Source organism: Rhodococcus sp. MALMAid1271 (genome assembly GCF_049195265.1).
Taxonomy (GTDB): domain Bacteria; phylum Actinomycetota; class Actinomycetes; order Mycobacteriales; family Mycobacteriaceae; genus Rhodococcoides.
The window spans coordinates 56,381-112,613 of the sequence record NZ_JBMIRQ010000078.1; the positions used below are offsets into that span (position 1 = coordinate 56,381).

General features: G+C 64.5%; 57 protein-coding genes and 1 tRNA gene (1 of these 58 only partly in view). 31 read left to right on the plus strand and 27 right to left on the minus strand.

Annotated features, from left to right (window positions below; translation table 11 throughout):
• Positions 1–76 precede the first annotated feature (76 nt).
• The 7 genes from ssd (at position 77) to ACOQFP_RS10675 (ending at position 4,670) form a co-directional block, all read left to right on the plus strand.
• Positions 77–1,192 carry a septum site-determining protein Ssd gene (ssd, locus tag ACOQFP_RS10645; protein WP_421584293.1) on the plus strand — a complete coding sequence of 372 codons (1,116 nt, stop codon included), beginning with the start codon at positions 77–79 and terminating at the stop codon, positions 1,190–1,192.
• A complete protein-coding gene (locus ACOQFP_RS10650) occupies positions 1,189–2,373 on the plus strand; it encodes a TadA family conjugal transfer-associated ATPase (protein WP_421584294.1) in 1,185 nt (394 codons plus the stop codon). The genes ssd and ACOQFP_RS10650 overlap by 4 nt, the downstream gene beginning before the upstream one ends.
• The gene (locus ACOQFP_RS10655) at positions 2,370–3,149 is read left to right on the plus strand and encodes a type II secretion system F family protein (RefSeq protein ID WP_421584295.1); all 780 of its coding nucleotides are present in this window, start codon (positions 2,370–2,372) and stop codon (positions 3,147–3,149) included. The genes ACOQFP_RS10650 and ACOQFP_RS10655 overlap by 4 nt, the downstream gene beginning before the upstream one ends.
• Positions 3,146–3,718 (plus strand): type II secretion system F family protein, encoded by a 573-nt coding sequence (locus ACOQFP_RS10660; protein ID WP_341245525.1) that lies wholly within the window; start codon positions 3,146–3,148, stop codon positions 3,716–3,718. Before ACOQFP_RS10655 ends, ACOQFP_RS10660 begins: the two co-directional genes overlap by 4 nt.
• 63 nt (positions 3,719–3,781) lie before the next feature.
• Positions 3,782–3,985, plus strand: a complete 204-nt coding sequence (locus ACOQFP_RS10665) for a DUF4244 domain-containing protein (RefSeq protein ID WP_421584296.1) — start codon at positions 3,782–3,784, stop codon at positions 3,983–3,985.
• A 2-nt stretch (positions 3,986–3,987) separates the two neighbouring features.
• Complete coding sequence (locus ACOQFP_RS10670; protein ID WP_421584297.1) at positions 3,988–4,320, plus strand: TadE family type IV pilus minor pilin; 333 nt, start codon at positions 3,988–3,990, stop codon at positions 4,318–4,320.
• A gap of 8 nt (positions 4,321–4,328) precedes the next feature.
• Entirely contained in the window at positions 4,329–4,670 is a 342-nt protein-coding gene (locus ACOQFP_RS10675) for an Rv3654c family TadE-like protein (protein ID WP_421584298.1), read from the plus strand.
• Positions 4,671–4,815: 145 nt separating this feature from the next.
• On the opposite strand, the gene ACOQFP_RS10680 is transcribed toward ACOQFP_RS10675, so the two are convergent.
• The 6 genes from ACOQFP_RS10680 to ACOQFP_RS10705 all read right to left on the minus strand — a co-directional run bounded on the left by ACOQFP_RS10680 (position 4,816) and on the right by ACOQFP_RS10705 (position 10,290).
• Positions 4,816–5,415 (minus strand): trypsin-like serine peptidase, encoded by a 600-nt coding sequence (locus ACOQFP_RS10680; protein WP_421584299.1) that lies wholly within the window; start codon positions 5,413–5,415, stop codon positions 4,816–4,818.
• A 429-nt stretch (positions 5,416–5,844) separates the two neighbouring features.
• Positions 5,845–6,048, minus strand: coding sequence for a hypothetical protein (locus ACOQFP_RS10685; protein ID WP_421584300.1), 204 nt, complete (start codon positions 6,046–6,048; stop codon positions 5,845–5,847).
• A 4-nt stretch (positions 6,049–6,052) separates the two neighbouring features.
• On the minus strand, positions 6,053–6,580 hold the full coding sequence (locus ACOQFP_RS10690) for a hypothetical protein (protein WP_421584301.1): 528 nt from the start codon (positions 6,578–6,580) through the stop codon (positions 6,053–6,055).
• A 268-nt stretch (positions 6,581–6,848) separates the two neighbouring features.
• Complete coding sequence (locus tag ACOQFP_RS10695) at positions 6,849–6,992, minus strand: hypothetical protein (RefSeq protein WP_421584302.1); 144 nt, start codon at positions 6,990–6,992, stop codon at positions 6,849–6,851.
• Between the two features lie 301 nt (positions 6,993–7,293).
• Positions 7,294–8,556: an alpha-hydroxy acid oxidase gene (locus ACOQFP_RS10700; protein WP_421584303.1), complete on the minus strand. Its 1,263-nt coding sequence runs from the start codon at positions 8,554–8,556 to the stop codon at positions 7,294–7,296.
• A gap of 48 nt (positions 8,557–8,604) precedes the next feature.
• Positions 8,605–10,290, minus strand: a complete 1,686-nt coding sequence (locus ACOQFP_RS10705; protein ID WP_341244965.1) for an L-lactate permease — start codon at positions 10,288–10,290, stop codon at positions 8,605–8,607.
• Between the two features lie 122 nt (positions 10,291–10,412).
• Here ACOQFP_RS10705 and ACOQFP_RS10710 point away from each other — a divergent pair, with 122 nt between their 5' ends.
• On the plus strand, positions 10,413–11,180 hold the full coding sequence (locus ACOQFP_RS10710) for a FadR/GntR family transcriptional regulator (RefSeq protein WP_206490852.1): 768 nt from the start codon (positions 10,413–10,415) through the stop codon (positions 11,178–11,180).
• A gap of 24 nt (positions 11,181–11,204) precedes the next feature.
• Here the strand turns inward: ACOQFP_RS10710 and ACOQFP_RS10715 are convergent, their stop codons facing one another.
• Positions 11,205–11,729: an FAS1-like dehydratase domain-containing protein gene (locus ACOQFP_RS10715; protein ID WP_421584304.1), complete on the minus strand. Its 525-nt coding sequence runs from the start codon at positions 11,727–11,729 to the stop codon at positions 11,205–11,207.
• A gap of 292 nt (positions 11,730–12,021) precedes the next feature.
• Positions 12,022–14,391, minus strand: a complete 2,370-nt coding sequence (locus ACOQFP_RS10720; RefSeq protein WP_421584305.1) for a DEAD/DEAH box helicase — start codon at positions 14,389–14,391, stop codon at positions 12,022–12,024.
• Between the two features lie 401 nt (positions 14,392–14,792).
• Between ACOQFP_RS10720 and ACOQFP_RS10725 the strand changes: the two genes are divergently transcribed.
• The 6 genes from ACOQFP_RS10725 to ACOQFP_RS10750 all read left to right on the plus strand — a co-directional run bounded on the left by ACOQFP_RS10725 (position 14,793) and on the right by ACOQFP_RS10750 (position 20,908).
• Positions 14,793–14,996 (plus strand): cold-shock protein, encoded by a 204-nt coding sequence (locus ACOQFP_RS10725; RefSeq protein ID WP_005248460.1) that lies wholly within the window; start codon positions 14,793–14,795, stop codon positions 14,994–14,996.
• 150 nt (positions 14,997–15,146) lie between these two features.
• Complete coding sequence (locus tag ACOQFP_RS10730; protein WP_421584306.1) at positions 15,147–15,734, plus strand: hypothetical protein; 588 nt, start codon at positions 15,147–15,149, stop codon at positions 15,732–15,734.
• A gap of 109 nt (positions 15,735–15,843) precedes the next feature.
• Positions 15,844–18,846 carry a type I DNA topoisomerase gene (gene topA, locus ACOQFP_RS10735; protein ID WP_421584307.1) on the plus strand — a complete coding sequence of 1,001 codons (3,003 nt, stop codon included), beginning with the start codon at positions 15,844–15,846 and terminating at the stop codon, positions 18,844–18,846.
• A 103-nt stretch (positions 18,847–18,949) separates the two neighbouring features.
• Positions 18,950–19,534, plus strand: a complete 585-nt coding sequence (locus tag ACOQFP_RS10740) for a DUF3558 family protein (protein WP_421584308.1) — start codon at positions 18,950–18,952, stop codon at positions 19,532–19,534.
• A 27-nt stretch (positions 19,535–19,561) separates the two neighbouring features.
• Positions 19,562–20,749 (plus strand): DNA polymerase III subunit delta', encoded by a 1,188-nt coding sequence (locus ACOQFP_RS10745; RefSeq protein WP_206490843.1) that lies wholly within the window; start codon positions 19,562–19,564, stop codon positions 20,747–20,749.
• Between the two features lie 86 nt (positions 20,750–20,835).
• Positions 20,836–20,908 (plus strand) — tRNA-Thr (locus tag ACOQFP_RS10750).
• Positions 20,909–20,977: 69 nt separating this feature from the next.
• Here ACOQFP_RS10750 and ACOQFP_RS10755 read toward each other — a convergent pair.
• Positions 20,978–21,769 (minus strand): maleylpyruvate isomerase N-terminal domain-containing protein, encoded by a 792-nt coding sequence (locus ACOQFP_RS10755; protein ID WP_421584309.1) that lies wholly within the window; start codon positions 21,767–21,769, stop codon positions 20,978–20,980.
• Positions 21,770–21,824: 55 nt separating this feature from the next.
• Positions 21,825–22,583 carry an enoyl-CoA hydratase/isomerase family protein gene (locus ACOQFP_RS10760; RefSeq protein ID WP_206490835.1) on the minus strand — a complete coding sequence of 253 codons (759 nt, stop codon included), beginning with the start codon at positions 22,581–22,583 and terminating at the stop codon, positions 21,825–21,827.
• A 117-nt stretch (positions 22,584–22,700) separates the two neighbouring features.
• Here ACOQFP_RS10760 and ACOQFP_RS10765 point away from each other — a divergent pair, with 117 nt between their 5' ends.
• Both ACOQFP_RS10765 and ACOQFP_RS10770 read left to right on the plus strand, forming a co-directional pair.
• Positions 22,701–23,300, plus strand: coding sequence for a TetR/AcrR family transcriptional regulator (locus ACOQFP_RS10765; RefSeq protein ID WP_421584310.1), 600 nt, complete (start codon positions 22,701–22,703; stop codon positions 23,298–23,300).
• A gap of 56 nt (positions 23,301–23,356) precedes the next feature.
• Positions 23,357–24,400, plus strand: coding sequence for a zinc-binding dehydrogenase (locus tag ACOQFP_RS10770; protein WP_421584311.1), 1,044 nt, complete (start codon positions 23,357–23,359; stop codon positions 24,398–24,400).
• On the opposite strand, the gene ACOQFP_RS10775 is transcribed toward ACOQFP_RS10770, so the two are convergent.
• Both ACOQFP_RS10775 and ACOQFP_RS10780 read right to left on the minus strand, forming a co-directional pair.
• Complete coding sequence (locus tag ACOQFP_RS10775; RefSeq protein ID WP_421584312.1) at positions 24,391–25,506, minus strand: DNA alkylation repair protein; 1,116 nt, start codon at positions 25,504–25,506, stop codon at positions 24,391–24,393. The genes ACOQFP_RS10770 and ACOQFP_RS10775 overlap by 10 nt on opposite strands.
• Before the next feature lie 9 nt (positions 25,507–25,515).
• A complete protein-coding gene (locus ACOQFP_RS10780; RefSeq protein WP_206490831.1) occupies positions 25,516–26,622 on the minus strand; it encodes a DUF2087 domain-containing protein in 1,107 nt (368 codons plus the stop codon).
• A gap of 165 nt (positions 26,623–26,787) precedes the next feature.
• Here ACOQFP_RS10780 and ACOQFP_RS10785 point away from each other — a divergent pair, with 165 nt between their 5' ends.
• The 5 genes from ACOQFP_RS10785 to ACOQFP_RS10805 all read left to right on the plus strand — a co-directional run bounded on the left by ACOQFP_RS10785 (position 26,788) and on the right by ACOQFP_RS10805 (position 31,258).
• Entirely contained in the window at positions 26,788–27,450 is a 663-nt protein-coding gene (locus ACOQFP_RS10785) for a TetR/AcrR family transcriptional regulator (protein WP_421584313.1), read from the plus strand.
• Positions 27,447–28,337 (plus strand): alpha/beta hydrolase, encoded by an 891-nt coding sequence (locus ACOQFP_RS10790; RefSeq protein ID WP_421584314.1) that lies wholly within the window; start codon positions 27,447–27,449, stop codon positions 28,335–28,337. The genes ACOQFP_RS10785 and ACOQFP_RS10790 overlap by 4 nt, the downstream gene beginning before the upstream one ends.
• Before the next feature lie 76 nt (positions 28,338–28,413).
• Complete coding sequence (locus ACOQFP_RS10795) at positions 28,414–28,983, plus strand: dihydrofolate reductase family protein (protein ID WP_421584315.1); 570 nt, start codon at positions 28,414–28,416, stop codon at positions 28,981–28,983.
• A gap of 27 nt (positions 28,984–29,010) precedes the next feature.
• A complete protein-coding gene (locus ACOQFP_RS10800; protein WP_421584316.1) occupies positions 29,011–30,249 on the plus strand; it encodes an AGE family epimerase/isomerase in 1,239 nt (412 codons plus the stop codon).
• A gap of 115 nt (positions 30,250–30,364) precedes the next feature.
• Positions 30,365–31,258 (plus strand): LysR family transcriptional regulator, encoded by an 894-nt coding sequence (locus ACOQFP_RS10805; protein WP_421584317.1) that lies wholly within the window; start codon positions 30,365–30,367, stop codon positions 31,256–31,258.
• Here ACOQFP_RS10805 and ACOQFP_RS10810 read toward each other — a convergent pair whose 3' ends face one another.
• The 6 genes from ACOQFP_RS10810 to ACOQFP_RS10835 form a co-directional block, all read right to left on the minus strand.
• Entirely contained in the window at positions 31,259–32,068 is an 810-nt protein-coding gene (locus ACOQFP_RS10810) for a carbohydrate ABC transporter permease (RefSeq protein ID WP_241257118.1), read from the minus strand.
• The gene (locus ACOQFP_RS10815) at positions 32,058–33,029 is read right to left on the minus strand and encodes a carbohydrate ABC transporter permease (RefSeq protein WP_374222408.1); all 972 of its coding nucleotides are present in this window, start codon (positions 33,027–33,029) and stop codon (positions 32,058–32,060) included. The genes ACOQFP_RS10810 and ACOQFP_RS10815 overlap by 11 nt, the downstream gene beginning before the upstream one ends.
• 5 nt (positions 33,030–33,034) lie before the next feature.
• Positions 33,035–33,907, minus strand: a complete 873-nt coding sequence (locus tag ACOQFP_RS10820) for a metallophosphoesterase (protein ID WP_341244317.1) — start codon at positions 33,905–33,907, stop codon at positions 33,035–33,037.
• Positions 33,904–35,280, minus strand: coding sequence for an ABC transporter substrate-binding protein (locus ACOQFP_RS10825; RefSeq protein ID WP_421584318.1), 1,377 nt, complete (start codon positions 35,278–35,280; stop codon positions 33,904–33,906). Before ACOQFP_RS10825 ends, ACOQFP_RS10820 begins: the two co-directional genes overlap by 4 nt.
• A gap of 35 nt (positions 35,281–35,315) precedes the next feature.
• Positions 35,316–36,437 (minus strand): ABC transporter ATP-binding protein, encoded by a 1,122-nt coding sequence (locus ACOQFP_RS10830; RefSeq protein WP_421584319.1) that lies wholly within the window; start codon positions 36,435–36,437, stop codon positions 35,316–35,318.
• A gap of 199 nt (positions 36,438–36,636) precedes the next feature.
• A complete protein-coding gene (locus ACOQFP_RS10835) occupies positions 36,637–37,173 on the minus strand; it encodes a CGNR zinc finger domain-containing protein (protein ID WP_206490819.1) in 537 nt (178 codons plus the stop codon).
• A gap of 39 nt (positions 37,174–37,212) precedes the next feature.
• Between ACOQFP_RS10835 and ACOQFP_RS10840 the strand changes: the two genes are divergently transcribed.
• The gene (locus tag ACOQFP_RS10840) at positions 37,213–38,214 is read left to right on the plus strand and encodes an EamA family transporter (protein WP_421584320.1); all 1,002 of its coding nucleotides are present in this window, start codon (positions 37,213–37,215) and stop codon (positions 38,212–38,214) included.
• 18 nt (positions 38,215–38,232) lie between these two features.
• On the opposite strand, the gene ACOQFP_RS10845 is transcribed toward ACOQFP_RS10840, so the two are convergent.
• On the minus strand, positions 38,233–38,877 hold the full coding sequence (locus ACOQFP_RS10845; protein WP_341244320.1) for a TetR/AcrR family transcriptional regulator: 645 nt from the start codon (positions 38,875–38,877) through the stop codon (positions 38,233–38,235).
• A gap of 73 nt (positions 38,878–38,950) precedes the next feature.
• Here ACOQFP_RS10845 and ACOQFP_RS10850 point away from each other — a divergent pair, with 73 nt between their 5' ends.
• A complete protein-coding gene (locus ACOQFP_RS10850; RefSeq protein ID WP_206490816.1) occupies positions 38,951–39,817 on the plus strand; it encodes an SDR family oxidoreductase in 867 nt (288 codons plus the stop codon).
• Positions 39,818–39,846: 29 nt separating this feature from the next.
• Positions 39,847–41,337 carry a flavin-containing monooxygenase gene (locus ACOQFP_RS10855; protein WP_421584321.1) on the plus strand — a complete coding sequence of 497 codons (1,491 nt, stop codon included), beginning with the start codon at positions 39,847–39,849 and terminating at the stop codon, positions 41,335–41,337.
• An 86-nt stretch (positions 41,338–41,423) separates the two neighbouring features.
• Here the strand turns inward: ACOQFP_RS10855 and ACOQFP_RS10860 are convergent, their stop codons facing one another.
• The 3 genes from ACOQFP_RS10860 to ACOQFP_RS10870 form a co-directional block, all read right to left on the minus strand.
• Entirely contained in the window at positions 41,424–41,705 is a 282-nt protein-coding gene (locus ACOQFP_RS10860) for a protealysin inhibitor emfourin (RefSeq protein WP_206490814.1), read from the minus strand.
• Between the two features lie 10 nt (positions 41,706–41,715).
• Positions 41,716–42,735, minus strand: a complete 1,020-nt coding sequence (locus ACOQFP_RS10865; protein WP_421584322.1) for a M4 family metallopeptidase — start codon at positions 42,733–42,735, stop codon at positions 41,716–41,718.
• Between the two features lie 174 nt (positions 42,736–42,909).
• Positions 42,910–44,583, minus strand: a complete 1,674-nt coding sequence (locus ACOQFP_RS10870) for a phospholipase D family protein (protein ID WP_421584323.1) — start codon at positions 44,581–44,583, stop codon at positions 42,910–42,912.
• Positions 44,584–44,637: 54 nt separating this feature from the next.
• Here ACOQFP_RS10870 and ACOQFP_RS10875 point away from each other — a divergent pair, with 54 nt between their 5' ends.
• Positions 44,638–45,486, plus strand: a complete 849-nt coding sequence (locus tag ACOQFP_RS10875) for an aldo/keto reductase (protein WP_421584324.1) — start codon at positions 44,638–44,640, stop codon at positions 45,484–45,486.
• A 52-nt stretch (positions 45,487–45,538) separates the two neighbouring features.
• Here the strand turns inward: ACOQFP_RS10875 and ACOQFP_RS10880 are convergent, their stop codons facing one another.
• Together ACOQFP_RS10880 and ACOQFP_RS10885 are read right to left on the minus strand one after the other, a co-directional pair.
• Positions 45,539–46,180, minus strand: coding sequence for a 3-oxoacid CoA-transferase subunit B (locus ACOQFP_RS10880; RefSeq protein ID WP_421584325.1), 642 nt, complete (start codon positions 46,178–46,180; stop codon positions 45,539–45,541).
• A complete protein-coding gene (locus ACOQFP_RS10885) occupies positions 46,177–46,938 on the minus strand; it encodes a CoA transferase subunit A (protein ID WP_421584326.1) in 762 nt (253 codons plus the stop codon). Before ACOQFP_RS10885 ends, ACOQFP_RS10880 begins: the two co-directional genes overlap by 4 nt.
• A gap of 141 nt (positions 46,939–47,079) precedes the next feature.
• Between ACOQFP_RS10885 and ACOQFP_RS10890 the strand changes: the two genes are divergently transcribed.
• Positions 47,080–47,856, plus strand: a complete 777-nt coding sequence (locus ACOQFP_RS10890; RefSeq protein ID WP_421584327.1) for an IclR family transcriptional regulator — start codon at positions 47,080–47,082, stop codon at positions 47,854–47,856.
• 35 nt (positions 47,857–47,891) lie between these two features.
• On the opposite strand, the gene ACOQFP_RS10895 is transcribed toward ACOQFP_RS10890, so the two are convergent.
• A complete protein-coding gene (locus ACOQFP_RS10895; protein WP_421584328.1) occupies positions 47,892–48,164 on the minus strand; it encodes a hypothetical protein in 273 nt (90 codons plus the stop codon).
• 162 nt (positions 48,165–48,326) lie between these two features.
• Between ACOQFP_RS10895 and ACOQFP_RS10900 the strand changes: the two genes are divergently transcribed.
• Positions 48,327–50,588 carry a DUF222 domain-containing protein gene (locus ACOQFP_RS10900; protein WP_421584329.1) on the plus strand — a complete coding sequence of 754 codons (2,262 nt, stop codon included), beginning with the start codon at positions 48,327–48,329 and terminating at the stop codon, positions 50,586–50,588.
• A 41-nt stretch (positions 50,589–50,629) separates the two neighbouring features.
• On the opposite strand, the gene ACOQFP_RS10905 is transcribed toward ACOQFP_RS10900, so the two are convergent.
• On the minus strand, positions 50,630–51,775 hold the full coding sequence (locus ACOQFP_RS10905) for an NADH:flavin oxidoreductase (protein WP_421584330.1): 1,146 nt from the start codon (positions 51,773–51,775) through the stop codon (positions 50,630–50,632).
• Between the two features lie 64 nt (positions 51,776–51,839).
• Between ACOQFP_RS10905 and ACOQFP_RS10910 the strand changes: the two genes are divergently transcribed.
• The 4 genes from ACOQFP_RS10910 to ACOQFP_RS10925 all read left to right on the plus strand — a co-directional run bounded on the left by ACOQFP_RS10910 (position 51,840) and on the right by ACOQFP_RS10925 (position 55,800).
• Positions 51,840–52,661, plus strand: a complete 822-nt coding sequence (locus ACOQFP_RS10910; protein WP_421584331.1) for a sulfurtransferase — start codon at positions 51,840–51,842, stop codon at positions 52,659–52,661.
• A 72-nt stretch (positions 52,662–52,733) separates the two neighbouring features.
• The gene (locus ACOQFP_RS10915; protein ID WP_421584332.1) at positions 52,734–53,561 is read left to right on the plus strand and encodes an SDR family oxidoreductase; all 828 of its coding nucleotides are present in this window, start codon (positions 52,734–52,736) and stop codon (positions 53,559–53,561) included.
• Positions 53,562–53,625: 64 nt separating this feature from the next.
• On the plus strand, positions 53,626–54,771 hold the full coding sequence (locus tag ACOQFP_RS10920; RefSeq protein WP_241257171.1) for an acyl-CoA dehydrogenase family protein: 1,146 nt from the start codon (positions 53,626–53,628) through the stop codon (positions 54,769–54,771).
• Between the two features lie 45 nt (positions 54,772–54,816).
• A complete protein-coding gene (locus ACOQFP_RS10925) occupies positions 54,817–55,800 on the plus strand; it encodes an ABC transporter substrate-binding protein (RefSeq protein ID WP_421584333.1) in 984 nt (327 codons plus the stop codon).
• 21 nt (positions 55,801–55,821) lie between these two features.
• On the opposite strand, the gene ACOQFP_RS10930 is transcribed toward ACOQFP_RS10925, so the two are convergent.
• Positions 55,822–56,233: the 3' portion of a TIGR03086 family metal-binding protein gene (locus ACOQFP_RS10930; protein ID WP_421584334.1), read on the minus strand. The gene runs 617 nt beyond the window's last position; only the last 412 of its 1,029 coding nucleotides appear in the window; its start codon lies off the right edge, out of view — the gene reads right to left on this strand; it ends in the stop codon at positions 55,822–55,824.

Sequence of the window (56,233 nt, forward strand, 5' to 3'; positions counted from 1 at the left end):
CATCCACAGGCCCGAATCTATCCACATTTCCCCAAGTCGCGCGTTTCTCGAGCAGATTCTCACGCAGGCTTGGCGCATGGAAACGGACTCGCGAGAGCGAAGCGCTCGGCCCGCGGTGACGATCTCGATCGACCTTCGCGGCCTCCGCGACGAGGTCTACCGAATCGCTGCGGCCGCGGATTGTGTTGTGGAAGAGCAGAACTTACTGGTCGGTATCGGCTCGAAGCGTTCGATCTGGGACCGAAACGGAAATATTCTCCTCGATTTCGATGCCGCCGAGACGGCTCTTTCCGCCGGATTTCCGCGACGCGAAGGTGTCGTTCTGGTCACGGCCGAGCCGCCGACGCTCGAGGATTGGCGAACCGCAACGGCCCTCGGGGCCGAGCACGTGATCTCCCTGCCCGCGGACGAGGACACACTCGTGCGGATACTCGGCGCGCCTGCCGCGTCTGTCACCGGCGACGGCGGCATCGTGGCCGTCGTGGGTGCCCGCGGTGGTGCGGGAGCGTCCACGCTCGCCGCCGCACTCGGACTGTGTGCCAGTGGCACGGGCGGGCGCGTCATCCTCGTGGAGGGCGACCGGTACGGTAGCGGGCTCGATCTGTTGCTCGGCTGGGAGAACGTTCCCGGTCTGCGGTGGTCCGGATTGGTCGTCGAAGGTGGCCGAGTGTCCGGCGACGCTCTGCACGGTGCGCTGCCCTCCCGGGGCGGTCTGTCGGTGTTGGCGCTGGGCAGATCTGCTGACCGGGGTGCCGGGCTCACTGCCCCCGCAGTGGCGGCTGTGCTCGACGCAGGGCGTGCGGCAGGAGATCTGGTGGTATGCGACGCACCGCGTCACCCCGACGAGATCTCCGATGCCCTGTACGCCGCAGCCGATCTCGTCGTGCTGATGCTGCCGGCAGAGTTACGCTCGGTCACCTCCGCGGAGGCGGTGGCGGCGCACGTGGCTGACCGAAACGCCAATCTAGGACTGGTGGTTCGCGGGCCCGCACCGGGTGGTCTCCGAGCGGAGGACATCGCTGTTGCGCTCGAACTGCCCCTGCTGGCGTCGATGCGTGCCGAACCAGGATTGGCCGAACGTCTCGAACGCGGTGGACTCGTTCTCGGCCGTCGTTCACCGTTGCGCGCCGCGGCGAACGACGTGCTCGAGACGTTCTCGCAGAAGCCGCGGCACGGAGGGTTGGCAGCATGAGCGCAGTCGTCACTGCAGAATTACTCGACCGCGTCCGCGATCGCCTGGCGTCGGCTGCCGACACTCCGGTTCCTGCGACCGTGGCTGCCGCCATCCGGGCCGAGGCGGGAGGGGTGATCGGCGACACCGATATGCTTGCGGCACTGCGTGTTCTGCAGACCGAACTCACCGGAGCCGGACCGCTCGAGTCGCTGCTGTCCGAGCCCGGAGTGACCGATGTTCTGGTCACCGCGCCGGACCAGGTGTGGATCGACCGCGGCCGCGGGCTCGAACGCACCGGAATTCGGTTCGAGGACGAGGCCGCCGTGCGGAGGCTGGCGCAACGGCTCGCGTTGTCGGCCGGTCGCCGACTGGACGATGCGCAACCCTGGGTCGACGGTCGACTACCCGGCGTCGGACAGGGCGCATTCGGAGTCCGCCTGCATGCGGTGCTGGCACCGGTGGCGAGCGGCGGAACGTGCGTGTCTCTTCGCGTGCTGCGACCGGCAACTCAAGGACTTTCGGCCCTGCGTGCATCAGGAGCGGTCACTGATGGCGGTTACGAACTGTTGCGCCGAATCATGCTCGGGCGCTTGGCTTTCCTGGTGGTCGGCGGTACCGGTGCCGGTAAGACCACACTCCTTGCCGCGCTCTTGGGCGAGGTGGATCCGACCGAGCGGATCGTGTGCGTCGAGGATGCTGCCGAGTTGGCACCGGCTCATCCGCATGTGGTGCGGTTGGTGGCCCGGGCGCCGAATGTCGAAGGGGTCGGCGAGGTATCGGTACGCCAACTGGTGCGTCAGGCACTGCGGATGCGACCCGACCGTCTCGTGGTCGGCGAGGTACGAGGGGCCGAGGTGATCGACCTGATGACGGCACTCAACACCGGTCACGACGGGGGAGCAGGCACGGTCCACGCGAACTCGCCGGCCGAGGTGCCTGCTCGGCTGGAGGCTCTGGCAGCGCTGGGCGGGATGGGCCGAGACGCCCTGCACAGTCAGCTCGCGGCGGCGGTGCAGGTGGTGCTGCACGTTCACCGCCGCTCCGACGGTACGCGTCGGCTGCGCGAGATCGGAGTGGTCGACGTCGATCCGGGCGGGCGAGTGCATATCGCGGCGGCCTGGTCCGTCGATGCCCAGGCCACGCCGGGTGCTCATCGGTTGCGCGAGCTGTTGAACCGCCGCTGCGGTGACAACCGATGACCGCAGCGCTGGTCGTTCTGGCTGCAGCAACAGTGTTGTGGCCCAGTGTTTCACGTGTCTTTCCCGCCCCTGTACGCAGAGTCCGGACCTGGCCGGCATGGCTGATCCCAGCCGGTGCGGCGTCGGTTGCCGCAGTGACGGTCTTGTGGTTCGGCGGCGTGTGGGCCGTCGGGGCCGCAGCGGTGGCGGGCGGCACCGGATGGCACCGGTACAAGCGGCGACTCGAACGCGACCGGCATGTCGCCGAATCGAACTGGCTGGCAACCGGAGTCGAGGTGGTCATCGGTGAGCTGCGTGTCGGAGCGCATCCCGCGACGGCCAGTGCGGTGGCGGCGGACGAGTGCGGCGGAATCGCGTCGGCGGCATTGCGCGGCGCAGCCTCGCGCTCGCGGCTCGGCGGTAGCCCCGCCGACGGGATCGTCGCAGCCGATCCGCTACTGAACGCAGAGCTGCACCGGCTGGCCGCCGCATGGCGGGTTGCCGACGAACACGGCCTGGCGCTTGCCGAGCTGCTCGATGCCGTACGTGCGGACATTCTGGGACGCAGACGGTTTCGCGAACGAACGGAGGCATCGCTGGCGGGGGCCCGCGCGACCGCCCTGGTGCTGGCGGGTTTGCCGATCCTGGGAGTTGCGCTCGGACAATTGATGGGAGCCGAACCGCTCGGCATTCTGCTCGGCGGCGGAATGGGCGGAATTCTGCTGTGTATCGGAACCACACTCGGCTGCGCCGGATTGCTGTGGACCGATGCCATCACCGGCAAGGTGACGACGTGACGTGGGTGACCGTGCTGTGTCTGGCCACGGCCCTGATCGCTGCGCCGACGGTCGGTAACGGGCTGCGTCGGCCCGCGAACGCCGGCGGCGCCGAGACCGACGCCGTCGAGGACGCCCCTCCGGATCCACTGGCGGTGGCCACGACCTTCGATCTACTCGCAGCATGCCTACGATCAGGGCTGCCGATCGCGACCGCCGCCGCAGCAGCAGCTCGATCCGCTCCTGCTTCCTTCGGCATCGCGCTGCGCAAGGCAGCCGATCTGCTCGAACTCGGGGCCGATGCCGAGACCGCATGGGAGTCCGTGGCGCACGATCCGGAAACCGAAGCCCTGGCGCGAATGGCACGCCGATCTGCACGGGCCGGCTCGTCGATGGCGTCGGCGATGACGGAACTCGCTGCGACACAACGAACCCGCGCCGAGGACGCGTCGGCTGCTGCGGCCGAACGTGCCGGTGTGCTGATCAGTGGTCCGTTGGGACTGTGCTTTCTGCCTGCCTTCATCTGTCTCGGCATCATCCCCGTGGTGATCGGACTGGCGGGCAACGTACTGGGCGGCGGTCTGCTGTGACCGACGCGCACTCGAGTGTCCGGTGCGGAGATGCCGCGCCGGAGAACAAGGAGGGGAATCGAGATGATCGAGAACGCACTGCAGGAGTTGAAGACTCGAATCGTGCTACTGGCTGTCGAGGACGATGGCATGTCCACCGCGGAGTATGCGATCGGCACCATCGCGGCTGCCGCGTTCGGGGCCGTGCTGTACACGGTGGTGACCGGCGACAGCATCGTGTCGGCGTTGACGGGAATCATCGATCGAGCGCTGAACACTGCCGTCTGAGTTTGGGTGATGAGGACGGTGCCGTGACGGTGGAGGCGGCGTTCGCGATCGCGTCCATCGTCGCGGTGATCGTGGTGTGTATCGGGGCCATCGTGTCGGTGACGATGCACATCGGGTGTGTCGATGCGGCCAGGGAGGCTGCTCGGTTGGCGGCGAGAGGGGATGTGGCCCGGGCTGTGTCGGTGGGGGAGAGGGTTGCGCCGGACGGTGCGCGGGTCACTCTCACCGAGGATGGAGAGTTCTTTGTCGCGCGGGTGGAGGTGGACAGTCCGCTGCCGGGGTTGACCTTGTCGGCGGAGGCGGTTGCTGCTGCGGAACCGGTTGCAGTGGAATGAAATCAGGCATGGGTGATGACGAGGGCGGGGCGACGGTGTTGGCGGCGCTTGCGATGTCGGCGTTGATTGCGGTCGTCGTGATGGTGATGCACTTCGGGTCGGGGGTGGGTGCTCGTCATCAGGCGCAGTCGGCGGCGGATCTGGCTGCATTGGCGGGTGCGGGGGCGCTCGATCGTGGGGTTGCGGATGCGTGCGAGACGGCGCTGTCAGTAGCGAGCAGGATGTCGACTGAGTTGCGGGAGTGCACGATCGACGAGTGGGACGTGGTCGTGACGGTGGGGCAGTCAGTGTTCCTGGGGCGCTTCGGAATGTCCGACGCCATCGCCTCGGCGCGAGCGGGTCCTGGGTGAGGGTCCGCCCGCCGGCCCGCCCGAATCCGCGCACATGCACGCGCGTTCGCGTCGAACCCCGGCGTCGAAGATATGAGCTGGCGGTGAGACGCACTCCCATTGCGTCTGTTCACCCGGCGGGTGACGGCGCTATCGACGATGCGCCTCAACGCTCTGTCAGATTGACGATCGTGTCGAAGAGCTCATCGGTGATGCGGGTCCCGGTGTTGGTCTGCGAACCACCCGTTACGTGTATGCCGATCGCGTAGTTCTCTCGGTATATTGCTGAGCCGCTTTGGCCACCAAGCGTGTCTATGGTGTGGGTGAACGTGTTGCCGGTTTCTGCTGTGATGTCACCGTTCGCGGACCACATTGTCCCTGCCGGCTTGTCTGCTGGGTATCCGGTGATGGTCTGAGTCGATCCGACCCAGGTCGCATCCTGGGTGTTCTTCAATCCGATCCCGCCGACGGTATTGCCCACGGGCTCGGCGAGTTTGACGACTCCCCGGTCATGTCCGGATCGCTCCGGGAAGAACCGGTCGACCCAAATCTCTCTGGCGGCGGCAGTGCCAAACGGCTCACTGGTTCCATTGCGCGCGGGACTGAAAGTCAGGTTGGAGGCGACTTGTCCGTTTCTCGCAAGGCAGTGTCCGGCTGTGACCACGGTGTCTGGCGAGACGAGCCATCCGGTGCAGTTGTTGGACAGACCGTTGTAGTCAACCGCGCCGAAGCTGCGGTAAGGGAAAGCGTTGGTGTTGTTGATCATTCCGCGTTCGTCGGGTCCGATGACCGATCGTGCGTCCGGTACCTGTCCGAGTGATGGGGAGATCGTTGTCAAGCCGGTATCGCGTGTTATGCCCGCGACGTCGACGGGATTCACGGTATCGGCGATTCCGTTGACGACGCGGTACCCCACCGGTGTGGTCGGATCGATTTCGGGAGCGCCCTGGGCCTGGAGGGGCGACGCGACGTGCCCGCAGATGGAAGTGGCTAGCAGGGATACGGCCAGAACTGCTCGGCGCATTGTCATAGTTCCTATTCGTCGGCACCGTGCTCCCGCCGGTTCACCGGTGGGGAGACATAGTTCATGCGGCGCGGACATATCAGCAGGGCTGGTCCTAGTGGAGGCTTGTCTGTCAAGCTCCTTCGGTGTCCCCGACGATGTTGCGGGCCGGGGACACCGATGAAGTAGCGGTCAGTTCGTGGGTGAGGTATAGCTACCGTCGATGCGACCCTTGATGCGTCGCAACGCTTTCCACCCCCCTGGCGTCACCGCTGTAGAGACTATTGCGCCGATCGCAATGCCCTGCGAAACAGCCGACCAGCTACCCGGATCGTCGCCGAAGACCGGCCATTTGTAGATCAGGCCGAGGACGAGGAGAAAGACTATTGCCCGCATGGAATCACCATCCCATCGCACTCGACACTGCGCCACTTGCGCAGGTCACCGCCAGACCCCAACCCACTCGCCCGGCGAGGAACTTCACGAATGCCAGGTAGCCAACGCGCCTTTCGAGGATCTCGAGGATGGCGTCGTAACCGATCACGCCGCCGACGCACCCGACGACGGCCTGCGTGGCGTTCTGCAGGAAACTGTCCTCGTAGAGCTGGATGTCACCGCGGTACTGGGGTGTCGAGTCGACGAACGCCAACTCTTGGCCTGCGCGGTCGAAGGCGAGAAGCTTGTTGTCTGCACTCAAACCCAGCTTGTCGGTTTCGGCAGGCAATGTCTGTGATCCTTCGCGGGCAAGAATGGAGTTGACCTGCGAAATCGTCGCCGCATCCACGGTTTCTACGGTCGATGCGCCGGTCTGAGATGCTACGTCGCCGTCGGTGGTGGCCGGTTGAGCGACGGCTACGCCACCCCCGATGACGGCGGTGGACATCGTTACAGCGGTGATGATTCCTGCGACGGCTTTGATGCTGCGCATTACTCTCCTCCAGGATGGTCGAGTCTCTGAATCCGATAGTCAGTCGATTTCGCGCGTCATGGCCGTAACGTTGTACGCCGATGACGTGGACGTGCGCCGCGTTCGTCTCAGCATGGTGAGACACGGCCTTCAACCTCGCGGTTGGCGGAGGAGGCTCCCGACGTGTACAGGGATGAATCCTCAAACACACCGTGGTGTGCTGGGTGGAAAGTTACCAGAGTCAACGATCGCGCGCAGAGTGAAGCGTGAACTGCTCTTTGCCAGAGCTTTACGGCACCGTCGGTACGACCAGTAGAGCTGCCCGTGCCGTCTCGAGTTCTACGAGTGAGATCGTCAACCCGATGGGTTCGTAGTCGCCGTCGATCGTCAGGAACCGAACCGTGAGGTCGATCGCTTGTTTCGCTGCCGGCATGTCGTCGGGTGCTGGAGCGGCGCATCGGCTGTGTTGTCTGCCATCCACGCTGTGCGCCGCGCGGGCGTCAGCCGGCCAGCCCGCCCACTCCACCCGCCCACTGACCCGCCCGCCCACCCACCCACTCACCCGAATCTGCAAACGCGCGCGCATCCGTCAGGTGCGCGTGGAATTGCTCCGCTCTGCTGGCGAATCCGCGCGCGTTCAGCGAACGCGCGCGCGTTTGCGCCGAAACCGGCCCCGAAACCGGTGCCGAAACCGGTGCCGAAACCGGCCCCGAACCCCGGTCCGTCGGGAACGGTCAGCGTGGCGTGAACGTGCGGGCCCCGGACTGCAGAGGGGCGAATCGAGTGAGCTGGGTGACGTGTTCCGGGGTGAGCTCCGCGAGTGAATTGACCTGCAGCAGTTGCATGGTGCGGACAATTTCCTCACGCAGGATGTCGATCATGCGGTCGACGCCGGCGCGGCCTCCGGCCATCAGGCCGTACAGGTACGCCCGGCCGACGAGCGTGAACGATGCACCCATTGCGATGGAGGCGACGATATCGGCACCGTGCATGATGCCGGTGTCGACGGCTACCTCGAACTCGGAGCCGACTTCGCGGACGACCTGAGGAAGCAGATGGAATGGAATGGGTGCCCGATCCAGTTGTCGGCCTCCATGATTGGACAGGATGATCCCGTCGACTCCCAGTTCGGCGAGACGGGCCGAATCGGCCACCGACTGAACACCTTTGACGACCAGCTTGCCGGGCCAGATCTCGCGGATGACGTCGAGATCCTCGAACGAGATGGACGGATCCATCGCTGAATTGAGTAGCTCTCCGACCGTGCCGCCGGTGGAGGAGAGCGATGCGAACTCGAGCTTCGCGGTGGTGAGGAAGTCCCACCACCACCACGGACGCGGAATGGCGTTGGCGATCGTCGACGCGGTCAACTGCGGCGGGATGGAGAATCCGTTGCGCTTGTCGCGCAGGCGTGCCCCGGCTACCGGCGTGTCGACGGTGAACAGGAGGGTGTCGAAGCCTGCCTTGGCAGCGCGTTCGACCAGCCCGAACGAGATGTCGCGGTCTCGCATGACGTAGAGCTGGAACCAGTTTCGTCCGGTCGGATTGGTGGCCTTGACGTCCTCGATCGACGTGGTGCCCAGAGTCGAGAGGCAGAACGGGATACCGGCAGCTCCGGCCGCGGCGGAACCGGCGTACTCACCTTCGGTCTGCATCAGACGAGTGAAGCCCGTCGGTGCGATGCCGAACGGGAGCGCCGACGGCCCGCCGAACACCGTCGTCGACGTGTCGACGTGGGAGACGTCCCGCAGGATCGAGGGGTGGAACTCGACGTCACGGAAGGCCTGGCGAGCTCTCGACAGTGAGATCTCGGCGTCGGCGGCACCGTCGGTGTAGTCGAATGCCGCGCGCGGGGTACGACGACGGGCGATGGTGCGGAGATCGTCGATGGTGAGTGCGGCGTCGAGGCGTCGGCGACGCAGGTTCAGATCTGGTTTCTTGAACGAGAGGACCTCGCGCAGGTCGGTAGCTTTGGGTATCTGCCGGGTGATGGGCATGTGATGTTCTCGATTCTGTGCAGTGTTGCGGTCGGTGGCGACGACGGGTCAGGGGAGCATCCAGGCCAGTACCGAACTCTGGAGCCCGACCAGGAGGCAGATGGCAAGCAGTAGGCCGAGGCTCCACCAGATGACTTTTCGGAATATCTCGGACTCCCGCCCGACCAACCCCACCGCGGTCGCGGCAATGGCGAGATTCTGTGGGCTGATCATCTTTCCCACCACACCACCCGAGGTGTTTGCGGCGACCAGCAGGGTGGGGTCGATACCGGCGTTGATCGCCGCTGTTTGCTGCAGCGTTGCGAACAGGGCGTTCGCGCTGGTGTCCGAACCGGTGACCGCGGTTCCCAGCCACCCGAGAATCGGGGAGAGGTAGGCGAAGAATGCGCCTGTGCCGGCAATCCAGGTCCCGATGGTGATGGTCTGCCCCGACTGGTTCATCACGTAGGCGAGCGCCAGCACCGCGCCGACTGTGAGTGCCGAGAATCGGAGTTTGATCAGGGTGCTTGCGAACAGCCGGGCGGCGTCGGGAGCGCTGACGCGGTAGACGGCGGCCACGATGACACCGCAGATCAGAAGCAGTGTTCCCGGCGTCGACAGCCAGGTGAACTTGTAGATGGTGGTGGTGGCGGGGGAGCCGGCGGCGGTGAGGATGTTGCCGTCGAGACCGGGCCACGGCACGGCGATGTCGGTCGAGGCGAGGAATCCGGTGACCGGTGCCCACAGCTTGGCCACGGAGAACACCGCGATGACGAGCAGGTAGGGGAACAGTGCAAGCAGTACCCGTTGCGTCGTCAGGGGCGCGGCCTCGGCGGTGCGGGTGGAGACCGGTGCCGGGGTGATGGGGGCAGTGCCGGAACTCCCCGAATCGAGGTCTGCGTCTCGGGCGAGGAGGATGCGTTCGCGGGCCGCATCGGATCCGGTCGGCTTCCAGAACCGCAGAACGACGACGGCTGCGGCGATGCCCGCCAGCGAGGCGATGATGTCGGTCAGCTCGACCGAGATCCAGGTTGCGCTGACCCATTGCGCGACGGCGAAGACGACGCCGACGGCCAGGGCAACCGGCCACGTCTGGGCGACGCCGCGTCGACCGTCGGTCAAGAACACGATGAACAGTGGAACGAACAGCGCGATGAACGGGGTCTGGTGGCCCACGTACGCGCCGATCTCGTGGTAGTCGATGCCCGTCAGGTTCCCGGCGGTGAGGATCGGAATTCCGATGGCACCGAACGCAACCGGCGCGGTGTTGGCGAGCAGGACGACGACGGCTGCGCGCATCGGAGCGAAACCGATGGCCAGGAGCATGACACCGGTGATGGCGACGGGAGCCCCGAATCCGGCGAGCGCTTCGAGTAGCCCGCCGAAGCCGAACGCGATGATGACGGCCTGGATGCGCGGATCGTCGGAGATGGAATCGATGATGCGGCGAAGGTCGTCGAATCGTCCGCTCGTCACCGTCAACTCGTACAACCAGATGGCACAGATCACGATCCACACGATCGGGAACAACCCGAAGGCGAAGCCTTGGGTGGCCGAGAGCCCGGCCAGGGTCATCGGCATGTCGTACGCCAGAACTGCCACCGCCAGCGCGACGACGAGCCCGGCCAGACCGGCGAAGTGCGCTTTCCATCTGAGCAGGCCCAGCGTGACGAAGACCGTCAACAGTGGCAGGCACGCCACCGCCGCGGACAATCCGATGCTGCCCGCGAGCGGTTCGAGATCGGGTGTGAACACAGCTACTCCATTCCAAGACCTTTAGGGTTTGTGAGGTCTGACCACAGAGAGGATGTTATGGATCACACTCAATGGGGTCAAGAGGCTGAAGTCGCAGATCGACGTCTGGTTGGATGATCGATATGGCTGACGACGCTGGACGGGTGCAGAACGAACCGCTTTCGTGGAAGCCGGTCCGACGCGCTCGCGCGCACGAGCTGGTCATCGACGCCATCGAGGAGCGCATCATGGCCGGTGATCTCCGCGTCGGGGATCCGCTGCCGCCCGAGCGGGAGTTCGCAGCTCAGCTCGATGTCAGCCGGGCAGGCGTCCGGGAAGCGGTACGCGTGCTCGAGAGCAGCGGAATCCTCAGGTCGTCACCGGGTTCGGGTCCGGGAGCAGGCACCTTCGTTGCGGCTCTGCCGCGCCCCGCGCTCACCCGTCTGCTTCGACTGCACGTGGCGCTGGCCAACTTTCGGATCGACGACTTGGTCAGCACGCGAGTGGCGCTCGAGCGGGCCAGCGTTCACCTCGCCGCGATTGCCCCCGATCAGGACAAGCTTGCCCAGGCCAGAGATGCCGTCGAGATCATGGAAGCGCAGGGTGTCACCCGCGAGGTCTTCAACGACGCCGACACGAACTTTCACATCGCCCTGGCCGAGGCCTCGGGCAACGACTTCGTTGCCTCGCTCACCGCCGCGATCCGCGAATCGATGCGTGCGCCCATCCTCGCCGCGCTGTTGGAGATCGAGGATTGGGAATCGTTGGCCGAGACCTTGAAAGCCGAACATCGGCAGATTCTGGCCGCCGTCGAAGCAGGCGATGCCGATCTCGCAATGACGTCGGCCGAAGAACACATCCGGTCGTCCGCTGCGGCCCTGTCCATTCAGGACCGGACGGAACCGTCCTGACGCACCGGGTGTGAAAAATCGGCCCTAGCTGCGCATCAGATTGTGCAGCGCGGCTGCTATCGCGGGTTCGGTGTGTCCACCCGTCCGGGCAACGAAGGTCGTTCTGGTGATGATGACGTCGATGCCCGCTGGGTCGGTGACGGTATTGCTGGTGACCATCACATCGGTCCCCGACGATCGGCGAAACGATTCGAGACACAGGTCGGAGCTGAGTCGGTCGCCGACCTGCAACGGTCGTCTGAGCAGGATCTGTTGGTCGGTGTGCAGCACGTCGCTCACGGCGTACCCGATCAGAAGATGCTCGAACAATTCCGGCAACAGACGAGTGCCGATGACGCTGACGAACGTCACCGGAGCGATCAACGTGTCGTAGCCGAGCTCGGCCGCCGCGGCCTCGAAGCGATGAGCGGGGTGCTCGTCGTGAACCGATCGAGCGAACTCGCGAATCTGTTCGCGACCGATCTCGTATTCCTGCGGCGGGAAATAGTGGCATCCCACCTTTTCCGCGATCGCCGGAGTCAGCTCCGCTGCGTGATCGATCACGGTCATGGTGGACCTCCGCCTGTTCCGAGGTGTTGTCGAGTCCTCACGATTGGACCAGCGTCAGAACTGATGAGCCGTCAGAACAGCACCCGTTTTGGAGGAGTCATAGCCGAGTGGGCCCGTGGCTGGAGATTGGCCAGGACCCTCGTATTCACCGGCGGGTTCACCGATGGCAGATGCGCGCGCGTTTGTCAGGTGCGCGCGGATTCTTTCCGAAACCGGAGCGAGTTCGCGCGCGTTCGGCGAATGCGCGCGCGTTTGCGGCGACGGACCGAAACCGCAATACCCGAACCTCGGCTCAGTGCTCGCGGGTAATGGCCCCCAATACCGCGGTCAACACTCGAACGGCACCGTCTTTGTCCAGTGGATCGTTACCGTTGCCGCATTTCGGCGATTGCACGCAGGACGGGCATCCGGTCTGGCATTCGCAGGAAACGATGGCGTCTTTGGTGGCCGCGAGCCAGTCGGCGATGGCCACGTGACCGCGGTCGGCGAATCCTGCTCCGCCGTCGTAGCCGTCGTAGACGAAGACCGTCGGAAGCCCGGTATCGGGATGCAGAGCTGTGGACACTCCGCCGATGTCCCAGCGGTCGCATGTCGCCACCAGTGGCAGCAATCCGATCGCAGCGTGCTCGGCGGCGTGCAGCGATCCGGGGAACTGTTCGTACGGAACACCGCTGTGCTCCAACAACTCCGGGGTGATGGTGTACATGACGGCCCGGGTGTCGAGGGTCTGTGCGGGCATGTCCAGTTCGATGGAATCGAGGACCTCGCCGGAGAGGAGGCGTCGCAGATATCCCACTACCTGATGGGTGACGTCGACCTGCACCAGTGCGACGCGTACCTCGCCGTAGTCGATGGATTCGTGCACTGCGGTGATCGAGATGTCGGTGATCTCGCGTGCCGAGGTGTTCCACTCGGGCTGCTCGGCGTGCACCAGTGCGAGCCCGGATTCGAGATCGAGCTCGTCGACGACGAACGACTCGCCTTGGTGAATGTGGACGGCACCGGGGTGGGCGGTGGCGGGAGCTCGGCCGCCGTCGACGGTGCCGAGCATCCGGCCGGATTCGCCGTCGACGATGGCCACCTGCTCCCCGGTGCCGCCGCGAATGTTCACCGCACCGTGCGGCGAGAGCTGCTGGCCCTCGGGGGTGATGAACCATCCGTGCGGACGCTTGCGCACGTAGCCCTTCAGTTCGAGCTCTTCGAGTACCGATTCTGCGTTCAGTTCCTCGGCCTCGGTGAGGGTGATCGGCAGTTCGAGTGCGGCGCAGAGCAACTGCGGAGCGAGGATGTAGGGGTTGGTGGGATCGGTGACGGTCGCCTCGACGGGTTTGTCCAACAGCGCCGCCGGGTGGTGCACCAGATACGTGTCGAGTGGATCGTCGCGCGCCACCAGTACCAACAGTGAGCCCTCCCCGCGACGCCCGGCCCGGCCGCCCTGCTGCCAGAACGAGGCGACGGTGCCGGGAAAGCCGGCGACGATCACCGCGTCCAAACCGGCGATATCCACACCCAACTCGAGTGCGTTGGTGGTGGCGACGCCGAGCAGGGTGCCGTCGGACAGATCGGATTCGAGCTTGCGCCGATCCTCGGCCAAATATCCTGCGCGATAGGCGGCGACGCGTCGCACCAACTGCGGATCGACGTCGGCGAGAATTCGCTGAGCTCCGAGCGCAGTGACCTCGGCTCCGCGTCTGGATCGTACGAACGCCAGGGTTCGGGCTCCTTCGATCAACAGGTCTGCCATGATGCGCGAGGCCTCGGCACCGGCGGACTTGCGCACCGGGGCACCGTTTTCGCCGGTGATCTCCTTCAGCAACGGAGGTTCCCACAGGGCGACGGTGCGGGCTCCGTGGGGAGAGCCGTCCTCGGTGACCTCCTCGCACGGTGCGCCGATGAGCCGACTTGCGGCCCGGCCCGGCTCCGAGGTGGTGGCACTGGCGAGAACGAAGATCGGAGACGCGCCGTAGCGGGCGCAGAGGCGTCGCAGCCTGCGCAGTACCAGGGCGACGTTGGAGCCGAAAACGCCCCGATAGTAATGACATTCGTCGACCACGACGTAGCGAAGGTTGCGAAGGAACCGGGACCATCGCTCGTGCGAGCCGAGGATGCCGAGATGCAGCATGTCGGGGTTGGTGAAGATCCATCGCGCGTTGGCGCGGGCCCACTGGCGAGTCTCGATGGGCGTGTCACCGTCGTATGCGCTGGGGAACACGTCGGCCAGTTCGTCGGACAGCTCGCGTAACTCGTCGGTGATCGAGATGGTCGTGCGCAGTTGATCGGCACCGAGAGCCTTGGTGGGAGCCAGATACAGTGCTGTGGCACGGGCATCGGCAGACAACCTCGTCAGGATGGGAAGTTGGTAGGCCAGCGATTTTCCCGACGCGGTGCTCGTCGAGAGCACCACGTGAGCGCCTTCGGCGGCGAGTGTCGCAGCCCGCGCCTGATGCGTCCAGGGCCGAGGGATTCCGCGAGAGCTGATCACCTGCACCACTTCCGGGCCGACCCACGACGGCCAGGATGTGAGCTGTGCGGCGCGCGCGGGCAACTCGGCGACGTGGGTCAGAGGGCTCTCGTCCGCGGTTGAGCCCGCCAACACTCGATTCAGCAAGTGCTGCCCGTAGCTCGCGAGGTCCGCACGGTCGTTCGGATGCGTCTCGCTCACTGCAGGTCTCCATACATTCGTTCGATCTACAATCCTCCGACGGAATGATCGCGACCTGGGATCCTCATGTTATCGCGAGCGCTTCCAGGCTCCTTCGCGCCCTGGTGAGGGCGGTAATTCGCGTGTTCGGGCTTGTGCGTTCCCACAAGGTGGACGATTTGTTCGAAAAGGGTCGACTTTCGACTGTTGCGAACGCGGAGATCATGGTTCACTTGACGCGGTCGCAGCTTCTGTGTTCGTTCTACGCTTCGCAGGATCTTATGTTGCGGGCGCGGTACTGGAAGAGCTCGTCCATCAGGGGGAATCCTGAGGGGGATTCGTACAAGTGCAGCGGTCGGAACCGGCCCGATGGATCGAAAGTGCGCTCCATCGAATCCGGTGTTAGAAAGAGAAGGAAAAGCATGGCACAGGGAACTGTGAAGTGGTTCAACGCCGAAAAGGGCTTTGGATTCATCGCACCAGAAGACGGCTCCGCTGACGTTTTCGTTCACTACTCCGAGATCCAGGGCAGCGGATTCCGCACCCTCGAGGAGAATCAGCGCGTGGAGTTCGAGGTCGGCCAGGGCACCAAGGGCCCCCAGGCAACGGGCGTTCGCGCAGTCTGATCCTCGTCTCATTCGAGTCGAGAAACGTCATCCCCCTTCACCGATCGTCCCGATGCCGAGGCGATCACAGAAGGGGGATGACGCATTTGCGAACCACCCAGGTGGGCGGAAAGCCGTGAGCGTGGGCGTCGATGTCCTAATGTCCTTGCTGTGAACCAGCTGTCCTTCTTCTCCGCCGAATCGTTGCCGCCCGCGGTAACCGATCTCAGCGGGCTGCTGGCTGCCACCGGCCATGTCGTCACCTCCTCGGGTTCGGCTCGTATTTCTGTCGTCGTCGACGCGCAATGGCGCGCGGATGCCATCGCCGAGCTCATCGAGCAATGCGGTCTGAGGGCAGAGCTGGGTCGATCGGAGGAAGATCGTCCGCTGGTGCGTACCGCGTCGGTACCCGAACTGTCGGCCTTGGCGTCGCTGTGGACCAAGGGTGCTGTCAAAGCAGTGCCGCAAGGTTGGGTGCCGGGTTCGCGGGAACTGCGCGCCTGGGTGCTCGCGTCGGGGCGGCCCGAGGCAGAGGGCGAGCGGTACGTTCTCGGACTCGACCCGCACGCACCGGACACGCATTCCGTCCTCGCCCAGTCGTTGATGCGGGCGGGCATCGCGCCGACCTTGATCGGCACTCGCGGCTCCGCTCCCGGGCTGAGAATCACCGGTCGACGTCGGCTTCTGCGTCTGACCGAGAATGTCGGCGAGCCTCCGCTCAACGTGGACGCGCGTACCATTTGGCCGCACGCCGAGTAGGAAGATCTACGACTGATCTGCGAGTATTTGGTCGGGGTATGTCAGTCTGTTAGTAGTGGGACAGGCAAATCTGCCTGTGAAAACGCACTAGGGAAGGTTCGGCAGCAAGGTGGCAGCACGTAAGAACGGCACGGGGGACAGCTCCGCCGAGCCGCGTCGTCTGGTCATCGTCGAGTCTCCGACCAAGGCAAAGAAGATTGCTCCGTACCTCGGGAGCAACTACGTCGTCGAGGCCTCCGTCGGCCACATTCGTGACCTGCCCCGCGGTGCCGCCGACGTTCCCGCCAAATACAAGGGCGAGCCGTGGGCGCGTCTCGGAGTGGACGTCGATCACGATTTCGAGGCCCTGTACGTCGTCTCGCCCGAGAAGAAAGGCAAGGTGGCAGAGCTCAAGGGCCTGCTCAAAGACGCCGACGAGCTCTACCTCGCCACTGACCCCGACCGCGAGGGTGAGGCCATCGCCTGGCATCTCCTCGAGACCCTGAACCCCAAGATCCCGGTTCGACGCATGGTGTTCCACGAGATCACCAAGCCGGCCATCCTCGCTGCCGCTGCCGACACCCGCGACCTCGACCAAGACCTCGTCGATGCCCAGGAGACCCGTCGTATTCTCGACCGTCTCTACGGCTACGAGGTCAGTCCGGTGCTGTGGAAGAAGGTCATGCCGAAGTTGTCGGCCGGCCGAGTGCAGTCCGTGGCCACCCGCATCATCGTCCAGCGTGAGCGCGAGCGGATGGCATTCCGCAGCGCCGAGTACTGGGACATCTCCGCCACGCTCGACGCCGGTGCCGAGGCATCGCCGCGTAGTTTCGGTGCTCGTCTGGTCAATGTCGACGGCAGTCGCGTCGCCGCCGGTCGCGACTTCGGGCCCGACGGCAAGCTCAAGACCGAGTCGGTGACCGTGCTCGACGAATCGCGTGCTCGACGCCTCGCCGAGGCTCTCGAGGGCGTCGATCTGACGGTCGCGTCGGCCGAGGACAAGCCGTACACCCGTAAGCCGTACCCGCCGTTCATGACCTCGACGCTGCAGCAGGAGGCGGGTCGCAAGCTGCGGTTCAGCTCCGAGCGGACCATGCGTGTCGCGCAGCGGTTGTACGAGAACGGCTACATCACCTACATGCGTACCGACTCGACGTCGCTGTCGGAGTCGGCGGTGTCCGCGGCCCGCGCGCAGGCAACCGAGCTCTACGGCCCCGAGTACGTGCATTCGACTCCGCGGCAGTACACCCGCAAGGTCAAGAACGCGCAGGAGGCGCACGAGGCCATCCGCCCCGCGGGTGATGTGTTCCAGACGCCGGGGCAGTTGCATTCGGCGTTGCAGACCGACGAGTTCCGCCTCTACGAGTTGATCTGGCAGCGGACGGTGGCCTCGCAGATGGCCGATCTGCGCGGCACCACGTTGACCCTGCGCATCACCGGAACTGCAGGCACCGGCGAGGAGTGCACGTTCTCGGCTTCGGGTCGCACCATCACGTTCGCCGGCTTCCTCAAGGCGTACGTCGAGAGTGTCGATGACGAGGCGGGCGGCCAGACCGACGACGCCGAGTCGCGTCTGCCTGCGCTCGTGGCGGGTCAAGCGGTGACGGCAACCCAGCTCGATCCCGACGGGCACACCACCAATCCGCCCGCGCGATTCACCGAGGCGTCGCTGATCAAGACGCTCGAGGAACTGGGCATCGGTCGGCCGTCGACGTACTCGTCGATCATCAAGACCATCCTCGACCGCGGATACGTCTACAAGCGCGGTAGTGCCTTGGTGCCGTCGTGGGTGGCATTTTCGGTGATTGCGTTGTTGGAGGGGCACTTCGGGCGGCTCATCGACTTCGATTTCACGGCGGGCATGGAAGACGATCTCGACGCGATCGCGGGAGGCCGTGAGCGACGCGGAGATTGGCTGCAGAGCTTCTACTTCGGCGGCGACACCGGTGCCGAGGGCTCGGTGGCGCGTTCGGGTGGCCTGAAGAAGATGGTGGGCCAGAACCTCGAAGACATCGATGCGCGCACCATCAACTCGATCCGCCTGTTCGACGACTCCGAGGGTCGCGAAATTCATGTGCGCGTCGGCCGTTACGGCCCGTACCTCGAGCGCATGGTGCGCAACGACGAGGATCCGGACGGCGATCCGATCAGCCAGCGAGCCAACCTTCCCGACGATCTGCCGCCGGACGAGTTGACGATCGAGTTCGCCGAAAAGCTCTTCGCCACGCCGCAAGAGGGTCGCAAGCTCGGTGTGGATCCATTGACCGGCCACGACATCGTCGCCAAGGAAGGCCGATTCGGTCCGTACGTCACCGAGATCCTGCCCGAGCCCGAACCCGAGCCGACGCCCCCGCAGCCCGACATCGTGCCCGTACCGCAGGACAACGATTCCGGCGGCGGTACCAAGACTGCAGTGAAGAAGGCGGCGGCCAAGAAGGCACCTGCGAAGAAAGCGGCGGCAAAGAAGGCTGCCGGTCCGAAGCCGCGCACCGGTTCGCTGCTCAAGTCGATGGATCTGGCGACCATCACTCTCGACGATGCCCTCAAGCTGCTGTCGTTGCCCCGCGTCGTCGGAGTCGATCCGGAATCCAAGGACGAGATCACCGCGCAGAACGGCCGTTACGGCCCGTATCTGAAGAAGGGCACCGATTCTCGTTCGCTCGCTGACGAGGATCAGATGTTCACCGTGACGCTGGAGGAGGCGCTGAAGATCTACGCCGAGCCCAAGCGTCGGGGCCGTCAGGGCGAGGCCAAGCCGCCGCTGCGCGAATTGGGCGTCGACCCCGTCAGTGAGAAGCCGATGGTGATCAAGGACGGTCGATTCGGGCCGTACGTCACCGACGGTGAGACCAACGCGAGCCTGCGCAAGGACGACGAGGTGGAATCGATCTCCGACGATCGTGCGTCGGAGTTGTTGGCGGACAGGCGTGCTCGCGGCCCGGTGAAGAAGAAGGCCGCAGCGAAGAAGGCCCCGGCCAAGAAGGCTCCTGCCAAGAAGGCTCCCGCGAAGAAGGCGGCGGCGAAGAAGACTGCTGCCAAGAAGGCTCCGGCGAAGAAGACCCCGGTGAAGAAGGCGGCGGCGAAGAAGACCGCTGCCAAGAAGGCACCCGCGAAGAAGGCAGACGGCGAATAGCCGCGAGCGCGACATCATGGATGAAATCTCGCCTTCGGCCGTCCGTACCGTCGAGTTCGATCGATCGCGGAAACACTCCGGCGCTCGGTCGCGTCGAACCGCGATGAAACGTGGATCGATCGGTCTGGTGACCCTCTGCTGCACCGTCGTCATGTCGACGGGCTGCACCCAGGTGGTCCAGGGGCACGCTACCGCCGCTGCCGGCCAGATCTCCGGTAGTCCGTCGACGTCGAGACCCAGTGTGCCTGCCGGGCAGAATCTGGACCCGTGCACCCTGCCGTTGAAGTCGTTGGACCCCGACGGCACACTCGGTTTGCGAGAGACGAATTCGCCATCGACTCCGGGGAGATTCGGAATTTGCATCTGGCTCAGTTCCGATTACTCCCTGTCGGTCGATGTCACCGTCAGCGACTACGTGTCGTATCCGGATCCGGGGTCGAATCCCAACGTGGAGGACTTCCGCTCGGAAAAAGTCGGTGCATTCACGTTCGACGTGTTCCGGGCGGTCTCCACCATCGGCGACGACGGCAAGAGCGAATCGTGCAATGCGCAGACGGAGACATCGGCGGGCAATGTCAGCGTCGGCGTCATCGAGATCGATCTGGAACGCAGCCGGTCTCTCGATGCCTGCAGCACAGTGGAGCAGATCGTTCGCTCGCTCGAGCCGTACCTGCCCGCACCGAAGTAGTCGGTCCCAACCACTAGGGTTGCGAGCATGGCGGGTGTGTTCGATCGACTGGTCGGTCAAGAGGATGTCGAGGCCGATCTGACGGCCGCCGCGGTGGCTGCCCGTTCCGGCGTGGACTCCTCGGCGATGACGCATTCGTGGCTGTTCACCGGACCGCCGGGGTCGGGCCGTTCCGTGGCCGCCCTGTGCTTTGCTGCAGCGTTGCAGTGCACCACCGAGGGATCTCCCGGGTGTGGGCACTGTCAGGCCTGCTCGACAACCATGGCCGGCACGCACGGCGATGTGCGACGCGTTGTGCCGGAGGGCTTGAGCATCAGCACCAAGGAGATGCGTGACATCGTCTCCATCGCCTCGCGTCGTCCCAGCACAGGTCTGTGGCAGGTGGTCGTGGTCGAGGACGCGGATCGGCTCACCGAGGGTGCCGGAAACGTGCTGCTGAAGGTCGTCGAGGAACCGCCGGCGCGGACGGTGTTCCTGCTGTGTGCGCCCTCGGTCGATCCGCAGGACATCTCGGTGACGCTGCGCTCGCGGTGCCGTCACGTGTCGCTGGTGACCCCGACGGTGCCTGCGATCGCCCAGGTCTTGCAGACCCGCGACAAGCTCGATGCCGAGACGGCGCAGTGGGCCGCGTCGATCAGCGGCGGCCATGTGGGCCGGGCCCGGCGCCTGGCCACCGACGAGGACGCGCGAGCGCGGCGCACCCGCGCGCTGGCGCTGGCGTCGGCAGCAGCCAGGCCCAATCAGGCGTACCTGGCGGCCGAGGAGCTGGTGAAGGCCGCCGAGGACGAGGCCAAAGAGATGAGCGCCTCGAGGGACGAGGCCGAGACCGAGGAATTGCGCACGGCCCTGGGGGCCGGCGGTACCGGCAAGGGCGCGGCGGGTGCGTTGCGCGGCTCGGCCGGTGTACTCAAGGACCTCGAACGGCGGCAGAAGTCTCGTGCCACCAGAACCGGACGCGATTCATTGGATCGGGCGCTGATGGACCTGGTAGGCCTGTATCGAGATGCACTCGCCCGCTCGTACGGTTCCGCCGCCACCGCGACGCATCCCGACATGGCCGAGCAGGCCGAGCGGATGGCGAAAGCTGTCTCCCCCGAGGCGCTGCTGAAGAGCATCGAGGCAATCCTGGAGTGCCGAGAGTCCTTGGCCGTCAACGCGAAGCCGAAGTTCGCGATCTATGCGATGGTCGCGACACTGGGGGACGTGCTGCGCTAGCTCTGCGCCTCGCAGCCTGAACGCGCGGGGAGGCGATTTTCGTTTCGCCCCGGTGCTCCGTTAGACTCACCAACGCCGAAAGGCACGCCGCCTTAGCTCAGTCGGTAGAGCATTTCACTCGTAATGAAAAGGTCAAGAGTTCGATTCTCTTAGGCGGCTCAGAGAACGAAACCCCCTCACCAGCAGCAATCGGTGAGGGGTTTTCGTGTCTTGTATTCCCGGACCCGTTCAGAATCCTGGAAAAAGCTGTTCGAGATCCTCGCGGTGTGTCGGGCCAGTGACGTGCACATCGTCCTCACGGCGGAGGCGACCGTAGACGAGCCTGGTCAGGGCGTCGGACGTTCCGGTGACGGTGCTCGGCGCACTGTGGTCGGTTCCGGTCTCGATGTGGACTTCGTCGTCGATCACGAGGCGATCGCGATGGTCGTCGTGCACCACGAGGATCTGCCGCTCAGCGAGTCGCTGCCGGACTGCTCCGTCGTGGAAGCGAGAGGCGATCATGTCGATTCGCCGCCATACGAGGTCGAGCTGGCCGACCGTCGCCGACGGGTTGAACACCTCCGCGATGTCCCAGCCGTGCAGAGCGTGTTCGGAGAGCCGGTAGCCGAGGTATGTGGTCAGGTCCATCGGGCCGGCGAAGTACGGAATCTGCAGCGTGTTCTCCTGCTCGACGGTGATGTCCGCGAGCAGTCCGAGATGGGCGGCGTCGGCGTGCTGCCATTGCCGCCGTTGCTCGATGGGGCTCAGGGAATTCCATCGGTCCCAGATCGGTACGAGTTCGTCTCGTTGCGGGCCGCGGTGGTCTCCGGCCAACCCGCGGCGCACCAGTTCGGTACAGATCTCGGCGGCGCTGCCGAGGTGCGAGAGAACCTGCGAGACTGTCCAGTCCCCGGTGTGAGTTGCCTGCGACAGATCTTCCGTGCTCAGCCCGTCGACCACGTGCCGTAGGTCGTTCGAGGAGCTCTGTAGGGCGACCAGCCATTCTCGGGAGGGGCGCGTCGTCGGGTTGCGGTGGGACATTGTTCTCCTCGGTCGGTGATGATGGGGTTCGAGCAGGCGGGCGAGGCGGTGTGCGTCAGCCCTGGTAGGGCATGTCGGCAGCGGTGAGGCCCTCGAGTGCCATGCCGAACGGCACGTCCTGCACGATTCGTTTGCGCAGGTTCCGGTTCAGGGTCTGCTTCTGCAGGGTTCGGTACAGAGCCGGTTTCGCAGCGAGGCCGCGTGCGATCTCGAGCCCGCGTTCGAGCGCCCGATCGTGTGCCAGCACCTCGCTGACGACGCCCCATTGCAGCGCGGTGTTCGCGTCGATCGACTCGCCGGTCCACAGCAACCACTTCGCGCGAGCGGTTCCGAGGATCTCCTCCCAGACGACCTGGACGCCGTCGCCGGCGGTGATGCCGAAGGTGGGGTGCGGCGAGTCGCCGTACTCGGCCTGTTCGGAGGCGATGTGGATATCGGCGAGTAGCAGGTATTCGGAGTGGATGGTCGCCGGGCCGTTCGCGACACCGATCACCGGCATGGGCAGCTCGACCAGGCGCTGGAGAACCTTCGCACCCTCGACACGGGTCTTCTCCCAGGCGGCCGGCTTGAAGATCTCGCCGAGGCTCGGGCCGTCGATGTCTTTCACGAAGTAGTCGCCGGTGCCGGTGAGCACCATGGCCTTGTTGTCACGATCCAGCGCGATCTTCTCGAGCAGGGCCGGAAAGTCCTCGTGAGTTCGCCCGGTGAAGGTGAGCGGTTCGCCGTCCGTGTGGAGGCGCACCAGCAGCACGCCGTCCTCGTCGCGAGTGATCGCGAAGTTGTCGTACTCGGTGAAGTATGCCGGGGCGGTCATGGTGCGCCTTTCGTCGTTAACTGAACAGGTCTGTTCATGTATCCGAGTGAACAGGTCGGTTCAGTTGTTGTCAAGTCTTGACTGAACAGATCTGTTCAGTGCGGGTAGGATCGGGACATGACCACCGTCAAGACTCGCCGCAGGCCGGGGCTCGAGCGCGTCCTCGCGACCGCCGACCGGCTCTTCTACGAACGCGGGATCCATGCGACGGGTGTCGATCTGATCGCCGAGGAGGCCAGCGTCTCGAAGGCCACCATGTACACCTATTTCCGCACCAAGGACGATCTGGTGGCGGCCTATCTGCAGGGGCGTAGCGACGGCTGGCAGCGGCATGTCGCCGAGCAGCTGGAGGCACGTGGGGGAAGCTCGATCGACAAGGCGTTGTCGGTCTTCGATCTCCTCGGCGAGTGGTTCGTCACGGACGATTTTCGAGGTTGCCCGTTCATCAACGCCGAGGCTGAGTCGACCCAGGACTCGCCGGGGCACCGCGTCAATCTCGGGCATCGCGGATGGGTGCGAGAACTGTTCGCCGATCTTCTGCAGCCGATAGGTGTCACCGGCTCGGACGAGATGCTCGTCCTTCAGCTCACGACTCTGTACGACGGCGCTATGGCCAGTGCCTACGCCGAACCAGGGCCGGCCTGGGCGCATGCCGCGCGAGAAGCAGCCCGCGCCCTCATCGACCGGTTCGAAGCCGAGCACTCTCGCGTCGAGTAGGTCGAGAGTGCGGTCGTATCGACCCCGTCGCCGCGTTCGTCCTGCACGATGAGCTCATGCAGACCGACAGCGCCCGCGGCGACCTGATGACAGCGATCGTCACCACCGGCCACGGTGGATACGACAAGCTCCTCGTCTGCGAGGTGCCCAAACCTGTGCCGGGTCCGGGTGAGGTGCTCGTTCGAGTACTGGCGGCAGGGATGAACAACACCGAGATCAACACGCGCGTGGGTTGGTATCGAGACGGTGGTTGGAACGACGCGACGCCTTTTCCGCTGATACAAGGTACGGACTGCTGCGGGCTCGTGTGTGCGGGTGCCGGGATCGACGAATCTCTCGTCGGTCGCCGCGTCCTGATTCGATCCTGCATGCGGGTCGACGGCTTCTCGTCGATGCAGACGCGCTGGTTGGGTTCGGATATGGACGGCGCGTTCGCCCAGTTCGTCGTCGTTCCGGCGAGTGAGGTATTCGTGGTCGACTGTGAGTGGAGCGACGCGGAGCTGGCGACCATCCCGTGTGCGTACGGTACGGCGGAGAACATGATCGCCCGTGCTGGTGTAGGTCGCGGATCGACGGTGTTGATCACCGGCGCATCGGGCGGAGTCGGTTCTGCCGCAGTGCAACTGGCAACCCGACGTGGCGCACGGGTGATCGGTGTCGCGAGCCGTGCCAAGCACGATCAGCTCCGCGAACTCGGTATAGACCAGGTGTACGGACGCGATGCGGACCTGGTGGTCGCCCTGGGCAGGCACAGTGTCGATGTGGTGATCGACAACGTTGCCGGTGACGGTTTCGGCCGCCTGCTCGACCTACTCGTCCGCGGAGGTACCTATGTGTCCTCTGGCGCGATTGCCGGACCCGTCGTCGAGTTTGATCTACGGACGATGTACCTGAACGATCTCACTCTCCTCGGGTCCACGGCGTGGGACGAGGATGTGTTCGCGAACCTCGTGTCGTACATCGAAGCCGGGGACATTCGTCCGCTGCTGGCCGAGTCGTTTCCGCTCGAGCAGATCGCCGCGGCGCAGCAACGCTTCGTGGAGAAGGGGCATGTCGGAAAGTTCGTGCTCGTTCCGCCTGCGGTTCATGATCAGGCGTGATCGGCCCACTGGCTCGCGAGTACGAACTCCGCGCGCCCGGAACCGACGCCATTGATCTGAAGCTCGATGGCGTGCGGCCCCGGGTAGTACCGGCGGGTGGTCAACGTCCTGAACGAATGGCGTCGTCCGACGTCGATGCTCTGACCGGGCTCGATCGTCTTGGTCGTCAGTTTGAACGTCTTCGCGCTCATTCCGCCGTTGGCTTTCGTGTGATGCACGATGTAGTCGATCGCGACCTTGGCCGGTTCGTCGCCGACGTTGCGGATCGATGCTGTGAATTCCACGCTCTCGCCGATCGGTACCTGCGTGATGTCGAGGGTAGGGCCCTCGACCTCCAGCTCGACTGGACCGAAGCCCAACAGAGCGAGCGCGTCGGAGTGTCCGTTCTTGATCACCGTCCGGAGCGCATGCCGCACAAGGCGATCGGTGGTCTCGCTCGGGTCGTCGAGCCACCGGGCGGCGGTGGTGACGACCAGGTCCGGAACGTCTCGGCTGAAGTCGTTGAGATGGTTGGCGACCGAACGCCGCACGTAGTCACTGTCGTCTCTGTAGAGACTGTCCAGAATCGGCACCGTGACGCCAGGGCGCGCCAGTATCTCGGGGACTCGCACCGACCACGGCAGATAGGGGCGGGTGCCCTCCGAGGCGAGCCGCCGAACGTGCTCGTCGGAAGAGTGCGTCCATTCGAGCGCGATTGCGAGCGATCGATCCGCATCCGCTCGAAGAAATGTACGGATGGCGAACTCCGAGGTGAGTCGGCCGGTGAGTTCGGCGAGCAGAGACATTCCGTCGTCGAAGGCTTCGGACGTCTTCTCCGCCAAAGCTTTCGATGCGACGGCGCTCGTGGCGGGCCAGATCAACCAGCCCTCGAAGTCCCTGTCCTCGGCGGCCCGTCGGATGGTACGGGCGAACTCCGCGTAGGTTCCGGGCAGTCCCGTCAGAAGCGCCTCGCGAAGCAGATCTGCGCGAGCTCGAAGTGCAAGCGAACCCAACTGATCGGCTGCTCCCTGCAGGGCGTGCAGGTCCGCTGTCGGTGCGGCGGCATGGATGGTCCGAAACAGCGCACGGGCGGCGTCCGGGCCGATGAGTTCGTCGGCGAAGGGCATGAGTGCTTTCTACTCCGTTCCGCTGCGTGCCCGATACATCGAACCCGCGGGGTTTCGCTCGAGGTATCCGGTGTCCACGAGCTCGCGTCGCAGTGTCGCGTAGTCGTCGTCGAACAATCTGCACAGTTCGTTGATCTGGTGTTCGGAGGACCAGCTCGTCGAACTCACTTGTCGTGCAATAGCATTCAGGAATCCGGGACGATCCCGACTGTATCGAGACATCTGGGTCGGAGGCGGCGTCCTCCGGGGTAGCGTCCGAAAGCTCTCGAAGGTTGCCGCGTCGACGACGAGGTGTTCGTCCACCCGAGTCACCACCGACAGCGCGAACAGCCGCGCAACGGCCTTGCCGATCGCGCGGCCGGGTAGTTCGGTGTGAGATCGGAGTGCAGTCAATGTCGAGACTCCGCTGCCGATCGCGAACAAAACCGACCGCAGTTCCGGGTCTGCGAGCACATGAAGCACGCTGGTGGCGTGGTCCAGCAACGGCGCATCGTCGTGGACGCCGATGGATTCGAATCGCAGCGGAACACCGGTCTGCGCAACCATCTCGTCGGTGAAGTTCACCTCGGGGACGGACCCGGATCGTTTTCTGAGCAGGCCGATCCCTGCCTGGTCGTCGATCGCGGGGATCGTCAGGGCCTCGACATCATCGGCGCGGAAGCGTAGGAGTGCATTCCACAATGGATTCGCCTCGGCCGGCAGGGACGAGTTCTCGATGGCCAGAATTCCGCCGGCAGCAATGTATGGCCACAAGGCGCGTATCAGCCGTGCGTCGGTCACCAAGGACGTGCTCTCGACGAAGGCGAGATCGAACGGGCCGATGTCCCGCAGGTGGCGTGCCGGTAGGTCGAACACGGAACCGGTGATCGATTCGACGAAATCGAAACGCGGCCGATGTTCGCGAACGAAGTCGTCGATCCCGCAGTCGCTCGGATCAGCGGCAAGGTTCCACAGTGTGGGCGATGCTGCGACGGAGATCGATTCGAGAGTCAGTGCCAGTGCGCGCACGGCACTCGCCGAGCAGATCGTCAGAACTCGTTGTGGCCGAACCATTGTCACCAGGCCTGCCACGATCGTGGACACGCTGCCTGCGCCATCCGCGGAACTGGTGGACACGGTAGCCCCTTTCCGAAGGCCTGATGGGATGCGCGCGCTCCGGGGTGCGGCATGCGCGCTCGATTGCGGTGCTTTCCACCTTCTCACGGCCGGGTGACTCGGCTACCCGAGTCCGGTGATACGATTCGAGACGTTCCGTATCGTATTTGGAATTCGAGGTAGCCGATGGAGACACGTCGCGCTGGGCGTCCACGTGACGACGAGCGAGAGTCCGACATCCTGCGAGCCGTCGCCGATTTGCTCGGCGAGGTCGGCTATGACGCTCTCACCTTCGAGGCCGTCGCGCGCCGGGCAGGAGCGTCGAAGGCGACACTGTATCGGCGGTGGAAGACCAAGCGTGAGATGGTTATTGCCGCAATCAAAGCCGGACCGGCCCGTGCGGACGGTCCGGTCGACATCGACACCGGTTCGCTGCGCGGAGATCTACTCGCTCTGTGTGAGCGCCTGGTGCAGACGATGATGGCGGCCGACGGCTCGATGTCGCTGCTACTGCTTCAGGCCGGGCTCGAGGATCCGGAACTGTGCGAGGAGATCGAGCGGACGGCAGGTCCCACCGGTGCCCGGCTTCCGGCGTCGGTTCTCGACGCAGCAATCCGGCGCGGTGAACTGCCGAGCGGCACCGACCCGTTTCCGTTCGAGGAAGTCGTGGGCGCAACGATTCTGCTCAGGCGACTCAACGGCCTCGCCGTCGATGACCGCTATCTCCGGGCACTCGTGGATTCGGTGATCGTTCCCGCTCTGCGCGTAACAGCATCCCAACCCAAGGACCTTCCGGCGGGGATCTTTTCCGGTCACCCAGCCCACCGAGTCGACGAGGAGACGACATGACTGCATTCACGATCGAAGGATTCCGCTACGAGAAGGTTCCAGGCTGCGAGGGCGTCGAGCTCAGCGTGGCAGTGGCAGGCACCGGACCGGCATTGGTGCTGCTGCACGGGTTTCCGCAAACGCACTTCATGTGGCGAACGGTTGCCCGCGAACTGGCCGCCGACCACACCGTCATCGTCCCTGATCTGCGCGGATACGGCTCGAGCGACAAGCCGGTCGAGAGTAGCCCCGCCACGTATTCCAAGCGGACGATGGCGCGCGACATCCTCGCTGTCGCCGCATCGTTCGGGTTCGACAGTTTCGGTCTGGTGGGCCATGATCGCGGAGCCCTTGTCGGTGTTCGCGCCGCCCTCGACCACCCTTCGGCAGTGCGATATCTCGGCATTCTGGACGTGCTTCCCACCGCCGACACCTGGGACGTGTTGCGGGGAGTCGACGCCAAAGTGGCCTGGCACCTGTATCTCATGGCGCAACCGACAGGGCTGCCGGAGCGGATGATCAGGGCCGTCGCGCCCGAATTCTTCGCATCGTTCCTGGACGCGTGGGACCCCGATGGTTCGACCTTCACTCCGGATGTGCGGCAGCACTACATCGACAGTTCGGTCGGTGCGGTGGATTCCATCGTCGCCGATTATCGCGCGACAGCGGGCATCGACCTCGAGATGGATCTTCAGGACCGCGCAGCCGGCAAGCAGCTCGTCATGCCGGTGGGAGTGATTTCGCAGGATTGGGGATCGCAACTGGGGTTCGACGCGGCGTCGCTGTGGAGGGTCTGGGCGAGGGATTCGACGTATGAATCCATCGATGCGGGCCACTTCATGGCGGAAGCGACACCGAAGGAGATCGCGCACTTCATCACCCGCTTGTCCGAGCGCGACAAGGCTTGATCGCACCGTCCTGCCGGTGACTTCGGGAACCGGCGAAGGTCGATACTTCGGAACCCGATCGACTTCAAGGAGCGACATGGCAATTCTGACCTACAACATGCATGTTTCCCTCGACGGCTACATCGAGGACCCTGCAGGCAGGATCGATTTCTCCGTACCCGACGAGCAGACACATCGATTTTCCAATCAGCAGACCGAGTCGACCGCTGCCTTCCTGTTCGGGCGTCGCCTGTACGACGTCATGGAGGACTTCTGGACGGATCCAGAACGCGCCGACGGTGAGGAGGTCGAGGCTGAGTTCGCCGAGTTGTACAAGGCCACTCCGCGGATCGTCTTCTCCGACACCCTCGATGCCGTGGCCGACGGCTGCCGGCTGGTGCGCAGCGTCGATGCTCTCGCGGAGGTGCAGCGCCTCAAGCGCGAGACCGAGGGAAAGTTGGCTGTGGGCGGGGCCTGCCTGGCCGAGTCGTTGGTCGAGGAGATCGATCAGTTCGAGCTCATCGTTCTGCCGACCATCCTCGGCGGTGGGAAGCCGTACTTCCCTGTGGGCCGTCGACTCGATCTCGTTCTCGAGGAGCAGCAGCTCTTCGAAGTATCGAGATGGATGTATCTGCGCTACAGCGTCTCTCGTCGACAGTCGCCGTAACAATCGACCGCGGCGCACAATGAGCACATGACTTGCGGAGACCGGGACAGCTGGCTGACGCTGCCGTCCCATCACGTGTGGCTCGACTCCGAATCCTCGCGCCTGCTCGGATTCGGAACCTCGCTCGAGCATCCTGCAGGTGGCGCGGTGTGGCTCGACGATCGTGGCAATCCGGATCTCGCGCATCCGGCGCTGACGTACATCACGGCACGAATGGCGCACGTCCACTATCTCGCATCCATACGGGGGCGACCAGGATCCCAGCGGACGGCGGATCGCGTCTTCGACGGACTGCTGACGACCTTGCGGGACAGCCGAAACGGTGGCTGGTTCGAGTCCAGTGCCGATGCACTGTCACCGGATGCCGCCAAGACCGCCTACACGCATGCCTTCGTGGTGTTGGCAGCATCGGCAGCAACGGGCGCGGGACACCCGAACGGGCGGGAGCTGCTGGGCGAAGCCCTCGATGTGGTGGAGCGCCGGTTCTGGGACGACCAGTACGGGATGTGTGCAGATACCTGGAATGCGGACTGGACAGAACTCGACGACTATCGCGGCATCAACGCCAACATGCACATGGTCGAGGCCTTGCTGGCGGCCGTCGATGCGGGGGCTCGGACGATGTGGCGGGAACGCGCAGTGCGCATCTGCGACAACGTGATCGGCTGGGCGGAGCAGAACGAGTATCGAATCCCGGAACATTTCACCGCCCAGTGGCACCCGCAGCTCGAGTACAACAGCAACGACACCGCGAACCAATTCAAACCCTACGGCGCAACCGTGGGCCACGGATTCGAGTGGGCGCGACTTCTCGTTCAGGCAAGCCTGGCCGATACCGGTGTCCGCGGACGTCGCTACGTCGAGGCTGCGGAGGCGTTGTATCACCGAGCGGCGCAGGACGGTTGGCAGCCAGGTCCGACGCCCGGGTTCGTCTACACCACGGACTGGGCCGGACGGCCTGTGGTGACCGGACGCCTGCACTGGGTGCTGTGCGAGGCGATCGCTGCTGCTGCCACCCTCGGCCGTCACACCGGAGAAGACCGCTACCACAGTGACTATCGCACCTGGTGGGATATCGCCGCCGACTGCTTCGTAGACGGCGTCGACGGTTCCTGGCATCACGAACTCGACACCCGGAACCGGCCGGCCGCCACGGTATGGAGCGGCAAACCCGATCTGTACCACGCCGTCCAGGCCACCTGGATCAGCCGGTACCCGCCGAGCTCGAGTATGTTGGCGGCGCTGCGCACCTCGGCCACCCACTGAACGACGCGTCCGCGGCGCGTGTCGCCAAGAATGCATCGGACGGATGTCCGGTGTTCATGCGTCGTTGTGTTCGCTCCGTAGCCTGGCGAGATAATCCCACCTCGAAGGGCAGGTCATGGAGCTCAGGCATCTGACGGCATTCATCGCCCTCGCCGAGGAACTGCACTTCGGACGCGCCGCCGCGCGCCTGCACATGACGCAACCGTCGCTGAGCACCCAACTGCAGAAGCTGGAGAAGTCGTTGGGCGTGACGTTGGTGGCCAGGACCTCCCGCGATGTGACCCTCACACGCGCCGGGCGGGAATTCGAGAATCAGGCGCGGCTCATCGTTCGGCAGATGGACACCGCCGCGAAGGTGACCAGGGCCGTCGCGACCGGAGAGGAGCGGGCGCTGAACGTCGGCTACAACCTACCTGCCAGTCGTCACGTACTACCTGGTGCCCTGGCTCGGATGAGTCGCAATCACTCCGAGGTCGTCGTCTCGCTGTGGGAGAAGCGAACAGGCCCACAGCTTGCGGCTCTCGACGACGGAACCCTCGATGTCGCGTTCGTGTACGGCCGCCCCGCTTCGGCAGAGTTTCGGCACCGGCGCGTGCTGCAGGCCCTGCCGCTGGTGGCCGTGGTCGGCCGGGCACACCGTTGGGCGGGCCGGTCCAAAGTTCCTTTCGCGGAGTTGGCGACTCAATCCTGCGTTCTGTTCGACCGGGAGCAGTGCCCGGCCATGTACGACTCGATCTTCGCGGCGGCCGCCGACAGCCGCATCGGGCTGCACGTGGCTCAGACGGCCGATGATCCCGGTGCTACGGCTCACGTGGTCTCGGTGAAGCCACTGGTCGGATTCGCGTCGTGGTCGCGGGCGACCTCGGCGGGGATGGGGGCTGTCGGAGCCGACACCGTTGCCGTCACATTGTGCGACCCGGTTCCGACGATAGATCTGTATCTGGTCTGGCGCGGTGAGGAGTCGAACCCCGCGGTGGACGCCTTCGTGAGCTGCATCGAACCGGCGTGATCACTTCAACCCCGATCTGACGAACGCGTCGACGATGTGCCGCTGCAGCACGACATAGAGTAGGAAAACAGGCAGGCAAGCCATTCCGGCGACGGCCATCATCGGACCCCAATCGGTGCCCTCGGTCCCCATGAAACTGCGGAGACCTAGCTGCAGTACGGCATTGCTGCGCTGCAATACCACTGCAGGCCAGAAGTATTCGTTCCAGGAATTGATGAACAGCAGGATCGAGAGCGCCGCCAGTGCAGGTCTGAGGTTGGGAACCACCACCGTCCACAGGATCGACCACGACGAGCGTCCGTCCAGCCGGGCTGCCGAGATGAGTTCCTTCGGGAACCCTGCCATGTGTTGACGAAGCAGCAGCACCGCCAATGCCGAACACAGAGTGGGCATGACCACGCCTGCGAGAGTGTTGATCAGTCCCAGCTGATACAGCAGAACGTAGTTCGGCAACATCGTCACCTGGAACGGCACCAGCCACGTGCCGACGAAGGCGAGGTACAGCACCTTCTGGAACCTGAAGGTGTACATCGCGAAGGCATACGAGGCGAGCAGTGCGATCAGTAGTTGCGCCGTCGACGACGCGAGAGCGACGGCGAACGTGTTGCCCAACAGTCCGAGCAGATCGACCTTCTCGGATGCGTCGGAGTAATTGGCGAGCGAGAGCGGCCAGGGAACGGGTGCGAGTGAATAGACGTCCCCTGGCCTTCGCAGCGATGTCGCGAACAACCAGTAGATCGGGAACACGCAGACCAGTGCAGCGGTGCCGAGCATCAGGTGACCGCGGAGGCGGCCGAAGTCAATCGTCATGGAAAGCAACCTTTTCCGACAGCCAGACCAGTCCGCCGGCAATGGCCCCGAATCCGACGAACAGTACGATCCCCGCAGCGGCGCTCAGGCCGGCATCGAATGTGCGGAACCCGTAGTCCCACAGCAGGTAGTAGATATTCGTCGTCGAGCGAGATGGCCCACCCTGGGTCAGGGTATCGATGAGTGGGAAGGTCCACTGGGCACTGAGGAGCACGGTCATCAGGGCCAGGAACACCAAGGTGGGCGAGAGCAGAGGCAGGACGATCCAGCGGTCGATCTGCGAGTTCGATGCGCCGTCCATTCGCGCGGCCTCCTGATACGAGGTGTCGACACCTGCCATACCAGCGGATACCACCAGCACTGCGAAACCCAGGAAATGCCAACCGGTGATCACGATGATGACGAACTGTGCGGTGTCGGCGTCCTGGATCCAGTTGCGGTCGGACCCGAGGATGCGATTGACGATCCCGGCTCCTGGGTCGAGGAGCCACTGCCAGACGGCCGCGCCGGCAACGGGCGCAATCAGAAACGGCGCGAAAATCAGGCTCTGGTAGATCACCCGCGCCCGTCCGCTCACCGATCTGGTGGCGAACGCGACGATCACCGGCAGTATCAGAGAAAAAGGCAACAGTCCGAGAATGAGAACCACTGTGCGCCAGAGAGAATCCGCTACGTCGGGTAGCTCGAGCAGTCGTCGATAGTTCGCGGATCCGACCGGCACCATCGGAGTCGTCGGTAGGAGATTCCACGAATATGTGGACAGTTCCGCCGCCTGTGCCAAGGGGCGATAGGTCCAGATGATCAACAACGCGACGGCCGGTGTCAGATACAGGTAGGGCTGCGCAGATCGGACCAGGCGCGTCCATCGGGTCTGCAGGGCATGCTTACCGGTGTCCACGGTCTCTACGCCGGCAACGGTGTCCACGGCCGCGTTCGGTGGATCTTCGACGACGACGAACACTCCGGTCACCCGGCCCGGCGTTCGAGATCCGCCAGTTTCTCCAGCATCGACTGCTGAGACCGGTCGTAGACAGTTGCCGACGGTGTCGCATCGACTGCAGTTGCGGTACAGCCCGATTCGAGGAGATCGATTCGGGTGAAGCCGAATCCGCTGAGGCCTCGGTGCCGTCCGGCCGGTGGAGCGGCATCGACCCGGTACGACATCGCTGGTCCGACCCACACCGGAACACCGCCGATGGACCCGGCCCCGGTGTGGTGGGAATGGCCGCAGACGATCATGCGGACATCCGAACCGGCGATCGCCTCCTCGAGATCTGCAGGATTCTGCAGTCGTAGGTGATTCACCGTCACCACCGGCGACGAAATGGGTGGGTGATGCAGTACCAGGATCGAACCTCGGGGAGATGGAACCGTCAATTCCGCTGCAAGCCAGCGTAGTTGATGAGGCTCGATTCGGCCGTCGTGCCTGCCCGGTGTGGAGCTGTCGAGAACTACGATGCGGACACCGTCGACGACATGGACGGAGTCGAACGTGCGATCCGGATCCGAGACCGCGTTCTCGCCCAGGAGCTCTCGACCGAATGCCGTCCGCTCGTCGTGATTTCCCATCGCGTAGATCGTTGCCGCACCGAGAGACCTGGCCACCGGCTCGACCAGTTCGCGCAGCCGACGGTATGCGGCGGGGTCTCCGTCATCGGCCACGTCACCGGAGAAGACCATGGCGTCCACGCGCTGACCCGACGCCATCAGCTGATCGAGAACGCGGGTCAGATTGGCATAGGTGTCGACGCTGCCGTGGACCAGTTCTCCTTCGGCTCGCAGATGCGTATCGGTCAGCTGCACCAGCGTGAATGCAGGCTCCACTCGTGCCGTGTTCACGATGCCGGAAGGAGCGTTGTCGCCTGCTGCTGAGCGGCGGTCAACGTGCCCGCCGGGTCCGCGCCCTGGTACACGGCCGATTCGACGGCGTCCATCATGCCGTCCCGAATTTGCAGATAGTCGTTGCCAGGCATCGAGACCCACGGTTCCATCGTGGCCAACTGCGTCAGATTGGGGCCGATCAACGGGCTCGACTCGGCCCACTGTTCGAGCCCGTCGGGGTCGTCGACCAGTCCGGTACGCAGTGGCAGGTATCCGATTCCCTTCGAGATCGCGGTGTAGGAATCCTCGCTGGTGAGGAACTTGATCAGCTCCCATGATGCGCGCTGCTTCGCTGGATCGGAAGCGAACGTGAACAGCGATGCGCCGGAGTTGGTCGGTACCACGGGGTTCGAGCCGAACGCCGGCATCGTGGTGGCTCGCAGGTCCCACTTGCCCTGCGCGCCCTCGATGAACTTTCCCTGAATTGCGCTGGTTTCGAGGATCATTCCCATGTCGCCGCGTGCGAAGGCCTCGTAACCCTGTTTCTGGTTGAGCTTCGGAGTCGCGCCGGAGTCGACGAGCCTGCGGGCCATGGTGACAGCTTCGACGGCGGGGGCAGCGTCGAACTCGAGCGTCGACCGGTCCTGCGAGATAACTCTGCCTCCGTTGGATCGAACCAGGCTCTGGAAGCACCAGTCTTTGGCCGACTTGGTGAGGCAGTCCAGGTACACCCCACCTTTCCCGGTCTTCGACGCGATGGCCGATGCCGCCGATGCCACCTCGTCCCAGGTGGTGGGCGGCTTCGCCGGATCGAGGCCGGCCTGCTCGAACAAGCTGGCGTTGTAGTAGAAGACGGGAGTCGAAAAGACGAACGGCACTCCGTATGTCGTGCCGTCCCAGTCGGCGAGTGTTCGAGCGGTGGCGGCGTAGGGGTGCGATGCGCCGTCGAAGTTGCGTTGCACCTCGTCCTTGCCGACGAGATCGTCGAGCGATTTCGCCCCCAGCTGATGAATGGTGAAATCGAGGTCACTGAAGCCGAGCTGTGCCACATCCGGTGCTGCCCCGGCGACCATCTGGCTCTGGATACTCGACACCGTGTCCGTCGCGGGATTGGGGCTGTTGCCCTGAGGCTTCTGCGCGGTGACGGTGATGTTCGGGTGCTCGCGCTCGAACTCGGCGATGAGGGTGTCGAACGTATCGGTCCAGGCACCGGCCAATCCGTAGTTGTAGCTCTCGAACACTATCGACACCGGTTGGTCCGGGGCGAGTTCGGGAATCGAGGTCGACCCGGCCGTCGGGCTCGAGGCCGACGTGGTGCCGAGTCCTCCGCAGGCTGTCAACAGGAGCGCGCTCACTGCCAGTGCTCCCGATCCGGTGAGAATGCGTTTCATTGTCGGTACTCCGTTCGATTCAGAGGGATGGTCGGTCATGCGACGAAGAGGGGTTCGCCGGTGCGTGCGGGTGCGTCCTGCGGTACCCAGGTCAGGCGGCGTCCGGTCTCGGGGTCGAACAGGTGCACGTCCACAGGCGCGACCCGAGCTCCGATCGGAGCGCCGACGCGAGCGGTGGACGGTCGAGATGCTCTGATACACAACGTGTTCACGCCGGTATGAATGTGGATCAGCTCCTCGCTGCCGAGATTCTCGACCGCGGTGACGTCCCCGGTCACCGGTGCGTGTGTGTCCGCAATGTGCAGCTTCTCCGGCCGAATGCCGATGGTGACCGGGTGATCGGTGTGGGCCTTCGCCTCGATACCCAGCGCAATGTTCACCCCCGGTGCGATGGCATGGAGTTCACCGCGATGGGCTGTGACGGTGGCGTCGAAGAGATTCATCGGCGGGGCACCGAGGAATCCGGCCACGAAGACCGACCTCGGTGTGTCGTAGAGCTCGGCCGGTGTGCCGACCTGTTCGATACGGCCGTTGTCCATCAGCGCGATTCGCGTCGCCATCGTCATCGCCTCGACCTGATCGTGCGTGACGTACAGGAAGGTCGTGCCGATTCGTCGATGCACATCGATCAACTCGGTACGCGTGGCGCTACGCAGTTTCGCGTCGAGATTGGACAGAGGTTCGTCCATCAGGAATGCGCCCGGATCTCGAACCATGGCCCGGGCCAGAGCAACTCGCTGCCTCTGTCCACCGGAGAGTTCGGCGGGGCGGCGGGAGAGGAGCTCGCTCAGGTCGAGGGCCGCGGCGGCAGTCGCGACGGCGTCGGCGATGTGCTGTCGCGAGAACTTACGCGATCGAAGCGGGAAGCCGATGTTCTTGGCGACACTCAGGTGCGGATAGAGCGCGTAGCTCTGAAACACCATGGCGAGGTCTCGCTCACGCGGCGGTGCGGCGGTGATGTCTTTGCCGTCGAGCAGGATTCGGCCGCTGGACGGCTCGGCCAGCCCAGCGACCAGGCGCAGCAGAGTAGACTTTCCGCAGCCGCTCGGCCCGAGGAGGACCAGGAACTCGCCGTCGGCGATATCGAGGTCCACCTGCTCCAGTGCGTAGGCTGCACCGAACTTCTTGGACACGGACTGGAGTTGTATGCGGCCCACCGAAACCCCTCACATGGTGCTGTCGACATCGATGACGACATGCCACCACCCGGTGGTGTATTCGAGGTGAACTCGGTGCTGCGGTGACGGCGTCACCGGGGGTTGGAACACCGACTGAACTGCATCGATAGGGTTTTGCAGTCGAACGATTGATGCGGTGAGAAAGCGAGAACCTTCCGCGGGGTCCGTATCGGCCCTGTCATACCTGCGCTTTGCGTGCGCGGTACGCGGCAACGGCCGCACGGTTGCCGCAGGTGGTGCTGCAGAATCGCCGAGAACGATTGCGCGAGAGGTCGAGGACGAGGCCGTTGCACTCCGGATCGGCGCACACGTCGAGGCGGGAGAGTTCGTCTGCGCGGATGACGTCGATCATGGCCATGGCGGTCTCGACGATGATCCGCGTCGCCAGCGGACTGTCGTCCGCCACCGCATGAACGTGCCAGTCGAGATCTCCGTGTCGCACCAGTCGCGGCAGTGCCGAGGACTCTGCCAGTAACCGGTTGACCTCGACTACCGCATCCTCGCGGCTGCTGGTGAGCAACGCCCGCAGGGTCGGCCGTAGGGCTCGCACGGCGTCGAGTTCGGCATCGTCTCCGTCGAACCGGCCCGAGTAGCCCTGCTCGGAAATGAACTCGGCCAGCTCCTCGCGTGTGGTCAACGTGTCGGGGTCCTCCGCGGAATTGACCAGTGCCACGGCGGACAGGAGTGACAGTTCCGCGTCATGAGCAAAAAGCATATTGACACCTTACCAAGTCGTTCTCTACTGTCACATGTCATGACGGCCTACACTCATGACGCAAACCAGAATCTTGCGTCCAACCACGACGCTGCGGCACGCTCGCGGCGACTGTCGGGGCTCAGTTTCGCTCTGCTCTCGGCCGCCTCGTTCGGACTCGCGGGCTCGTTGGCCAAAGGGCTGCTCGACGCAGGGTGGACGGCCGGTGCCGCGGTGACCGCGCGGATCCTGCTCGCCGCAGCGGTGTTGTCGATTCCGTCGATCCTGGCTCTGCGGGGACGCTGGGCTCTGCTGCGTCAGAACTGGAAGTTGCTCGCCGCGTACGGCGCGTTCGCCGTGGCCGGGTGCCAGCTCGCATTCTTCAATGCAGTCGGACGCATGGAAGTGGGGGTGGCGCTGCTCATCGAGTTCACCTCGCCTGTCGCCGTGATCGGATGGATGTGGTTTCGTCATCACCAGCGTCCGGGCGGCCTGACCGTGGTCGGCGCGCTGTTGGCCGCGATGGGTCTGGTGCTCGTACTCGACCTGGTTTCCGGTGCCGATATCGACACCCTCGGCGTGCTGTGGGCACTCGGAGCGATGGCCGGAGCGGCCGTGTACTGGGTGTTGTCCGCAGACGAGAGCAACGGACTTCCCCCGATCGTGCTCGCAGGCGGCGGATTGCTTGCGGGTGGGCTCATCTTGCTGCTCGCCGGACTGGTCGGCATCGTGCCGTTCGAGGCCCCGCTCACCGACGTCACTTTCGTCGATGCTGTAGTGCCGTGGTGGGTTCCCATCGTCGGGCTCGGGGTGGTAACGGCCGCGCTCGCCTACGTCCTCGGTATTGCCGCGGGCCGACGCCTCGGGTCGAGGCTGGCGTCGTTCATGGGGTTGATGGAAGTTGTTGCAGCGCTGGTGTTTGCGTGGCTGCTGCTTGGTCAGGCACCGGCTCCGGTCCAACTCGCCGGAGGCGCACTGATTCTGCTGGGTGTCATCGTCGTGAAATCCGGCGAACGCTCGGCCGCGGACGCTCCGATGGAGCCGCTGCAGGGCAGAACCTGAGCGGTCTCCGATCGCGGCTCAGCCGTCGACGCGGCCGAAGACCACCGCGGCCAGAATCGTGTGGGCGCTGGCGATGACGGAGTCGAGTGGTTCGGGCTCGGGCGAGAGCAGCCACTGTTGGGCGATCGTCAGTACCGCCCCCACCAGCCCCATCGCGAGTGTTCGACGGTTCGGCCCGGCGAGGCCCCTGCTGGAACCGACGGTCTCGGCGACCTCGAGCAGAGTCGCGGAGAACGAGGCGGTGGTCTTGCGGTACAACGCGTCGACGACGGGAGAGACGCCCAGGATCTCGACGAAGGCGATGCGGGCCGATTTCGGGTGCTCGGCGACGAACGTGAAAAAGCCCGTCAGGGCTCCCCGGAGCACCTGCTCACTGGAGTCGGTGTCGGCGGCTGCGCCGGCCAGGATGTTCTCGCGCATGTCGTCGGTGGCCCGGGAGTAGGTGGCCATCAGGAGATCTTCGCTGTTGCTGAAGGACTCGTAGAAATAGCGCTTGGTGAGTCCTGCCTGGATACACACCTTCTCCACGGTTGCCGTCCGGTAGCCGGAGGTGCCGAACACCTCGACGGCGGCGTCGAGCAGCCGTGTGCGGCGTTCTTGCTGCCGCTGTTGCGGGGGCGCGCCGCGGTAGGTGCGGCCGAGTTCACTGTGATCTGTAGTCACAGGAAGATCTTGACACCGCTCGGTATCAGATGCAAAGTGTTCGCAGGCATGAATTCCTATCGAGGGGGACACCATGGCGGCGTCGACGCTGCGAAACAAGGTTGTGCTGATCACCGGCGCGGCCCGGGGGATCGGGGCCGAGACGGCGCGGGCGCTCGCGAGTCGAGGCGCACAGCTGGTCCTCGTCGACGTCGACGAAGCTCCACTGCGTGAGCTCGAGACCCAACTGAAGGCGACCGCGTTCGTCGCCGACGTCCGGAATCTGGACGATATGCAACGTGCCGTCGACGGTGGGATCGCGGCGTACGGGGGCATCGATCTGGTGCTCGCCAACGCGGGAATTGCCAGTTACGGGTCGATCATGCAGGTGGACCCGGCGTCGTTTCAGCGCGTCATGGACATCAACGTGATGGGCGTGTTCAACACGGTTCGAGCTGCACTGCCGTCGCTGATCGAACGACACGGCTACATACTCGTGGTGTCCTCGCTCGCCGCGTTCACCCCATGCCCCGGCTTGGCGGCATACAACGCCAGCAAGGCCGCGGCCGAGCATTTCGCGAATGCGCTTCGCCTGGAGGTCGACTACCGGGGTGTCGACGTCGGGTCTGCGCACATGGCGTGGATCGACACTCCGATGGTGCAGGATGCCAAATCGGATCTCACGGCTTTCCAGGATCTGCTCGCGGTCCTACCCGGCCCGCTCGGCAAGACGATGACCGTCCAGCAATGCGTCGACGCGTTCGTCGACGGCCTGGCCAAGCGCAAACGCCGCGTCTACGTGCCGCGGTGGGTGGGCGCAGCCTCCTGGTTCAAGGCAGTCATCACCTCACGGGTCGGCGATCGCGCCATGCTCGCGCACGTTCCGACGATCCTGCCGAAGATGGACGAAGAAGTAGCGAGCCTGGGTAGATCCGAAAGCGCCCGCAACAAGACCACCTGATCCACCACACCGAAGGAATCGTTGCCGACATGACTGCCGTACTGCCTTCCCCCGAGGTCGATGTCCTCATCATCGGTGCGGGACTGTCCGGGATCGGTGCTGCGCGCCATCTCGGGCACGACCTGCCCGGCAAGACCTACACGATCCTCGAAAGCCGTGGCGCGATCGGCGGAACGTGGGATCTGTTCCGCTACCCCGGCATTCGCTCCGACTCGGACATGTACACCCTCGGATACAGCTTCAAGCCGTGGATGGGCGACAAGTCCATCGCCGACGGCACCGATATCCGCGAGTACATCGTCGAGACGGCCCGAGAAGCGGGGGTCGACAAGCATATTCGGTTCCATCACAAGGTCGTCGCACTCGAATGGTCCAGCGAGCAGCAATTCTGGACGGTGACCGCGCAGCGCACCGACACCGATGAAACGGTCACCATCACTGCGTCTTTCGTGTTCTCCTGCAGTGGCTACTACAACTACGACAAGGGCTTCACCCCCGAATTCGCCGGCCAGGAGAACTTCGGCGGTCAGGTGATCCACCCGCAGCACTGGCCCGAGGACCTGGACTACGCGGGCAAGAAGATCGTCGTCATCGGCAGCGGTGCCACGGCGATCACCCTGGCACCCAATCTCGCCCAGGACGCCGAGCACGTCACCCTGCTACAGCGATCGCCCAGCTACATCCTCTCGCTTCCCTCGAAGGATCCGATTGCGCAGACGCTGCGTCGTCGGCTGCCGAAGAAGTTGGCGTACAGCGTCACTCGTCTGAAGAACGTGTCGATGGCGATGCTGATCTACTCGCTGAGTCAGAAGTATCCGGAATTCATGAAGAAGCGAATCCGCAAATTGCAGGAGGGCTGGCTGCCGAAGGGGTACGACCTCGACACCCATTTCACTCCGTCCTACAACCCGTGGGATCAGCGGCTGTGTCTGGTGCCGGACAACGATCTGTTCCGCGCCATCCGCAAGGATCAGGTCTCGATCGTCACCGATCACATCGACACCTTCACCGAGACCGGACTGAAATTGAAGTCCGGACAGCAGCTCGACGCCGATATCGTCGTCACCGCAACGGGATTGAACCTCTCCGCCCTCGGTGGTGCCCAGTTCCGAGTGGACGGCAAAGACATCGACCTGCCCAGCACCATGGCCTACAAGGGCATGATGCTCACCGGGATTCCGAACTTCGCCTTCGTCGTCGGCTATACCAACGCGTCGTGGACGCTCAAGGCAGACATGGTCTCCAACTACGTCATGCGACTGCTCGCGCACATGGACGACAACGGGTACAGCACCGTCGAACTCGAGCGCGACCCCTCCGTCGGTGAGGAACCGTTCCTCGACTTCGCTGCCGGCTACGTGCTGCGCGCGGTGGACAACTTCCCCAAGCAGGGGAGCGAAACCCCGTGGAAGCTGCGGATGAACTACTTCCGGGATCTGCCGGTGCTGCGCTACGGCAAGCTCGTGGACGGTGCCATGAAATTCGGGCGACCCCGCTCGAAGGTCTCGATCGGATCCTGACGGGAATTACGCCCGTCAGCTCGGTGAGTCCTTGTACAGCAGGGACTTCGGCGTGGCCGGTCCCGGCGTGGCAATAGTGCAGTGACCTACCGGATGCGACCCTCGCGGAGCGTGCGCTCCGCGAGATCGCGCAGAGGTCCGGTCAGTGCCGAGTCCCCGACTCGGCATGATTGCTCGCCGACCGACACCTTCCACACGAACGTGTCGCGAGCATCCGAGCGGTCCGCGTCGGCGGCTTGTTGATCGGCAAGGTACGGCTGCGCTGCCTCGACCAACGATTGCCACTCGGGCGCGTCGGTCTCGACGATCCCGCGCTTGGACATGCCCGCGACGCCGCCGGTTCGCAGTACCTCGATGCGCAGACTCATCTGCTGTGGATCACACCCGATCGTCGCTCGACTTCCCTGATGTCTCGACTCCCACGGTAGACCACCCCGTGGCCACCGCCCTGACAACGTCGGAACCGGACCCGAACCGCTTGTTCGCTGCCCTGAGTGTCGCGGCCGCGAAACCCGAGAAGTTCACCGTGGGGGCGAGCCCACCGAGGGTCATCGTGTCGAACCAGACCTGACCGACTCGATCCCATGCCGGACCACCCAACGTGGTGGCGGCGACGGCGAACGCACGATTGGGGATACCCGAATTGATGTGCACGCCACCGTCGTCCTCGGTGGTGACGACGAAGTCGTCCATACTCGCCGGCTGCGGGTCCTTGCCGAGTACATCGTCGTCATAGGCGGTACCGGGCTCGAGCAACGATCGCAGGGCCTTGCCCTGGACGGCGGGGAGGAACAGGCCCTCGCCGATCAGCCACGATGCGTCCTCGGCGTTCTGCTTCTTGGTGTATTGCTCGACGAGTGCGCCGAACACGTCGGAGACGGACTCGTTCAGTGCACCTGATTGATCCTTGTACTCGAGCGGACTGGTGTACTGCGTGAAACCATGGGCGAGCTCGTGCGCGATGACGCCGACCGAGACGGTGAATCGACCGAACACCTCGCCGTCCCCGTCGCCGAACACCATGCGTGAGCCGTCCCAGAACGCGTTGTCGTAGTCCTGGCCGTAGTGCACCGTCGCATCGAGCGGCAGGCCACTGCCGTCGAGACTCGAGTAACCGTAGACCTCCTCGAAGAACGCATACGTCGCGCCAAGACCGTCGTACGCCTCATCGGTGGCGGCATCGCCGGTGGGGTCCTCGCCCTCGGACCGAACCTGCTGGCCCGGTAGGTCACGGGTGGACTTCGCGTCCGAGATCGTGCGTTCGAGTGTGCCGTCGGTACTCGGGGCGATGGCCGTGCGGGCCTGCACCACCTCACGTCCGGCGCGCATCTCGCGATCGGCCAGCAGCGTGGCACGGGCCCCTGCTCCCTGCAGCCGCTCGAGGAGAAACGGTGGCACGACCGGATGGAAGTGGAATGGGCGGAACGAATCGGAACCGGACACTGACGGCATACATGACCCCCTACGAGTTGGCGTGCACCCAGTGTGCCCGAGGGGACCGACAGGCCGCTGAACTCCCGCCCTGCCGATCACCGCGTCGGCATGGTCGGTGGGGCCGGCGTCGAGTGGGCGTCAGAATCGACGACGCAGGCGCATTCCGATGGGGCGGCCGTCGGGGTCGACGAACAGCCGGTACGCGAGTGCTGCGAGTCGTTGTTGCCACACCGGCGGCACCGAGATCTCGTGTAGTCGAAGCCGTCCTGCCGGACGTGGCCCCGACGAGGGGTTTCGGTGCCAGTTGTCGAGTGCGGTGGTGCTGGCGGAGATCACGTCGAAGAACTGCTGCGGATCCACCAGGTCGGCGTCGTCGCCGTCGGCGCGGCCGAGATGTTCGCGGGCCAGCTCCAAGCGCAGGTTCCGGGCGTGGACGCGGGCACCGTCGCCCAACCCGGCGGGATCGAGTGGCTCGCGCGTATCACGGGTGTCGTCGATGATCGCCGCCGTCAACTCCGAATCGTGAGTCCAGGAGCGGCGATTGAAGTTGTCCGAACCCACTGCGGTCCACACGTCGTCGATGATGCAGACCTTGGCGTGTACGTATACCGGTATGCCCCGGTCGTTTTCGATATCGAGTACCAACACTCGGTCGCCGCCGGCAGCGCGGATGACCTCGAGCGCAGCCGAATGTCCCAGCAGCGCAGAGGGAATGGTGATCGGGCTGTCGTCGTCGAGATGTTTGGGCACCACCACTACCAGTTTCAGGTTCGGTTTGCGCCGCAGCGCCGCCGCGAACACTCGAGCGACGTCGACCGACCACAGGTACTGATCCTCGATGTAGATCAGCTCGCTCGCCCGATCGAGGGCCTTCGCATACGCCCGGGCGGCGCTGCGCTCGCCCTTCGTCGCGAAAGGGTAGGCGGGGCGTCGCCGTGGATACGTGCGCAGCAACTGCACCGAGCAGGTCCCGACCGGTTCCGGGGGATCCGACACCGGTGGCAGCTCCGAGGGCTCACGCGTCACTCCGCGCACGAAGTCGGGGATCGCGTGCCACGGCAGGCGTGACAGCGCGGACGGGTCCTCCCAGCGTTCGCGAAACACGTCTTCCACATCTCGTACCGACGGCCCCTCCAGTTGCACCTGCACGTCGTGCCAGGCCGGGATCTCGCCGTACTCGGGTGGAAAGGGCCGCGACACCGGATCGCCGAAGTGGTTTCCATCATCGCGTCGGGCACGGGCGAGATCGATACCACCGACGAACGCAACGTCCGATGCCTCGGGCCGTCGATACCGGACGACGACGAACTTCTGGTGGTGGCTTCCGAGTGTCAGCACACGTTGGTCGAGGATCATCTCGCCGCCGGCTTCCTCGAGGCGCAGCGCGAGCTTGCGGTTCTTCGGGCCGGTGTAGCCGAGCGTCTCCATGTGCGAGCGCCACACCATTCCCTTCACGACGCCGCCGCGGTGGGCAACTGCGGTGAGTGCGTCCTCCACGGACACCCCGTCGTCGGTGAGCAGCTGCTCCGGGTCTCCGCGCCAGTCGGCGAAGAACACCAGATCACCGCGTTCGGCCTCTTCCAGGGCACGGGCGAGCGCCGCGAAGTACGTCTTGCCGTGCACGAGATTCTCGACGCGGTTGCCTTCGGTCCAGGGTGCGATTCGGGTGTCGTCGTTGCCCCGTTCGGTCGCCGTGAGGAACCATGGGTGCCCCGGATCGAACTCCCGCGCGGGAGCGATCAGGGCTGAGGTGGATCGGCCGAAGCGTTCGGCGATACCGTCGACGACGAGCCGGATGCGCTGCACTATCACTTCCGCATCATTCCATCCGGTTTGAAGCAGCGACAGGGCGGGCACCCGAGCCACATGACTCAGGTACCCAACGTCACGCTCAGAAACGGCAAGCTGATTCCGCAGCTCGGCTTCGGCGTGTTTCAGATCGATCCCGACGAGACGGCCAAGGCAGTGGAGTCCGCCCTCGAGATCGGCTACCGCCACATCGACACGGCCGAGATGTACGGGAACGAGAAGCAGGTCGGCGAAGGCATCCGGAACTCGGGCATCGACCGAGACTCGGTGTTCGTCACCAGCAAGCTCAACAACGGCTTTCACCGGCCCGATGACGCACGCAAGGCTTTCGACAAGACTCTCAGCGATCTCGGCACCGATCATGTGGATCTGTTTCTCATCCACTGGCCGTTGCCCACCCGCTACGACGGCGACTTCGTCTCCACGTGGAAAGTGTTGGAGGAGTTCGCCGCTGACGGCCGAGCGCGAAGCATCGGCGTCTCGAACTTCCAGCCCGCGCACCTCGACCGGCTGGCACAGGAGACCGAGACGGTTCCCGCCGTCAACCAGATCGAGGTACATCCCTACTTCGTCAACGGTGACGCCTGGGCTTACGGCCGCGAACATGCCATCCCCACCGAGGCGTGGTCGCCCATTGCGCAGGGCAACGTTCTCGACGACCCCGAGTTGAAACGGATCGCCGAGGAAACAGGAAAATCCACAGCTCAGGTGGTTCTGCGCTGGCATATCCAGCGCGGAAACATCATCTTCCCGAAGTCGGTGACGCCGGAGCGGGTCAAGGCGAACTTCGATATCTTCGACTTCGAGCTCAGCGCCGCCGATGTCGACGCGATCACCGCATTGGACAAGGGAGAAGCAGGTCGAAACGGGCCCAATCCCGATACTTTCGACATGATCCCGGACTAGCACGTAACACTGTGGGCTCGAACGTCATCGGACGTTCGAGCCCACAGCCACGTCATGGCAAGGTCAGCGCGGATCCGGTTGCGGCGAGCACCTGCTCTGTCGTGACGCCAGGTGCGAGCTCGGCAAGGGCCAGAGACCCGTCGCCGACCACGTCGATGACCGCGAGGTCGGTGATGATGCGATCGACGACGCCTTGCCCCGTCAGTGGCAGCGTGCACGAGTCGAGAATTTTCGGGTTGCCGGCGCGGTCGGTGTGCTCCATCACGACGATGACACGCCGAGCGCCGTGGACGAGGTCCATCGCACCGCCCATGCCCTTGACCATCTTGCCCGGCACCATCCAGTTGGCGAGGTCGCCGTTGCGCGAGACCTGCATGCCGCCGAGTACCGCTGTGTCGATGTGTCCGCCGCGAATCATCCCGAAGCTCAGTGACGAATCGAAATACGCGGCACCGGGATTGACGGTGACCGTCTCCTTACCTGCGTTGATCAGATTGGCGTCGACGGCGTCCTCGGCCGGGTACGGCCCGGTGCCGAGGATGCCGTTCTCCGAGTGCAAGGTGACTTCGACCTTGTCGGTCAGGTACCCCGGGATCAACGTCGGCAGGCCGATCCCGAGATTGACGTATTCTCCGTCGACCATCTCCGCTGCGGCGCGTTCGGCCATCTGGTCGCGGGTCCATCCTGCTTTCATGCTCGAACTCCTGAACTGACGGTGCGCTTTTCGATGCGTTTGTCCTGTGGCCCGGTGTGCACGATGCGTTGGACGAACACTCCCGGGAGGTGTACCTGTGCCGGGTCGATCTCGCCGGGCTCTACGAGGTTCTCGACCTGCGCGATGGTGATCTTGCCTGCCATGGCGGCGAGAGGGTTGAAGTTCATCGCGGTTTTGTCGAACACGAGGTTGCCCGCGGTGTCTGCTGTTTCGGCGTGAACCAGTGCAAAGTCCGCGTTGATCGATTCCTCGAGAACATAGCGCTTGTTGCCGAACACGCGAGTTTCTTTGGGAGGCGATGCAATCGAGACCGAGCCGTCTGTGTTGTACCGCCACGGCATTCCGCCGTCGGCGATCGGACTGCCGACCCCGGCGGGGGTGAAGAATGCGGGAATTCCGGTGCCGCCTGCGCGTAGGCGTTCGGCGAGGGTGCCCTGCGGAGTGAGTTCTACTTCGAGTTCGCCGGCGAGGTACTGCCGGGCGAACTCCTTGTTCTCCCCGACGTAGGAGGCGGTGACGCGACGAATACGGCCGGCCGTCAGCAGAATTCCGAGTCCGTAGCCGTCGACTCCGCAGTTGTTGGAGAACACTTCGAGTTCGTCGGCGTCGGTGTCTGCGATGGCCTCGATGAGGGCGTCCGGGATGCCGCACAGCCCGAAGCCGCCGACCGCGATGGTCGCCCCTCGGCCGATGTCCGCAACCGCCTCGGCGGCGGACGCGTAGGTCTTGCGTGTCACTGGAGCTCCTGACGTGTTCGTTGAGCAAACAATGTCTCTAGTGAACCTGACCAGCTGTTATATCGGGAGTTTTGCCCGAAACTGCTCGTTCGTCGAACATTCTCGGACCATGCGTCCACTCAGTGGACGTATGATGCGGCGGTGACGTCACCAGATGCCAACGCGAGTGTGATTGGAAAGATCTGCGCACTGCTGCGCGCGGCAGGAGGCGAGGAGCCGTCGGGTTCCTCGACCACTGCGCTCGCGCGGGCGGCCGGTATTGCGCGCCCAACAGCGCACAGGCTGCTGTCCTCGCTGGCCGGCGAAGGATTCGTCGACCGAGATGCCGCAACCGGCCGCTGGTCGCTCGGACCCGAGATGTATTTGCTCGGATCGATGGCCGCGGTGCGCTACGACATCACTGACCTGGCCCGAAATATCGTGCAGCGCTTGGCTGCCGAGAGCGGAGAGAGTGCCTTTCTCTCTGCACGCCGGGGAACGGAGACGGTGTGCCTGCTCCGAGTGGAAGGGAGCTTCCCGCTGCGCTCGCACGTGCTCTACGAGGGGATACGGTTTCCGCTCGGGGTTGCGTCAGCCGGGTTGGCGATTCTCGCGCACCTGCCCGACCGCGAGCTCGACGGGTATCTGAGTCGTGTGGATCTGGTACCCGAGTGGGGTGAAAGCCATTCCAGCGGAGAAATTCGTCGGCGCGTCGCAGAAACTCGGACAACGGGATTCGCCGTCAACCCGGCTTTGCTGGTCGAAGGTAGCTGGGGCCTTGGTGCCGCCGTGTTCGATCGCGCCGGCCAACCCGCGTGGGCGCTGAGCTTGACCGGCGTCGAAACCCGGTTCCGCGAAGACCGGCGCCGGGAACTGGGCACGCTACTACTCGATGCGGCTCACCGCCTCACTGTTCAACTCGGTGAGCGGCGCAACTGAGTGAGCGGCTGACTGGGCGATGCAGCTCTCGCTCGTCAGCTGTCGAGTTCGTCGAGAATGTCCGCGGCATCCTGGCTCCCGGCCGCCGCCAATCTTGTCAGTTCGAGGCGATCGCCGCGTTCGCCGGCCAGTTCGACGAGGATATCGAGGGCGTCGCTGCTGCCGGCTTCGGCGAGGGAGCGGAGTTCGTCGAGGTCGTTTCGCTCGCCCGCACGTTCTACCAACTCGTCGACGGCGTCCTGATCGCCGCCGCGCGCGCGAGCTCGCAACTCGGCAAGTTCGGATGACGTTGAATCGGGCTCGGTCATGAGTTGGAGTGTAGAACGACTGTCGGCTGGATGGATATCTGCAGCTCAGGATTGCTTTTCTCAGCGACGGGATCAGTGAATCCATTTGTGTCGGTGGTGTCGTTTACTCTTCCTTTCAGTTCGAACATACGTTCTTGTTCGGTTCACTGGGGGGTGAAGATCATGGCGGTACCGACGGTGTCGTTGGAGGCGTTGGCCGCTGCCGCGCGGGAGGAGAATCGGCACGCGGCTCGCAAGATCGCCGCCTGCTACCGCGTGCACACCGACTGGATCACCCGCGATACCGAGCACAAGCATTACAGCCGCTACGGGCGCACCGAGATGGCGTTGGCGTTGGGATGCTCGGCGACCGTCGCCGAGGGATACATCTCGGTCGCAGTGGCCCTGCACACCCGCCTTCCGCTGATCAAGGACGCGTTCGAGGCAGGCGAGATCGACTTCCCGCGGGTGCGGACCGCGTGCCGGATCCTCGACAACCTCTCCGACACCATCGTCGCCTCCGTCGAGGGCGAGGTCGTCGACGCGGCCCGCCGCTCGTCCCCGGGCCCACTCGAGACACAGATCTGGGACATCCTGCTGCGCGTGGCACCGCAGGAGGCAGCAGCACTACGGAAGTTCGCGAAACGATTCCGCACCGTCACCTACAGTCCCGCCGGTGAGCTCGCCCGCATCCGGGCCGAGCTCACCGCCCCCGAGGCCGCCGCCGCGTGGCAGCTGCTCGCCGAGATGGCCGATACCGTCTGCCCGAAAGATCCACGTGGCAGACAGGAACGACTGTGCGATGCGTTCATGGCGCGGATGCACGGCGAACCGCGCCTGGAGTGCCTGTGTCAGCGCACCGACTGCCCCCGAGCTGGAGCGGTACCGGCGGATCGGCGACGGCCGTTGACGATGATCACCGTCGACATCGCCACCCTCATCGGACTCCTCGCCAACCCCGCCTACCTGGCCGGGCATGGTTGCATCGACCCCGAGTTGGCGCGAGAACTCGCACGCAACAGCACCTGGCAGATCCTGCTCACCGACGCCGTCACCCTCGCCGAAAAACTCGGACTCGCACACCAGAACCCGGAAACCAGACAATGGGAACGACACACCGACAGCGAAAAAACACCGGCCGCACCCTCACCCGAGACAGCGACGGACACAGACGCAGACAGGGACCCGGACACGGCCGCTGATGCAGATGCTGATGCTGATGCTGATGAGGGGATCGCATCGGCCAGCACACCTGCAGCCGAGAACACCCCGGAAACCGGACCAGCAACACCGCCTGCACCGGCAGACGAGACCGAGGAGACCGAGGAGAACAGCGAGTCCGCAGATGAGTCCGAAGAGGCCGAGCGGAAAGGCGAGACCGAGGGGAACGGCGAGTCGACACCCGCATGTGCGACCGATCCGTCCGCAACTCCCGCCCCAGACGCCGATCCTGTCCGGAAGCACGCGGCAACACGCGTAGCGGTACCTGCACCCGACCCGCTAGCGGAAGCACCATCGGCCACCGGCCCTGAGGCAGATGCGGCGTCCGAACCCACATCAGCTGAATCCGCGTCAGCTTCACCGAAGTATTCGGAATCGGACTCGTCCACAACAACATTAAGCTCCGCGCCATCCGACCTGAGGCCAGTCAACGACCCAGCACCAGAAACACCACCAGCACCAGCACCAGCACCAGACTCGACGGCCGCGACAGCCAGCGAGACTTCACGCCGGCATCGCCTGCAATCGCTGGCCTCCGCCGCCGCGAGGTTCTGCACCCACACACCCGTCGGCAAGGGCACACGGCACAGCTCTGCCCTCGACCTGCCCACCCTCGACCTGCCCACCCTCGAAGCGGCGACAAGCAATCACCCGGATCGCGCAACACACCGCACACCCTCCGGCATCTACCTCGGTAATGCGTCCCTCACAGCCGCCCTCGAAGCGGCCATCGCCGCCGACCCCACCCTCGGACGCTCCGTCGGACGCGACCCCCTCACCGACCGAGCCCTGATCTACCGACCCGACGCCCTCACCACCGCCGCCGTCCGCCTCCGCGACCGACACTGCCGCTTCCCCGACTGCCGCCGCCCCGCCGCACACTGCCAACTCGACCACATCACCGCCTTCGACCACACCAACCCCTTCGCCGGCGGCTGGACCACCCTGAGCAACCTCCAATGCCTCTGCGAATACCACCACACCGTCAAAACCGTCGGCTACTGGAAAGCCACCATGCTCCCCGGCGGCGCCATCCTCTGGACCTCCACCTCGAAGACCACCCGAATCACCCTGCCCGCCAACGCAACCACCATCCCGATCCTCGGCAACGACCTGCGACCAGACATCCCCACCCAACCCCGACGATCCGGCATCATCGCCTACCCCCACCCACCCGACAACGAACAGTCCGACACAGACGACACAACGACACCACCGTTCTAGAAGGTGCTGCCATGCGGACTCGAGTCACCAACCAACCTCGATCAGACCAGCTGCTGAATGTGATCGCGGGTGAATTCGATGCGCTCGTCGACGCGGCCGTCGCCGACCTTGTTCACCCACTCCGGATCTGCCAGCAACGCACGCCCGACAGCCACGAGATCGAACTCCTGGTCCTCGAATTGACGTACCAGCGCATCCAATTCGGTCACACCAGATGCGGCGTCCTCCGACCAGGCAGATGTGAACACCGAATCGAGACCGACCGATCCGACGGTGATCGTCGGTACTCCGGTGAGCTTGCGGGTCCAACCTGCCAGACCGAGCTCGCCGTCCCGTCCGGCGAGCTCGGGGAATGCGGGATCCCAGTGGCGACGAGTCGAGGCATGCAGTACATCCACTCCGGCGTCGACGAGGGGAGTGAGTACCCGTCCCAGTTCCTCGGGGTTCTGCGCGATCCGGGCGTCGAAATGATTGCTCTTCCATTGCGAGAATCGGTAGACGATCGCGAAGTCCTCGCCGACAGCCGAGCGAATCGCGGCAACGACCTGCGCGGGAAATCGGATCCGTGCTTCGAGTGAGCCGCCGAACTCGTCATTGCGCACATTTGTTGTAGCCCAGAGGAACTCATCCAGAAGGTACCCGTGCGCACCGTGCAGCTCGAGTCCGTCGAAGCCGGTGTCTCGCGCGTTGACCGCGGCCTGCACCCACTGTGAGGTCAGTTCGTCGAGATCGTCGTCGGTGAAGGCTCGACCGACCGAGGATCCGTCGAGCGCGATACCGGACGGGCTGACGGTGGTGACGTCGGGGAACAAATGTGGTTCGGTGCCGCGCTCGACGCCGAGGTGCCACAGTTGCGGGATGATCGCTCCGCCCTCGGCGTGCACCGCGTCGACCACGGACCTCCATCCGGTGAGGCTCTCGTCGCCGTAGATCCGTGGAACGCGGGTGTGAGGACCGGCCGCCGGGTCGGGAATGTATGTGCCCTCGGTGATGATCAGGCCGGTGCCGCCTGCGGCGCGCTTGCGGTAGTACTCGGCGACATCCGGGCCGGGAATGCCGTCCGGTGAGAATGCCCGCGTCATCGGTGCCATCGCGAAGCGGTTTCGCAGCCTCAGCGACTTGACCTCGAACGGCTCGAACAGCCCGGCAGTGGACAGATGCTGTGTTGTGGATGCAGTTTCGGTCATGCCTGCGCAAACCTGGCACGACACCGAGCTATTTCCACTGCAAGGCTGTTAGCGTCGGAGCCTTATGAACCCCTCGCCGCTGATCTCCGCCACCGAACTGCACGATCTCTTCGAGATGGGACGGGCCCCGGTCGTCCTCGATATCCGGTTCACGCTGCAGACCGGCAGCGACAGATCAGGGTACGAGGCAGGTCATATTCCGACCGCGCAGTTCATCGACCTCGACACCGATCTGGCAGCGCCGCCCGATCATCGTGGCCGCCACCCGCTGCCCGACGTGGAGACGTTCGTTGCCGCGATGCGAGGTGCCGGGGTGAACAACGACTCCCCGGTCGTGGTCTACGACGGAGGTCCAGCCACCGCCGCAGCCCGCGCATGGTGGCTACTGCGCTATCACGGTCACCCCGACGTGCGCGTGCTCGACGGTGGATTGGCGCGGTGGGTCGCCGAGGGATATGCCACCGGCACGGAGCCGTCGATCGTTGCCGCCGGATCGTTCACAGCCCGGTCGCCCCTTGCCCGAGTCCTCGATGTCGACGATGTGCTCGACTTCGCACGAGAGAACATCCTGCTCGATGCGCGCGCTCCCGAACGATTCCGTGGAGAAGTCGAGCCGGTGGACCCGGTGGCAGGACACATCCCTGGTGCGGTCAATCGGCCGACCACCGAGAACGTCGATTCGGATGGACGTTTTCTGTCCCCCGAAGTACTCAATGGCACATTTGGTGGACTGGTGCCGGAGGGGAAAGACGTCGCCGTCTACTGCGGGTCCGGTGTGACCGCCGCACATCAGATCCTCGCGCTCGAACTCGCCGGTATCGATGCTGCGTTGTATCCGGGCTCGTGGTCCGGGTGGATCACGGATCCGACGCGTCCGCGAGCCTGACGCAAGCCCTCTGAGCAGCAGTGATATGCATGGAGGGTTGAACTTGAATCTGACTTCAACTATACCTTGGGCATGAAGGTTGAAGGCAGAGTCGCCATCGTCACCGGAGGTGGAGGCGGAATCGGCGGGGCCATCGCCGCCCGCCTCTCCGAGAACGGCGCTCGCGTCGTCGTGTCCGACCTGGACGAGGACACCGCTGCATCGGTGGTCGACGCCATCGAACGCAACCGGCCGAACACGGCCGTCGCGGCCGCAGCCGATGCGTCGAGCATCGAGGATATCGAGCGCCTGATTGCGCTGGCCGAGGATTCGTTCGGCCCCGTCGATCTCTACTTCGCCAACGCCGGCATCAGTGGCGCACCCGGGCTCGACGCCTCGGAGAAGGACTGGGACCTGTCGTTCGACGTCAACGTCCGCGCGCACATCCGCGCCGCGCAGCTGTTGGTTCCGGGGTGGCTCGAACGCGGTGAGGGCTACTTCGTCAGCACCGCTTCGGCAGCAGGCCTGCTCACCCAGATCGGTTCTGCGACCTATGCGACGACCAAGCATGCCGCCGTCGGATTCGCCGAGTGGCTCAACGTCACCTACGGCAACCGGGGCATTCGCGTCAGCTGCTTGTGCCCGATGGGTGTCAACACCAAACTGCTCTACGAGGGTCGTGAATCCGGAGATGCATTGGGAGCAGCCGCAACTGCTGCGGTGCTCAGTGCCGGTGCCGTGCTCGAGCCCCTCGACGTCGCCGATGTGGTGCTCGATGCGATGGACCGCGAGCAGTTTCTGATTTTGCCGCACGAGAACGTGCTGGACATGTACCGCAACAAGGGTGCCGATTACGACCGGTGGTTACGCGGCATGCGTCGCTACCAGGACAGCTTGCTCGACAACCGACAGGGGAACTGAAGTCGTGACATTTTTCGAGACCAGCGAGCGCGCGAAGAAGTACGAGTCGGATCTGTTGGAGTTCATGGACTCTCACATCTACCCGGCCGAAGCGGTCTACGAGCAGCAGATGCTCGAATCAGGAGATCCGCACTTTCATCCTCCCATCCTCGAGGAACTGAAGAAGGAAGCGCGGTCGCGGGGACTGTGGAACCTCTTCCACCCGCACCCCGAGTGGGGCCCGGGTTTGACCAACCTCGAGTACGCACCGCTCGCCGAGATCATGGGCCGCAGCCTGCTCGCCCCAGAGGCCTGCAACTGCAACGCGCCGGACACCGGGAACATGGAAGTGTTCACACTGTTCGGCACCGACGAGCACAAAGAGAAGTACCTGAAGCCGTTGCTGGACGGCACCATTCGCAGTGCCTTCGCGATGACCGAACCGGCCGTGGCCAGTTCCGATGCCACCAACATCGCAATGAAGATGGACCGCGACGGCGACGACTTCATCCTCAACGGGCGAAAGTGGTTTGCCTCCAATGCGATGCACAAGAACTGCAAGGTTCTCATCGTCATGGGCAAGACCGACCCCGAGGCTGCGACTCACCGCCAACAGTCGATGCTCGTCGTGCCTATCGATGCCCCCGGAGTGACCGTCGTACGCAACTTGCCGGTGTTCGGTTACGTGGACCGAGAAGGCCACGCCGAGATCCTCTTCGAAGACGTGCGGGTGCCCTCGAAAGACATTCTCAAAGGCGAGGGCGAGGGTTTCGCCATCAGCCAGGCACGACTGGGGCCGGGCCGGATCCATCACGCGATGCGCACCATCGGAGTCGCCGAACGTGCACTGGAACTGTTGTGCACCAGGGCCACTCAGCGAGTGACGTTCGGCAAACCGGTCAGTGAGAACGCCAACATCCAGGACTGGATCGCCGAGGCGCGTATCGACATCGAGATGACCCGCCTGCTGACCCTCAAGGCTGCGTATCTGATGGACACCGTCGGAAACAAGCAGGCCCGCATCGAGATCGCATCGATCAAGGTTGCCGCACCGGCCATGGCGCTCACGATCATCGACCGCGCCATCCAGGTGCACGGCGGCGGCGGTGTCAGCAACGACTTCCCGCTCGCGATGATGTACGCACACGTTCGGACGCTCCGCCTGGCCGACGGACCCGACGAGGTTCACAAGCGCTCCATCGCGCATATGGAGTTGGGCAAATACCGGTGAACACAGGCCACCAATAAAAGGTGAGCCTGTGCTAACTTATCGCGAATGAAACGGACATTTCTTGGGTGTGCTTTCGGCCTGACGGCAGCGGTGACGCTGGTTGCGTGCAGTAGCGGGACCGCTGCCGACGCAGTCTCCGATTCCCGAACCGTCACCGTCGACACCATCGCCGGACCTGTCGAAGTGACCGGCACGCCAACCCGGATCGTCGCGTTCGGTCAGCAGTGGGTCGACGCGCTGCTCGAATTCGACGTCCAACCGGTCGGATACGTCTCGGCCGGATCGAATGGGAACGAGCGCGGTCTCTACCCCTGGCAGACCGAGGTATCGGATGACTCCGTCGCACTCGACGCCGCCGCCGTCGACCAGGCGGGTGGGATCGTTCCGACCGAGGAGATCGCAGCATTGCAGCCCGACCTGATCCTGGTGTCGGGGATAGCGTCGATCGATCCCTATCGACAACTCGGCGACATCGCACCGACGGTCTTCCCGAAGGCGGAGAAGGTCGAGACCTGGGAATCTCAGATCGAGACCCTCGGCCTCGTCTTGGACCGCGAGGACGATGCGCAGCGGATCATCGACGAGGGGCATGCGGTCACCGATGGCATCGCGCAGGATTTCCCGGGTCTTCGCGGTAAGACCGCGGTGCTCTCGCAGTTCGTCTTCAGCACACAGAAGTTGGCTGTTGTCGCGGACCCGAAAGATGGTGCAGCGCAGGTCTTCGGCAGTATCGGTCTGAGCGTGCCCGAGAATCTGGTGAATTCACCCGATATCTCCCATGGCCGTATCGTGCTCAGTCCCGAGCGTCTGGACGTGCTGACGGCCGACCTCGTGGTGATGCTGCCCAACGGCGGCACCCGCGAGGATCTGGAGAAGCTGCCCGGGTTCACGATGCTGCCGGCGGCCACCGGCGGGGGACTGGCTGTCGTGGACTATGCAAGGGTCGTCGGGATCAATCTGCCGTCGAAAGCATCGGTCGAGTTCTCGCTGAACACGATACGGCCGCAGCTCGAGGCGGTGGCCGGTTAGGCGCGAGGGATCGAGCCTGGGTCAGCTCTGTGGTGACCACGCCGGGTCTCGTCCGATGAAGGCCACGAACCTCTCCTGTGCGGAGGCGTCGTCGGACACGGGGACGGCGGGCCCGTACTGCCCGCTCTCTCGCAGCATCTGCTCCATCGGTGCCATCGCCTCGAGGGCCGCCGTGCATCGGTCCCGGCCCAGATCGACTGTGCGGCCGAGAGCTTTGGCCAAGTCCCAGGAGTGCATCCAGATATCCGCGGTGTAGAACCTGTCGATAGCGAGTTCGACGGGCATATCGCCCGTATGCGGATTGCTCAGTACTCGGCCGTCGGGGCGATCGAGGATCGCTTGGATGTCGCAGACGTGTTGTTTCCATGCGGCGGCGGGGTCTGCATCGACGTCGAGAGTCTCGAATTCGATTCCCGCCCCACCGGAGAGAAAG

Bases quoted from the DNA above. Each gene is read 5' to 3' on its own strand.
- ssd (WP_421584293.1), top strand. From the start codon at position 77: ATGGAAACGGACTCGCGAGAGCGAAGCGCTCGGCCCGCGGTGACGATC.
- ACOQFP_RS10650 (WP_421584294.1), top strand. From the start codon at position 1,189: ATGAGCGCAGTCGTCACTGCAGAATTACTCGACCGCGTCCGCGATCGC.
- ACOQFP_RS10655 (WP_421584295.1), top strand. From the start codon at position 2,370: ATGACCGCAGCGCTGGTCGTTCTGGCTGCAGCAACAGTGTTGTGGCCC.
- ACOQFP_RS10665 (WP_421584296.1), top strand. From the start codon at position 3,782: ATGATCGAGAACGCACTGCAGGAGTTGAAGACTCGAATCGTGCTACTG.
- ACOQFP_RS10675 (WP_421584298.1), top strand. From the start codon at position 4,329: ATGGGTGATGACGAGGGCGGGGCGACGGTGTTGGCGGCGCTTGCGATG.
- ACOQFP_RS10680 (WP_421584299.1), bottom strand. From the start codon at position 5,415: ATGATCAACAACACCAACGCTTTCCCTTACCGCAGCTTCGGCGCGGTT.
- ACOQFP_RS10685 (WP_421584300.1), bottom strand. From the start codon at position 6,048: ATGCGGGCAATAGTCTTTCTCCTCGTCCTCGGCCTGATCTACAAATGG.
- ACOQFP_RS10690 (WP_421584301.1), bottom strand. From the start codon at position 6,580: ATGCGCAGCATCAAAGCCGTCGCAGGAATCATCACCGCTGTAACGATG.
- ACOQFP_RS10695 (WP_421584302.1), bottom strand. From the start codon at position 6,992: ATGCCGGCAGCGAAACAAGCGATCGACCTCACGGTTCGGTTCCTGACG.
- ACOQFP_RS10700 (WP_421584303.1), bottom strand. From the start codon at position 8,556: ATGCCCATCACCCGGCAGATACCCAAAGCTACCGACCTGCGCGAGGTC.
- ACOQFP_RS10710 (WP_206490852.1), top strand. From the start codon at position 10,413: ATGGCTGACGACGCTGGACGGGTGCAGAACGAACCGCTTTCGTGGAAG.
- ACOQFP_RS10715 (WP_421584304.1), bottom strand. From the start codon at position 11,729: ATGACCGTGATCGATCACGCAGCGGAGCTGACTCCGGCGATCGCGGAA.
- ACOQFP_RS10725 (WP_005248460.1), top strand. From the start codon at position 14,793: ATGGCACAGGGAACTGTGAAGTGGTTCAACGCCGAAAAGGGCTTTGGA.
- ACOQFP_RS10740 (WP_421584308.1), top strand. From the start codon at position 18,950: ATGAAACGTGGATCGATCGGTCTGGTGACCCTCTGCTGCACCGTCGTC.
- ACOQFP_RS10745 (WP_206490843.1), top strand. From the start codon at position 19,562: ATGGCGGGTGTGTTCGATCGACTGGTCGGTCAAGAGGATGTCGAGGCC.
- ACOQFP_RS10755 (WP_421584309.1), bottom strand. From the start codon at position 21,769: ATGTCCCACCGCAACCCGACGACGCGCCCCTCCCGAGAATGGCTGGTC.
- ACOQFP_RS10760 (WP_206490835.1), bottom strand. From the start codon at position 22,583: ATGACCGCCCCGGCATACTTCACCGAGTACGACAACTTCGCGATCACT.
- ACOQFP_RS10765 (WP_421584310.1), top strand. From the start codon at position 22,701: ATGACCACCGTCAAGACTCGCCGCAGGCCGGGGCTCGAGCGCGTCCTC.
- ACOQFP_RS10770 (WP_421584311.1), top strand. From the start codon at position 23,357: ATGCAGACCGACAGCGCCCGCGGCGACCTGATGACAGCGATCGTCACC.
- ACOQFP_RS10775 (WP_421584312.1), bottom strand. From the start codon at position 25,506: ATGCCCTTCGCCGACGAACTCATCGGCCCGGACGCCGCCCGTGCGCTG.
- ACOQFP_RS10785 (WP_421584313.1), top strand. From the start codon at position 26,788: ATGGAGACACGTCGCGCTGGGCGTCCACGTGACGACGAGCGAGAGTCC.
- ACOQFP_RS10790 (WP_421584314.1), top strand. From the start codon at position 27,447: ATGACTGCATTCACGATCGAAGGATTCCGCTACGAGAAGGTTCCAGGC.
- ACOQFP_RS10795 (WP_421584315.1), top strand. From the start codon at position 28,414: ATGGCAATTCTGACCTACAACATGCATGTTTCCCTCGACGGCTACATC.
- ACOQFP_RS10800 (WP_421584316.1), top strand. From the start codon at position 29,011: ATGACTTGCGGAGACCGGGACAGCTGGCTGACGCTGCCGTCCCATCAC.
- ACOQFP_RS10805 (WP_421584317.1), top strand. From the start codon at position 30,365: ATGGAGCTCAGGCATCTGACGGCATTCATCGCCCTCGCCGAGGAACTG.
- ACOQFP_RS10810 (WP_241257118.1), bottom strand. From the start codon at position 32,068: ATGACGATTGACTTCGGCCGCCTCCGCGGTCACCTGATGCTCGGCACC.
- ACOQFP_RS10825 (WP_421584318.1), bottom strand. From the start codon at position 35,280: ATGAAACGCATTCTCACCGGATCGGGAGCACTGGCAGTGAGCGCGCTC.
- ACOQFP_RS10835 (WP_206490819.1), bottom strand. From the start codon at position 37,173: ATGCTTTTTGCTCATGACGCGGAACTGTCACTCCTGTCCGCCGTGGCA.
- ACOQFP_RS10840 (WP_421584320.1), top strand. From the start codon at position 37,213: ATGACGGCCTACACTCATGACGCAAACCAGAATCTTGCGTCCAACCAC.
- ACOQFP_RS10850 (WP_206490816.1), top strand. From the start codon at position 38,951: ATGGCGGCGTCGACGCTGCGAAACAAGGTTGTGCTGATCACCGGCGCG.
- ACOQFP_RS10855 (WP_421584321.1), top strand. From the start codon at position 39,847: ATGACTGCCGTACTGCCTTCCCCCGAGGTCGATGTCCTCATCATCGGT.
- ACOQFP_RS10860 (WP_206490814.1), bottom strand. From the start codon at position 41,705: ATGAGTCTGCGCATCGAGGTACTGCGAACCGGCGGCGTCGCGGGCATG.
- ACOQFP_RS10875 (WP_421584324.1), top strand. From the start codon at position 44,638: ATGACTCAGGTACCCAACGTCACGCTCAGAAACGGCAAGCTGATTCCG.
- ACOQFP_RS10880 (WP_421584325.1), bottom strand. From the start codon at position 46,180: ATGAAAGCAGGATGGACCCGCGACCAGATGGCCGAACGCGCCGCAGCG.
- ACOQFP_RS10895 (WP_421584328.1), bottom strand. From the start codon at position 48,164: ATGACCGAGCCCGATTCAACGTCATCCGAACTTGCCGAGTTGCGAGCT.
- ACOQFP_RS10900 (WP_421584329.1), top strand. From the start codon at position 48,327: ATGGCGGTACCGACGGTGTCGTTGGAGGCGTTGGCCGCTGCCGCGCGG.
- ACOQFP_RS10905 (WP_421584330.1), bottom strand. From the start codon at position 51,775: ATGACCGAAACTGCATCCACAACACAGCATCTGTCCACTGCCGGGCTG.
- ACOQFP_RS10910 (WP_421584331.1), top strand. From the start codon at position 51,840: ATGAACCCCTCGCCGCTGATCTCCGCCACCGAACTGCACGATCTCTTC.
- ACOQFP_RS10915 (WP_421584332.1), top strand. From the start codon at position 52,734: ATGAAGGTTGAAGGCAGAGTCGCCATCGTCACCGGAGGTGGAGGCGGA.
- ACOQFP_RS10920 (WP_241257171.1), top strand. From the start codon at position 53,626: ATGGACTCTCACATCTACCCGGCCGAAGCGGTCTACGAGCAGCAGATG.
- ACOQFP_RS10925 (WP_421584333.1), top strand. From the start codon at position 54,817: ATGAAACGGACATTTCTTGGGTGTGCTTTCGGCCTGACGGCAGCGGTG.